The sequence below is a fragment of the Micromonospora sp. NPDC005205 genome (assembly GCF_040608275.1).
In the GTDB taxonomy this organism is placed as follows: Bacteria; Actinomycetota; Actinomycetes; order Mycobacteriales; family Micromonosporaceae; genus Micromonospora.
In genome coordinates, this window is sequence record NZ_JBEXHV010000023.1 from 56454 (window position 1) to 108402 (window position 51949).

49 protein-coding genes are annotated in these 51949 nt (G+C 72.1%); 28 read left to right on the forward strand and 21 right to left on the reverse strand.

Annotated features, from left to right (window positions below):
• Nucleotides 1-51: 51 nt before the first annotated feature.
• The 4 genes from ABZU43_RS29255 to ABZU43_RS29270 all read left to right on the forward strand — a co-directional run bounded on the left by ABZU43_RS29255 (nucleotide 52) and on the right by ABZU43_RS29270 (nucleotide 4631).
• Nucleotides 52-3168: a sensor histidine kinase gene (locus tag ABZU43_RS29255; RefSeq protein WP_355009631.1), complete on the forward strand. Its 3117-nt coding sequence runs from the start codon at nucleotides 52-54 to the stop codon at nucleotides 3166-3168.
• The gene (locus ABZU43_RS29260) at nucleotides 3165-3572 is read left to right on the forward strand and encodes a roadblock/LC7 domain-containing protein (protein WP_007465177.1); all 408 of its coding nucleotides are present in this window, start codon (nucleotides 3165-3167) and stop codon (nucleotides 3570-3572) included. Before ABZU43_RS29255 ends, ABZU43_RS29260 begins: the two co-directional genes overlap by 4 nt.
• Nucleotides 3573-3661: 89 nt before the next feature.
• Nucleotides 3662-4027, forward strand: a complete 366-nt coding sequence (locus tag ABZU43_RS29265; protein WP_007465174.1) for a DUF742 domain-containing protein — start codon at nucleotides 3662-3664, stop codon at nucleotides 4025-4027.
• Nucleotides 4008-4631 (forward strand): ATP/GTP-binding protein, encoded by a 624-nt coding sequence (locus tag ABZU43_RS29270; protein ID WP_030329978.1) that lies wholly within the window; start codon nucleotides 4008-4010, stop codon nucleotides 4629-4631. Before ABZU43_RS29265 ends, ABZU43_RS29270 begins: the two co-directional genes overlap by 20 nt.
• Nucleotides 4632-4723: 92 nt before the next feature.
• Here the strand turns inward: ABZU43_RS29270 and ABZU43_RS29275 are convergent, their stop codons facing one another.
• From ABZU43_RS29275 to ABZU43_RS29305, 7 genes are all read right to left on the reverse strand, one after another.
• Complete coding sequence (locus tag ABZU43_RS29275; protein ID WP_355009632.1) at nucleotides 4724-5812, reverse strand: uroporphyrinogen-III synthase; 1089 nt, start codon at nucleotides 5810-5812, stop codon at nucleotides 4724-4726.
• Nucleotides 5812-6159, reverse strand: coding sequence for a nitrite reductase small subunit NirD (nirD, locus tag ABZU43_RS29280; protein ID WP_355009633.1), 348 nt, complete (start codon nucleotides 6157-6159; stop codon nucleotides 5812-5814). Before nirD ends, ABZU43_RS29275 begins: the two co-directional genes overlap by 1 nt.
• Nucleotides 6156-8693: a nitrite reductase large subunit NirB gene (gene nirB / locus ABZU43_RS29285; RefSeq protein WP_355009634.1), complete on the reverse strand. Its 2538-nt coding sequence runs from the start codon at nucleotides 8691-8693 to the stop codon at nucleotides 6156-6158. Before nirB ends, nirD begins: the two co-directional genes overlap by 4 nt.
• Nucleotides 8690-10129 carry an FAD-dependent oxidoreductase gene (locus ABZU43_RS29290; RefSeq protein WP_355009635.1) on the reverse strand — a complete coding sequence of 480 codons (1440 nt, stop codon included), beginning with the start codon at nucleotides 10127-10129 and terminating at the stop codon, nucleotides 8690-8692. The genes nirB and ABZU43_RS29290 overlap by 4 nt, the downstream gene beginning before the upstream one ends.
• Nucleotides 10126-12330, reverse strand: a complete 2205-nt coding sequence (locus tag ABZU43_RS29295; RefSeq protein ID WP_355009636.1) for a molybdopterin oxidoreductase family protein — start codon at nucleotides 12328-12330, stop codon at nucleotides 10126-10128. Before ABZU43_RS29295 ends, ABZU43_RS29290 begins: the two co-directional genes overlap by 4 nt.
• A gap of 207 nt (nucleotides 12331-12537) precedes the next feature.
• On the reverse strand, nucleotides 12538-12813 hold the full coding sequence (locus ABZU43_RS29300; protein WP_355009637.1) for a hypothetical protein: 276 nt from the start codon (nucleotides 12811-12813) through the stop codon (nucleotides 12538-12540).
• Complete coding sequence (locus ABZU43_RS29305; protein ID WP_355009669.1) at nucleotides 12810-13139, reverse strand: hypothetical protein; 330 nt, start codon at nucleotides 13137-13139, stop codon at nucleotides 12810-12812. The genes ABZU43_RS29300 and ABZU43_RS29305 overlap by 4 nt, the downstream gene beginning before the upstream one ends.
• A 274-nt stretch (nucleotides 13140-13413) precedes the next feature.
• Between ABZU43_RS29305 and ABZU43_RS29310 the strand changes: the two genes are divergently transcribed.
• The 9 genes from ABZU43_RS29310 (at nucleotide 13414) to glmM (ending at nucleotide 20012) form a co-directional block, all read left to right on the forward strand.
• Nucleotides 13414-14181: a helix-turn-helix transcriptional regulator gene (locus tag ABZU43_RS29310; protein ID WP_355009638.1), complete on the forward strand. Its 768-nt coding sequence runs from the start codon at nucleotides 13414-13416 to the stop codon at nucleotides 14179-14181.
• Nucleotides 14172-14372, forward strand: a complete 201-nt coding sequence (locus ABZU43_RS29315; protein ID WP_355009639.1) for a DUF397 domain-containing protein — start codon at nucleotides 14172-14174, stop codon at nucleotides 14370-14372. The genes ABZU43_RS29310 and ABZU43_RS29315 overlap by 10 nt, the downstream gene beginning before the upstream one ends.
• Nucleotides 14373-14507: 135 nt before the next feature.
• Nucleotides 14508-15203: a methyltransferase domain-containing protein gene (locus ABZU43_RS29320; protein ID WP_355009640.1), complete on the forward strand. Its 696-nt coding sequence runs from the start codon at nucleotides 14508-14510 to the stop codon at nucleotides 15201-15203.
• 89 nt (nucleotides 15204-15292) lie between these two features.
• Nucleotides 15293-15550 (forward strand): DUF6364 family protein, encoded by a 258-nt coding sequence (locus ABZU43_RS29325; RefSeq protein WP_091403518.1) that lies wholly within the window; start codon nucleotides 15293-15295, stop codon nucleotides 15548-15550.
• Nucleotides 15540-15833, forward strand: a complete 294-nt coding sequence (locus ABZU43_RS29330; protein ID WP_091402325.1) for a hypothetical protein — start codon at nucleotides 15540-15542, stop codon at nucleotides 15831-15833. Before ABZU43_RS29325 ends, ABZU43_RS29330 begins: the two co-directional genes overlap by 11 nt.
• Nucleotides 15834-15997: 164 nt before the next feature.
• Nucleotides 15998-17380, forward strand: coding sequence for a nitrate/nitrite transporter (locus tag ABZU43_RS29335; protein ID WP_355009641.1), 1383 nt, complete (start codon nucleotides 15998-16000; stop codon nucleotides 17378-17380).
• Between the two features lie 209 nt (nucleotides 17381-17589).
• Nucleotides 17590-18033 carry a 50S ribosomal protein L13 gene (gene rplM, locus ABZU43_RS29340; RefSeq protein ID WP_053653864.1) on the forward strand — a complete coding sequence of 148 codons (444 nt, stop codon included), beginning with the start codon at nucleotides 17590-17592 and terminating at the stop codon, nucleotides 18031-18033.
• Nucleotides 18034-18053: 20 nt separating this feature from the next.
• Nucleotides 18054-18536, forward strand: coding sequence for a 30S ribosomal protein S9 (rpsI, locus tag ABZU43_RS29345; protein WP_355009642.1), 483 nt, complete (start codon nucleotides 18054-18056; stop codon nucleotides 18534-18536).
• Between the two features lie 120 nt (nucleotides 18537-18656).
• Nucleotides 18657-20012, forward strand: a complete 1356-nt coding sequence (gene glmM / locus ABZU43_RS29350) for a phosphoglucosamine mutase (RefSeq protein WP_355009643.1) — start codon at nucleotides 18657-18659, stop codon at nucleotides 20010-20012.
• A 17-nt stretch (nucleotides 20013-20029) separates the two neighbouring features.
• Here glmM and ABZU43_RS29355 read toward each other — a convergent pair whose 3' ends face one another.
• Together ABZU43_RS29355 and ABZU43_RS29360 are read right to left on the reverse strand one after the other, a co-directional pair.
• Complete coding sequence (locus ABZU43_RS29355; RefSeq protein ID WP_355009644.1) at nucleotides 20030-20776, reverse strand: ABC transporter ATP-binding protein; 747 nt, start codon at nucleotides 20774-20776, stop codon at nucleotides 20030-20032.
• A 5-nt stretch (nucleotides 20777-20781) separates the two neighbouring features.
• Nucleotides 20782-23607, reverse strand: coding sequence for an ABC transporter permease (locus ABZU43_RS29360; RefSeq protein WP_355009645.1), 2826 nt, complete (start codon nucleotides 23605-23607; stop codon nucleotides 20782-20784).
• A gap of 73 nt (nucleotides 23608-23680) precedes the next feature.
• Between ABZU43_RS29360 and ABZU43_RS29365 the strand changes: the two genes are divergently transcribed.
• Nucleotides 23681-24331 carry a PadR family transcriptional regulator gene (locus ABZU43_RS29365; RefSeq protein ID WP_355009646.1) on the forward strand — a complete coding sequence of 217 codons (651 nt, stop codon included), beginning with the start codon at nucleotides 23681-23683 and terminating at the stop codon, nucleotides 24329-24331.
• Here ABZU43_RS29365 and ABZU43_RS29370 read toward each other — a convergent pair.
• Together ABZU43_RS29370 and ABZU43_RS29375 are read right to left on the reverse strand one after the other, a co-directional pair.
• Complete coding sequence (locus tag ABZU43_RS29370; RefSeq protein ID WP_355009670.1) at nucleotides 24297-25454, reverse strand: pyridoxal phosphate-dependent aminotransferase; 1158 nt, start codon at nucleotides 25452-25454, stop codon at nucleotides 24297-24299. The two genes, ABZU43_RS29365 and ABZU43_RS29370, sit on opposite strands and share 35 nt — an antisense overlap.
• Nucleotides 25455-25533: 79 nt before the next feature.
• Complete coding sequence (locus ABZU43_RS29375; protein WP_355009647.1) at nucleotides 25534-26559, reverse strand: MmpS family transport accessory protein; 1026 nt, start codon at nucleotides 26557-26559, stop codon at nucleotides 25534-25536.
• Between the two features lie 237 nt (nucleotides 26560-26796).
• Between ABZU43_RS29375 and glmS the strand changes: the two genes are divergently transcribed.
• Nucleotides 26797-28710 (forward strand): glutamine--fructose-6-phosphate transaminase (isomerizing), encoded by a 1914-nt coding sequence (gene glmS, locus ABZU43_RS29380; RefSeq protein WP_355009648.1) that lies wholly within the window; start codon nucleotides 26797-26799, stop codon nucleotides 28708-28710.
• A 58-nt stretch (nucleotides 28711-28768) separates the two neighbouring features.
• Here glmS and ABZU43_RS29385 read toward each other — a convergent pair whose 3' ends face one another.
• Complete coding sequence (locus ABZU43_RS29385) at nucleotides 28769-30361, reverse strand: alpha/beta hydrolase (RefSeq protein ID WP_355009649.1); 1593 nt, start codon at nucleotides 30359-30361, stop codon at nucleotides 28769-28771.
• Nucleotides 30358-30654, reverse strand: coding sequence for a hypothetical protein (locus ABZU43_RS29390; RefSeq protein WP_355009650.1), 297 nt, complete (start codon nucleotides 30652-30654; stop codon nucleotides 30358-30360). Before ABZU43_RS29390 ends, ABZU43_RS29385 begins: the two co-directional genes overlap by 4 nt.
• 173 nt (nucleotides 30655-30827) lie before the next feature.
• Here ABZU43_RS29390 and ABZU43_RS29395 point away from each other — a divergent pair, with 173 nt between their 5' ends.
• The 6 genes from ABZU43_RS29395 (at nucleotide 30828) to ung (ending at nucleotide 36276) form a co-directional block, all read left to right on the forward strand.
• Complete coding sequence (locus ABZU43_RS29395) at nucleotides 30828-31196, forward strand: holo-ACP synthase (RefSeq protein ID WP_355009651.1); 369 nt, start codon at nucleotides 30828-30830, stop codon at nucleotides 31194-31196.
• Nucleotides 31197-31251: 55 nt separating this feature from the next.
• Nucleotides 31252-32721, forward strand: coding sequence for an NAD(P)H-hydrate dehydratase (locus tag ABZU43_RS29400; RefSeq protein ID WP_355009652.1), 1470 nt, complete (start codon nucleotides 31252-31254; stop codon nucleotides 32719-32721).
• 90 nt (nucleotides 32722-32811) lie between these two features.
• Entirely contained in the window at nucleotides 32812-33930 is a 1119-nt protein-coding gene (gene alr / locus ABZU43_RS29405) for an alanine racemase (RefSeq protein ID WP_355009653.1), read from the forward strand.
• Nucleotides 33927-35030: an alpha/beta hydrolase gene (locus ABZU43_RS29410; RefSeq protein WP_355009654.1), complete on the forward strand. Its 1104-nt coding sequence runs from the start codon at nucleotides 33927-33929 to the stop codon at nucleotides 35028-35030. Before alr ends, ABZU43_RS29410 begins: the two co-directional genes overlap by 4 nt.
• On the forward strand, nucleotides 35027-35509 hold the full coding sequence (gene tsaE, locus ABZU43_RS29415; protein ID WP_238687793.1) for a tRNA (adenosine(37)-N6)-threonylcarbamoyltransferase complex ATPase subunit type 1 TsaE: 483 nt from the start codon (nucleotides 35027-35029) through the stop codon (nucleotides 35507-35509). The genes ABZU43_RS29410 and tsaE overlap by 4 nt, the downstream gene beginning before the upstream one ends.
• Nucleotides 35510-35574: 65 nt before the next feature.
• Nucleotides 35575-36276: a uracil-DNA glycosylase gene (gene ung, locus ABZU43_RS29420; protein WP_355009655.1), complete on the forward strand. Its 702-nt coding sequence runs from the start codon at nucleotides 35575-35577 to the stop codon at nucleotides 36274-36276.
• A gap of 39 nt (nucleotides 36277-36315) precedes the next feature.
• Here the strand turns inward: ung and ABZU43_RS29425 are convergent, their stop codons facing one another.
• A complete protein-coding gene (locus tag ABZU43_RS29425; protein ID WP_355009656.1) occupies nucleotides 36316-37020 on the reverse strand; it encodes a helix-turn-helix transcriptional regulator in 705 nt (234 codons plus the stop codon).
• A gap of 689 nt (nucleotides 37021-37709) precedes the next feature.
• On the opposite strand from ABZU43_RS29425, the gene tsaB reads away from it, so the two are divergent.
• From tsaB to ABZU43_RS29445, 4 genes are read left to right on the forward strand one after another with little or no spacing between them, the layout of a single operon-like run.
• Complete coding sequence (gene tsaB / locus ABZU43_RS29430) at nucleotides 37710-38387, forward strand: tRNA (adenosine(37)-N6)-threonylcarbamoyltransferase complex dimerization subunit type 1 TsaB (RefSeq protein ID WP_355009657.1); 678 nt, start codon at nucleotides 37710-37712, stop codon at nucleotides 38385-38387.
• The gene (gene rimI, locus ABZU43_RS29435) at nucleotides 38384-38866 is read left to right on the forward strand and encodes a ribosomal protein S18-alanine N-acetyltransferase (RefSeq protein WP_355009658.1); all 483 of its coding nucleotides are present in this window, start codon (nucleotides 38384-38386) and stop codon (nucleotides 38864-38866) included. Before tsaB ends, rimI begins: the two co-directional genes overlap by 4 nt.
• Complete coding sequence (gene tsaD / locus ABZU43_RS29440) at nucleotides 38859-39905, forward strand: tRNA (adenosine(37)-N6)-threonylcarbamoyltransferase complex transferase subunit TsaD (RefSeq protein ID WP_355009659.1); 1047 nt, start codon at nucleotides 38859-38861, stop codon at nucleotides 39903-39905. The genes rimI and tsaD overlap by 8 nt, the downstream gene beginning before the upstream one ends.
• A 14-nt stretch (nucleotides 39906-39919) precedes the next feature.
• On the forward strand, nucleotides 39920-40174 hold the full coding sequence (locus ABZU43_RS29445) for a hypothetical protein (RefSeq protein WP_039906914.1): 255 nt from the start codon (nucleotides 39920-39922) through the stop codon (nucleotides 40172-40174).
• Nucleotides 40175-40207: 33 nt separating this feature from the next.
• Here the strand turns inward: ABZU43_RS29445 and ABZU43_RS29450 are convergent, their stop codons facing one another.
• The 7 genes from ABZU43_RS29450 to ABZU43_RS29480 form a co-directional block, all read right to left on the reverse strand.
• Nucleotides 40208-40948 carry a DUF4142 domain-containing protein gene (locus ABZU43_RS29450; protein WP_355009660.1) on the reverse strand — a complete coding sequence of 247 codons (741 nt, stop codon included), beginning with the start codon at nucleotides 40946-40948 and terminating at the stop codon, nucleotides 40208-40210.
• 175 nt (nucleotides 40949-41123) lie between these two features.
• Nucleotides 41124-42305 carry an ROK family protein gene (locus tag ABZU43_RS29455; protein ID WP_088950177.1) on the reverse strand — a complete coding sequence of 394 codons (1182 nt, stop codon included), beginning with the start codon at nucleotides 42303-42305 and terminating at the stop codon, nucleotides 41124-41126.
• Between the two features lie 22 nt (nucleotides 42306-42327).
• The gene (locus ABZU43_RS29460; RefSeq protein WP_355009661.1) at nucleotides 42328-43590 is read right to left on the reverse strand and encodes an ABC transporter permease; all 1263 of its coding nucleotides are present in this window, start codon (nucleotides 43588-43590) and stop codon (nucleotides 42328-42330) included.
• Nucleotides 43587-44405, reverse strand: coding sequence for an ATP-binding cassette domain-containing protein (locus ABZU43_RS29465; RefSeq protein ID WP_354980022.1), 819 nt, complete (start codon nucleotides 44403-44405; stop codon nucleotides 43587-43589). Before ABZU43_RS29465 ends, ABZU43_RS29460 begins: the two co-directional genes overlap by 4 nt.
• A gap of 114 nt (nucleotides 44406-44519) precedes the next feature.
• The gene (locus tag ABZU43_RS29470; protein WP_355009662.1) at nucleotides 44520-45608 is read right to left on the reverse strand and encodes a substrate-binding domain-containing protein; all 1089 of its coding nucleotides are present in this window, start codon (nucleotides 45606-45608) and stop codon (nucleotides 44520-44522) included.
• Nucleotides 45609-45787: 179 nt separating this feature from the next.
• Nucleotides 45788-46267 (reverse strand): Cys-tRNA(Pro) deacylase, encoded by a 480-nt coding sequence (ybaK, locus tag ABZU43_RS29475; RefSeq protein ID WP_355009663.1) that lies wholly within the window; start codon nucleotides 46265-46267, stop codon nucleotides 45788-45790.
• A gap of 10 nt (nucleotides 46268-46277) precedes the next feature.
• Nucleotides 46278-47474 carry a methyltransferase domain-containing protein gene (locus ABZU43_RS29480; RefSeq protein ID WP_355009664.1) on the reverse strand — a complete coding sequence of 399 codons (1197 nt, stop codon included), beginning with the start codon at nucleotides 47472-47474 and terminating at the stop codon, nucleotides 46278-46280.
• Between the two features lie 259 nt (nucleotides 47475-47733).
• Between ABZU43_RS29480 and groES the strand changes: the two genes are divergently transcribed.
• From groES to ABZU43_RS29495, 3 genes are all read left to right on the forward strand, one after another.
• Nucleotides 47734-48048: a co-chaperone GroES gene (gene groES / locus ABZU43_RS29485; protein ID WP_030330046.1), complete on the forward strand. Its 315-nt coding sequence runs from the start codon at nucleotides 47734-47736 to the stop codon at nucleotides 48046-48048.
• 70 nt (nucleotides 48049-48118) lie between these two features.
• Nucleotides 48119-49759, forward strand: coding sequence for a chaperonin GroEL (gene groL / locus ABZU43_RS29490; protein WP_355009665.1), 1641 nt, complete (start codon nucleotides 48119-48121; stop codon nucleotides 49757-49759).
• 135 nt (nucleotides 49760-49894) lie between these two features.
• Nucleotides 49895-51658, forward strand: a complete 1764-nt coding sequence (locus ABZU43_RS29495) for a molybdopterin-dependent oxidoreductase (RefSeq protein WP_355009666.1) — start codon at nucleotides 49895-49897, stop codon at nucleotides 51656-51658.
• The last annotated feature ends 291 nt before the right edge of the window (nucleotides 51659-51949 follow it).

Consider the following 51949-nt stretch of genomic DNA (forward strand, 5'->3'; position numbering starts at 1 on the left):
TACGGCATGGCTCGGCGGCTCAGGCGGGGAAGAAACGACGGAGGCGATGTCGTGAGCACCGGACCGACGACCCTGCCCGCGCTCGGCGATAGCGGTCGGCCTGCGCGCCGACGGATGCCGAGACTGCGTGACGCCCGGATCCGGTCCAAGTTGGCGTTGATTCTGGTCGTCCCGGTGGCGGCGGTGATCGCGCTGGCCACGGTCCGCCTGATCTCCGTCGGCGAGGGCGCGTTCGACGCCACCCAGGCCCGGTCACTGACGGCCCTCTCCGTCGACGTCAGCGCCCTCACCCAGGACCTCCAGTCCGAACGGATGGCCGCGGCCGCCTACCTCGCCGCTCCGCAGCAGCCGGCCGACGCGTACAACCTGCGGGTCCGCCAGACGCAGCAGCGGGTGGACGAGTACCGCGCCGAGCGGGGCCGGGTCGGCGACGTGCCGGCCGCCCTGCGGGACCGGCTGGCCGCCATCGACGACCACCTGGCCACCCTGGACGGCACCCGTCAGGAGGTGTTGGACCGCCGGCAGATGGCGGTAGCCGAGGCGGTGCTCCGTTACGGAGTCATCCTCACCGACCTGGTCTCGTACGGTGACGGTCTGGCCCAGCTGCCCGGCTCGGAGAGCCTGGCGGACAGCCGCCGCGCGGTCGCCGCCTTCGCCCGAGCCAAGGCCTCCGTCGCCGAGGAAGAGGCCGTCGCCTTCACCGCGCTGACGGCCGGCCAGCTCGACTCGGAGCAGTTCTCCTCCTTCGTGGCAACGTTGACCGGTCAGCAGGAGGCCCTGGTCGCCTTCTCGCTGGCCGCCGACCCGGTGCAGCGCGCCCTGGTCGACAGCACCGTGTCCGGCGACGCCGTCGGCCTGGCCGACCGGGTGGCCACCGACATCACCCGCTCGGTCGGGCAGCGCTCACTGGTCACCGCCCAGGACGCCACCGCGGCGATCGGCGCCGTGAACGACCTGATGCGCTGGGCTGAGATCCAACTACAGGACCGACTGCTCCAGCAGGCCGACCAGGCCCGCTCGGACGTCATCCGGCAGGCAGTGGTCGAGTCGATCCTGGTGCTGTTGACCCTGATCATCGCCGTGTCGCTGGCCGTGGTGCTGGCCCGCTCGCTCAACCACTCGCTGCGCCGACTGCGCGAGGGCGCGCTCTCGGTGGCCAACCACGACCTGCCCGACGCCGTGCAGCGGCTGCAGAACATGGGCAGCGTGGGTGACGGCGGGGTGGACGAGATCGTCCGCCAGGTCCGGGACCCGATCCAGTTGAACAGCCGCGACGAGGTCGGTCAGGTGGCGCTGGCCTTCAACGTCGTACACCGGGAGGCGGTGCGGGTCGCCGCCGAGCAGGCGGCACTGCGTACCAGCGTCTCGGCGATGTTCCTCAACCTGGCCCGCCGCAGTCAGACCCTGGTCGACCGGATGATCGGCGAGCTGGACGCGATCGAGCGCGGCGAGGAGGACCCGAAGCGGCTCGCGCAGCTCTTCGAACTGGACCACCTGGCCACTCGAATGCGCCGCAACGACGAGAACCTGCTCGTCCTGGCCGGCGCCGACTCCGCCGCACCGCGTCACGACGACGCGCTGGTGGTGGACGTGCTACGCGCCGCCCAGTCCGAGGTCGAGCTCTACAACCGCATCGAGTTCGGCACCGTGGACACCGACATCTCGGTGGCCGCGCACGCGGTGAACGACGTGGTACGCCTCGTCGCCGAGCTGCTCGACAACGCCACCCGGTTCTCACCGCCGAACACCACGGTGGTCGCCGACGGTCGCCGGATCCGTGACTACGTGCTGATCCAGATCGAGGACCGCGGGCTCGGCCTCACCGACGACCAGCTCGACTCGCTCAACCGGCGGCTCGCCGCCCCGCCGAGCGTGGACGTCGCTGCGTTCCGACTGATGGGTCTGGCCGTGGTGAGCCGGCTCGCCTCCCGGTACGGCATCCGGGTGGAGCTGCGCCGCAACGTCGAGGGCGGCACCGTCGCCCAGGTGACGTTGCCCGCCGCCACCGTGGTGCTGCCCAGCAACCGGGGCCGCGAGCAGGTGCTCACCCGGCCGCGTCAGCCGATGGCAGTGGAGCAGGCCCCGCTCTCCTCAGCCGGCCACGCCGAGCAGTTCGCCGGTGCTGCCACGACGGCGGCGACGCTGCCCGACCAGTGGCGGACCAGTTCGCCGGCACCCGCCCAGTGGCAGTCGCCGCTGGACTCGCGGGACACCACCCCGGCCGTGCAGGCCGGTGGCTACACCGGTCCGCGCTCGACGATGCCGCCGGCACCCGCCGCCCCGGCACCCGCCGCCCCGCTGCCGCCGGCCAGGCCGGCCTACAGCAGCGGTGCGGGCGCCTCACTGGGCAGCCCGACAGTGGCGTACCCGACGGTCGACCCACTGCCTCGGCGTGGCTCCAAGCCGGACACCGCGGATGGGCGTGGCACCCAGGGCCTCCCGGTCGGGCCGGTCGCCGGACCGGGCGCGGTGGCGCCGCCAGCCGCTCCGTCGGTGCCCGCCGCGCCGGTCAGCACCCGGCCCGACTTCCCGGCCGAGGCTCCGATCTTCCGGGAGATGGAGGCGGTCTGGTTCCGGTCGCACGGCGACGACGCCACAGCGATCTTCACCCGGCCCAACTTCGACGAGCCGCCCGCGCCCGCCACCACCGCAACGGCCGACACCGGCCTGCGCACCGGCAACGGCGGCCAGCCGAGCGCCGGGACGGTGCCGGCCGCCTCGCCGGCCCGACCGAAACTGCCGACCCGCACCCCGGGCGGCACCGACGGCACAGCCACCCTGGGCGACGGCCCCGGCGCCACAATGGACGGCTTCGCTGCGCGACCGTCGGTGCCGCCGACGTACGCCCCGCCCCCGGCCGCCCCGACGGCTCCGCCCGCGCCCGCCCCCGACCCGGCAGCATGGCGTACGGCGGCCGACGAGGGCTGGTCCCGGGCCAGCCGGGCTGCCGAGCCGGCTCCCGCCGGCACCACCCGATCCGGGTTGCCCAAGCGGGTGCCGCAGCAACAGCTCGTGCCGGGTGGCATCGAACCGAAGAGCGGCCGGGACCGCAGCCGGCGGACCCCGGACGAAGTACGTGGTCTGCTGTCGGCCTACCACCGCGGTGTGCAGCGCGGTCGGACGGCCGGAACGGACCTGAACAGCACCTCGACCAAGGAGAGCCGATGAACAGGCCAGCTGCCATGCAGGACATGGGTTGGCTGCTCACCAACTTCGCCGACAGCGTGGCGGGCATCGCCCACGTGGTGGCGGTGTCCGCAGACGGGCTGTTGCTCGCGTCCTCCCGGGATCTGCCGGGGGACCGGGCCGACCAGCTCGCCGCGATCACCTCCGGGGTGGTGAGCCTGACCGAGGGCGCGGCCCGGATGTTCAGCGCGGGCGGGGTGTTGCAGACAGTCATCGAGATGGACAGCGGGTATCTCTTCCTGATGTCGATCAGCGACGGCTCCTCGATGGCCGTGCTGGCCGCGCGGAGCTGCGACGTGGGCCAGGTGGGCTACGAGATGGCGCTGCTGGTCGAGCGGGTGGGTGCCGCGTTGGTGCCGCTTCCGCGCGACGCGGTGCGTTCTTAGCACCGGAGGCCGGCGCTCGTTCCGAGCGCCGGACCAGGGACGAGAGACGGCACAGTCCGGCTCAGCAGGGGACGAGGAGGTGATCGGGAATGGACCAACGACGCGCTGACCCGCGTGGCGCGCTGGTGCGTCCGTACGCGGTCACCCGTGGTCGTACCGAGCCCCGGCAGGACATCGCCCTCGAGGCCGTCCTGACCGCCTCTCCGACCCAGGTCGCCGAGTCCCGCTTCGCCGGGCACGACAAACACCGCATCGCCACGGTCTGTGAGGGCCGAGCACAGTCGCTGGCGGAGATCGCCGCGTATACCCGGATGCCGCTGGGCGTCGCCCGGGTGTTGGTCGCCGACATGGTGGCCGAGAGCCTGCTGACGTTACACACTGCTGCTCCCGCCGAGGGGTTCGAGGAGCGGATGGAACTGCTTGGAAGGGTGCTAAGTGGACTTCGCAGGCTATGACCCCGCAGGGGGGCGGCCGGGCCGGGGAATCGTCTCCGCGAAGATCGTCGTCGCGGGCGGATTCGGCGTCGGTAAGACGACACTGGTCGGGGCGATCTCCGAGATCACACCGCTGACCACCGAGGCGTTGATGACCGCGGCGGGTGTCGGTATCGACGACCCGTCCAAGGTGCCGGGCAAGGAGACCACCACGGTCGCCATGGACTTCGGCCGGATCACAATGGCCCAGGACCTGATCCTGTACCTCTTCGGTACACCGGGTCAGACTCGGTTCTGGTTCATGTGGGACGAGATCATCCGGGGGGCGGTGGGTGCGGCCGTGCTGGTGGACACCCGCCGGATCACCGACGCCTTCGCCCCGCTGGACTACTTCGAGAACCGTAACCTGCCGTACGTGGTGGCGCTGAACAAGTTCGACGGCGCACCGCAGTACGAGGCCGAGGAGGTCCGCGAAGCGCTGGCCATCTCGCCGCAGGTGCCGCTGGTGATGACCGACGCCCGGCAGCGGGACTCGGTCAAGCAGGTGCTGGTGACGGTGGTCGAGCACGCCATGCTCCGGCTTCAGTCCGAGCACGGGCGGGGCTTTCCGACGCCGGTCGGCTGACACGTCGCGTCACGGCCGGCACGCTACGGCCGGCCGTGACGTGTTCAGGGCGTGTGGCAGTGCCCTCGGCCCGACCGGGGACTCCGCACGCCCTAGTCGACCCGCAGCCGGTAGCCGCGCTTCACCACGGTCTGCACCACGCGGGGCGCGCGCAGCCCGGCCCGGAGCCGGGCGACGGCCATCTCGACGGCGTGCTCGTCCGCGCCCCGGGGCAGGGTCCTCAGCAACGCCGTGCGGGACAACACCCGACCCGGGGTCTGGGCCAGCGCCCGCAGCACCGCCATCGGCGCGGGCGCGAGCGGCCGCAGCTCGCCGTCGATCACCGCGGCGTGCCCGCGCAACGTGAGCAGGTGCCCGCCGGCCTTGAACGTCACGGTCCGGCGGGGCAGCTCGTCGACGATGGTCCGCACCAGTGCGCCCAACCGGGCCCGGCCGGGCGCGCTCACCGGCACCCCGTGCCGCAGCAGCGGCTCGGCGGTCACCGCCCCGACGCAGCTGGCCAGCACGTCGCCGCGCAACGCCGACAGCACCGCGTCGGTACGGTCGCCGGCGGCCCGCAGCAACGCCTCGGCCGCCGGTGCCGAGGTGAACGTCACCGCGTCCACCAGCCGACCGGCGATCAGGTCGATCAGCCGGTGCAGCGGCGCCGGATCGGTCGGCGGCGCCCAGCGGTAGACCGGCACCTCGATGACCGTGGCGCCCGCCGCCTCCAACGCGAGCGTGCACTCGGGCTGCCGCTCGCCGTGCAGCTGCATGGCGATGACCTGCCCGGCGACGCCACGCCGACGCAGGTGCTCGACCACCTCGTCGCAGCTCTCCGAGGCGGGTGACCACTGGTCGTGCAGCCCGGCCGCCCGGATCGCACCGCGTGCCTTCGGGCCGCGCGCCACCACGTACGAGCTGGCCAGCACGGAGCGCAGTGGCTCGGCCAGCCCCCAGCCCTCGGCCGCCTCCAACCAGCCGCGCATGCCGATGCCGGTGTTGGCCATCAGGATGTCCGGCGGCTGGTCGAGGCAGGCGCGGGTCGCCTCGCGCAGCTCGGTGTCGTCGGACAGCGGCACGATCCGCAGCGCCGGGGCGAGCACCACCCGGGCACCCCGCCGTTCGAGCAGCGCGGCCAACTCGTCGCGCCGCCGGTCGGCGGTCACCCCGATGGTGAAGCCCGCCAGTTCTTCGCGCATCAACCCTCCTGTCGCAGCCGCACCTCGACCAGCCCGTCGCGGCACCGTGCGTCGTGCCGAGCCACCGCCACCCCCGGCAGGTCGAGGCAGTGCCCGCTGCGCAGGTCGTACACCTGCTTGTGCAGCGGTGACGCGACGGTCGGCACTCCGCCGCGACTGCCGACGATGCCCCGGGACAGCACGTACGCCCCGGAGACCGGATCGCGGTTGTCGATCGCGAACAGCTCGTCGGCGGTCCGGAAGAGAGCGATCTGCACCCCGTCGACCAGGGCGGCGACGCCCCGGTCCGGTTCCAACCGGTCGAGCAGGCAGACGGTGGTCCAGGTCAGCGTGAGGGTCTGGGTCATCGCCGTACCTCCGGTAGGCCGAGGGTGACCGGTTGCCGACGGTGACCGTTGGTCGCCTCGGATCCGGTCGGGGACTGGTCGCGTACGGGAACCGGCTGGCCGCGTTCCCGGATGAAGGTGATCGACGGGTCGGGTACGTCGGGGGCGTTGACGAAGGAGGTGTAGCGGCGCAGCCGATCCGGGTCGTCCAGGACGTCGCGCCACTCGTCGGAGTACGACGAGACGTGTCGGGCCATCGCCGCGTCGAGGTCCTCGCAGAGCCCGAGCGAGTCGTCCACGATCACCGAGCGCAGATGGTCCAGGCCACCGTCCATCGCCTCGATCCAGCCGGCGGTGCGTTGCAGCCGGTCGGCGGTGCGGATGTAGTAGATGAGGAACCTGTCGATCAGCCTGATCAGGGCGTCAGTGGTCAGGTCGGTGGCGAACAGGTCGGCGTGCCGGGGTCGGAAACCGCCGTTGCCGCCGACGTAGAGATTCCAGCCGGTCTCGGTGGCGATGATGCCGAAGTCCTTGCTGCGTGCCTCGGCGCACTCCCGGGCGCAACCGGAGACAGCCGACTTCAGCTTGTGCGGAGCACGCAGCCCGCGATAGCGCAGCTCCAGCGCGACGGCCAGCCCCACCGAGTCCTGCACCCCGTACCGGCACCAGGTCTCGCCCACGCACGACTTCACAGTGCGCAGCGCCTTGCCGTACGCGTGCCCGGACTCGAAGCCGGCGTCGACCAGCCGCCGCCAGATCTGCGGCAGCTGCTCCACCCGCGCCCCGAACAGGTCGATCCGCTGCCCGCCGGTGATCTTCGTGTAGAGCTGGAAGTCCCGGGCGACCTCGCCGATCACGATCAGCTTCTCCGGGGTGATCTCGCCGCCCGGTATCCGGGGCACCACCGAGTAGCTGCCGTCGCGTTGCAGGTTGGCCAGGAAGTGGTCGTTGGTGTCCTGCAACGACGCCTGTTCGCCGTCGAGCACGTGCCCGCTGCCCAGCGAGGCGAGGATGGACGCCACCACCGGTTTGCAGATGTCGCAGCCGCGGCCCCGCCCGTGCTCGGCGACCAGCCGGGAGAAGGTGCGGATGCCGCGGACGCGGACGATCTCGAACAGCTCCCGCCGGCTGACGTCGAAGTGCTCGCAGAGCGCGCTGGACTGCGCCACCCCGGCCGCGTCCAGGAGCTGCTTCAGCATCGGCACGCAGGAGCCGCAACTGGTGCCGGCCCGGGTGCACGCCTTCAACGCCGGTACGTCCGCGCAACCGTCGGCGATGGCGGCGTCCACGTCGCCCCGGGTCACGGCGTTGCAGGAGCAGACCTGCGCGGCGGCGGGCAGCGCCCCGGCGTCCGCGCCGCCGCCGTCCGGGGCGAGCAGCGCCAACGGCGCGGCCGGCAGCGGGCCGCCCACACTGGCCCGCAGCGTCGGGTACGCGCTGGCGTCACCCACCAGCACCCCGCCGAGGAGTGTATGCGCGTCGTCGGAGAGGACCAGCTTCGCGTAGACCCGGGTGGCCGGGTCGGTGAACGTGACGTCCAGGCAACCCTCGGTCGCGCCGTGGGCGTCGCCGAACGAGGCCACGTCGACCCCGAGCAGCTTGAGTTTGGTCGCGGTGTCCGCGCCGGGGAAGGTGGCCGCGCCGCCGACCAGCCGATCGGCCACCACCTCGGCCGTCGCATACCCCGGCGCGACCAGACCGTGGCAGGTGCCGTCGACCGCCGCGCACTCTCCGACGGCCCAGATCCGCTCGTCGGCGGTACGACAGGTCGCGTCGACCAGCACCCCGCCGCGCGGGCCCAGCGGCAGACCGGCGTCCCGGGCCAACTGGTCCCGGGGCCGGATGCCGGCGGCCACCACCACCAGCTCGGCGTCGAGGGCGGTGCCGTCGGACAGTTCCAGGGCCGCGACGCCGCCGTCCGGGCCGGGCCGGATCGCTGTGGTCGCCACCCCGAGATGGGTCCGTACGCCCAGTTCGTCGACGTAGCGGCGGAGCATCGCGCCGCCGGCCTGGTCCACCTGCACCGGCATCAGCCGGGGCGCGAACTCGACCACGTCGGTGCTCAGGCCGAGCAGTCGCAGGGCATTTGCGGCCTCCAGGCCCAGCAGTCCACCACCGATGACGGCGCCGACCCGTCGACCCCGCGCGTACGCCCGGATCGCCGCCAGGTCGTCCAGGGTCCGGTAGACGAAGACCCCGGGCAGCTCCGTGCCGGCCACCGGCGGCACGAACGCGTACGACCCGGTGGCGAGCACCAGCGCGTCGTAGCGGTACTCGCCGACGGCGGTGGTCACCACCTGGCGGTCCCGGTCGACGGCGGTGGCCGGCTCGCCGAGGCGCAGCCGCACCCCGTCGTGCGGGGTGTGCAGGTTGAGTTCGCTCTCACTGACCCCGTCGAAGTACGCCGAGAGCCGCACCCGGTCGTACGCCGGGCGCCCCTCCTCGGCCAGCACCGTCACCCGCCAGTCGCCCTGTGGGTCACGGGCGCGCAGCGCGTCCACGAAACGCTGCCCGACCATGCCGTTGCCGATGACGATCAGTTCGCCGCCGCTCATCGCGTCACCTCCACCGATTCCGCCTGGCTCAGCCAGTCGACGATGCCGCTCACCGCGTCCCGGCATCCGCCGCATCCGGTGCCGGCCCGGGTCGCGGCCACCACCGCATCGACGGTCCGGGCGCCGGAGCGCCAGCTTCTGACCAGTGCGCCCTTGCTCACCGTGTTGCACTGACAGACCGTGGCCGCGTCCGGCATCAGCGCCGGTGAGGCGGCCGGCGTCGCGCCGACCGTGCCGAGTGCCCGGCCGAGCAGCAGCGCCCGGCGGTCACTCGGCACCGGCTGGGCACGGTCGAAGAGTTGGATCACCGTGCCGACCGCCGGGTTGTCGCCGAGCAGGATCGCGCCGATCAGCCGCTCGTCCCGGATCCGCAACCGGGCGTAGGTGCCCCGGGTCGGGTCGGCGAACGTCAACTCCTCGCCCGGTCCGCCACTGGCCGCGTCACCCATCGAGGCCAGGTCGATCCCGGCGGCCTTCAGCCGGGTCACCACCGGCCGGGGCCGGTACCGGGCCAGTGGGTCCGTGCCGCTCAGCACGTCCGCGAGCACCTGGGCCTGGGCCCAGGCGGGCGCGACCAGCCCGGTGAGCACGCCGTCGTGCTCGGCGCAGTCGCCGATCGCCGAGATGGACCGGTCGCTGGTGCGCAGCCGGTCGTCCACCACCACGCCGCGCCGCACGGTCAGGCCGGCGGCCTGCGCGAGTGTGGTGTCCGGGCGTACGCCACAGGAGAGCACCAGCAGGTCGGCGCGGAGCGTCCGGCCGTCGGCGAGGTCGAGGCGGACGCCGCTGGCGTCCGCGACCACGCCGGTCGCCGAAACCCCCAGTTGGACGGTGACGCCGAAACCGGCGAGCGTGCCCGCGAGCACCGCCCCGGCGGTCGGGTCCAATTGCCTTTCCATCAGGTGTTCTCGCGGGTGCACGACCGTGGTGGCCAGCCCTCGGGTGGCCAGCCCTCGGGCCGCCTCCAGGCCGAGTAAGCCGCCGCCGAGAACCAGCGCGCTGCGGGCGCCGTCCGCCGCGGCGAGGATCCGCCGGCAGTCGTCCAGGGTCCGGAAGAGCACCACCCGCTCCGGAAGGTTCGCCGGGTCGAGGCCGGGCAGTGGCGGCACCACCGCACGGGCGCCGGTGGCGAGCACCAGGTGGTCGTAACCGATTCGTTCGCCGTCGTCGGTGCGGACCTCCCGGGCGGACCTGTCGACGGCGGTCACCGGTACTCCGCTGCGCAGGTCGACGCCGTGCCCGGCGGCTTCGGTCAGCTCCACGTCCGGCTCGTCGATCCGGCCGGCCAGCAGGGTGGAGAGCAGGATCCGGTTGTACGCGCGGTGCGGCTCGGCCCCGAGCACTGTGACCTTCCGGTCTCCCTCCCGGGCGTGCAGCTCACCGGCGAGGCGTGCGCCCGCCATCCCGTTGCCGACGATGACCACCCGCGCGGTCATGCCTTCTCCACCCGGACCGCGCAGATCTTGAACTCGGGCATCCCGGAGATCGGGTCCACCGCGTCGTTCGTCACCGAGTTGGCGCGTCCCGCCCCCGCGTAGTGGAACGGGGCGAACACGGTGTCGGGTCGGATCCCGGCGCTGAGCCGGGCCGGCGCGCGGAACTCACCTCGTCGTGAGGTGACCCGCACCGGGTCGCCGTCGTCGATGCCCAGCCGGGTGGCCAGGTCGGGGTGCAGTTCGACGAACGCCTCCGGGGCGGCACGGCGGAGCGCCGCAACCCGTCGGGTCTGGGTGCCCGACTGGTACTGCGCCAGCACCCGACCGGTGGTGAAGTGCAGCGGGTACGTGGCGCAGACCTCCTCGGCGGCCGGCCGATGGTCGACGGGGTGGAAGCGGGCCCGGCCGTCCGGGGTGGCGAACCTGTTGGCGAAGAGTCGGGGCGTGTCCGGCCCTTCCTCGGTCGCACACGGCCAGTAGACCCCGTCGTCGGCGTCGATCCGGTCCCAGCTGATGCCGGCGTAGTCGGCGGCCCCGCCGGCGGATGCGCGGCGCAGCTCGGCGAAGACGACAGCCGGGTCGGCCGGGAACCGAGCCGCCGCCACGGCTTCCGGTCGCGTGTCGGCCGACGCCACGCCAGCCGGTACGGCGTCACCTGGTGCGGCGCGGGCCGGTTGGGCGGTGGGCGCCTCGGCGGCTGCCAGCCGCACCGCCAGGTCGGAGATGATGGCGAGGTCAGTGCGGACGCCCGGCGGGGGAGGCCGTAGCGCGCGCCGACGCAGCACCCGACCTTCCAGGTTGGTCATGGTGCCGTCCTCCTCGGCCCACTGCGCGGTGGGCAGCACCACGTCCGCCAGCGCGGCCGTCTCGGAGAGCAGGAGGTCCGCGACGACAAGCAGGTCGAGGTCGCGCAGCCGGCCCTCGATGCGAGCCGCCCGGGGTGCCGAGACCACCGGGTTCGACCCGAACACCAGCAATGCGCGCGGGCCACCAGGGGTACCGAGCGAGTCGAGCAGCTTGTAGGCGGGCACTCCCGGGCCGGGCAGTTCGTCGGCCGGCACGCCCCAGACCCCGGCCACGTGCTCGCGGGCCGCCGGGTCGTCGATCCGCCGGTAGCCGGGGAGCTGGTCGGCCTTCTGCCCGTGCTCCCGCCCGCCCTGGCCGTTGCCCTGGCCGGTGAGGCAGCCGTACCCCGAACCGTCGCGGCCGGGCAGCCCGAGAGCGAGAGCGAGATTGACGTACGCGGTGACGGTGTCCACCCCCTTGGCGTGTTGCTCGGCGCCGCGCGCAGTCAGGATGATCACGCGACCGCCGGTGCCCAGCGCTCGGGCGGTCGCCTCCAGGTCGGCCACCGGCACCCCGGAGAGCTGTTCCGCGCGGGCCGGCCACCAGGCGGCGACGCCCCGGCGGACCGCGTCGAATCCGGTGGTGCGGTCGGCCACGTAGGCCCGGTCGACCCAACCTTCGGTGAGAGCGATGTGCAGCAGCGCGTTGGCCACCGCGAGGTCGGTGCCGGGCAGCGGTTGCAGGTGCAGGTCAGCCTGGCGGGCGGTGGCGGTGACCCGGGGGTCGACGACGATCAGTTTCCCGCCGTTGCGGCGTTGCTCGGTGAGCCAGCGCACCAGCGGCGGCATGGTCTCCGCCGGGTTCGCTCCGACCAGCAGCAGGGTGTCGGCCCGGCCCAGGTCGGCGAGGGGGAACGGCAGCCCGCGGTCGATGCCGAAGGCCCGCATCCCGGCGGCTGCCGCCGAGGACATGCAGAACCGTCCGTTGTAGTCGATGTGCCTGGTGCGCAGCCCGATCCGCGCGAACTTCCCCAACGCGTACGCCTTCTCGTTGGTCAGCCCACCACCGCCGAAGACGGCGACCGCGTCCCGGCCGGCGTCGTCCTGAACGGCGCGGATGCCGGCGACCACCCGGTCGAGTGCGGTGTCCCAGCTCGCCGGGTGCAGTTCGCCGGTGGCCGCGTCGCGCACCAGCGGAGTGGTCAGCCGATCCGGGTGGTCGAGTAGTTCGGCGGCGGTCCACCCCTTCTGGCAGAGCCCGCCCCGGTTGGTGGGGAACTGGCGCGGGTGGACCGTCACACCGGTGTCGTCAGCGCGCAGTGTCATCCCGCACTGCAGTGCGCAGTACGGGCAGTGCGTCGCCACTTCCCGGGGCGTCAGCCCCAGTGCAGTTGCCGACCGTGCACCGTCTGTCATGTCGGGAAAGCGTGCCGCCGGGCGGTTTCCGGTCCGGGTCTCTTCTGTTTCGGTCCTGTCAAGTGGGGCTCACACCGCACAGGGGCAGCGAGCGCGTTGGAGGGCGCGGGTCGGAGCCTGTGGAGCTGAATCGCTGACGACATCGGTGGTCGATTCGTTCGCGACATCAGCTCCACAGCGACAGCGCACTCCACCCCGTGGAGGCGGTCAGCGCAGGTCGGCCCGGCGTGGCCGGCGGGTCAGAGACAGCCAGCCCAGGAACCGGGCGTGCAGTGCTCGCGGGTCAGGACGAAGGTTCAGGGAGTACAGGTCGTCGAACGCGTCCTGCATGTTCGCCGCCAGGTAGAACGCCAGGGCGATCGAGTGGCCGTAAAACTCGGTCGTGAGGTGAAGCTGAGCCGGCGCACACGGCCAGGGCGCCGCGCAGGTACGGCAGAGCCACGCCGGGCGCATCGGCTGGTGCGGGCGAGGTCGGCGGCTCATCCGACCCGCACCGGACCGCGCCTGACGGGCGTGCGGGTGGTCGGGCGACGGGCCGGCGGGGCGGGCGGGTCCGACCAGATCAGGCCCGCCGGCATCACGAACAGGGACCGGCGCGCGACCGCATCACCATTCGCGCCGAGCTGGTAACCGTCGATCCACACCCACCCGTCGTACGTCGGCCAGTCGAGAACGCGAATCACGCGGACGAAGATCGGACGCAGGAACTGCACACTCGCGGCGCGGGTCAGGTGCAGGACCTCACCCGTGTTCGGCTTCCGCGGCGTGGGCTTCGGCGCGGGTCTCCGATCGGGCGGCTCATCCGGCACGGCGCTCTCCCTGGTCGTCACTGTGGGAAAGGACCGCCCTGTGATGCTCACCCGTCGAGATCTTGGACAGTTTCCGTTACCAGGGCCCGCCCAGGTAACGGAAACTGTCCAAGATCTGCGGCAGGCCGAGGGCGGCCCCGACACGAACGCGCCCGCCGGGTCTCAGGTCCCTACCGGCCGCGCTGTCTGATCCCCACCTTTCGACTAGTGATGGAACAAAAACAGCCCGTAGCGATATGGTCGCGAGACATTCCGCGTATCCGATGGGGCAGTTGTGAACGATGCGCTACGCGCCGCGCTCGACGAGACGGGCCACTCGATTGAGTCCCTGGCAGGGTTGGTCGGGGTCGATCGAAAGACGGTCGCGCGCTGGCTGAACCACGACCACATTCCCCATCCTCGACACCGGCAGGCGGCGGCGAGTGCGCTCCGACGGCCCATAGGGGACATCTGGCCGGACACTTCAAGACGCCGTGAGCCAATTTGGTTCCGACCATGGCAAGAGATCGAGCGCGAGGCGATCTCGCTGCGGTCGTTTCAGTCGACCGTCCTCCCCGGCCTGCTCCAGACCGAGGCATATGCCCGCGCCGTGCTCGCCGGAGCCGACGTCATCGCCCACAGCGACGTCGAGCGACACCTGGCCGCACGGCTCGCCCGGCAAAGCATCCTCACCCGTGAAGACCCGCCACACTTCACCGCCGTTGTTGACGAAGCCGTATTGCGGCGGCCAGTCGGTGGACGAGCCACCATGCGCGAGCAGGTGCAGACCCTCGTCACCGCATGCGGGGCCCCGCACGTTCGCGTGCACATCGTCCCCTCTACCGTCGGCGCGTACGCTGGCCTGAACGGTCCGTTCGTGATCGCGGTAGGGCCCGAGCATCGGATTGCCGGCTACCTCGACAATCAGCTTCAGGGGCAGGTCGTCACCGGTGCCGAGGACATAGCGGCGATGCTGGCCGCATGGGAGAACGTGCGTGGCGAGGCGCTGTCCCACTGGCAATCCGTCGATCTACTTACGGAGATGGCGAAGACATGGAACTGACCGGCGCGCAGTGGCGTAAGAGCACCCGCAGCAGCGGCAATGGCGGCGACTGCGTCGAAGTCGCTGACAACCTTCCCGGCGTTGTCCTCGTCCGCGATACCAAAGACCGCGACGGAGGGACGCTGACTTTCGGGCCGGCGGCATGGGCCGGCTTCGTCGATCTGGCGAAGGCGATCGGCCCCGTCGGCTGACCAACGCAGCACCAACTGCCCCCGGCGTCCTGGACATCACGGAACCGGGGGCCATTCGTGTGTCCAGGATGAGGTCCGCTCACCCCTGCGGTGCTTATAATGTGGGAAAATCGTCTCACTTGTTGGGAGACAGCGATGAGCGTGACGGACGTCTTCGACGCCGTGGCCGGCACGTACGACGAGGCGCGCAGGCGGCTGGTGCCGTGCTTCGACAGCTTCTACGGCACTGCCGTCCAGGTGGCCGCGCCGCCGTTGCGGGCCGCGCTCGCCGCCGGGCGTACCCCGCAGGTTCTGGACCTGGGCGCGGGCACCGGCCTGCTCTCGTTGCTGCTCGCCGCGGCGGTGCCCGGAGTCCGGCTGACCCTGGTGGACGGAGCGCCGGCGATGCTCGCCCGCGCCACCGACCAGTTGGACGCGCGGTCCGTGCCACACCGAACGGTCCACGCCGACCTGGCCGACGAACTGCCGCCGGGCCGGTACGACGCGGTGGTCAGCGCGCTGGCGATCCACCACCTGGACGACGCCGGCAAGCGCGTGCTGTACCGGCGCGCCGCCGCCGCGTTGGCACCGGGTGGGGTGTTCGTCAACGCCGAGCAGGTGGCCGGCCCGACGCCGGAACTGGACCGGCGCTACGACGAGGTGTGGATGCAACGGATCACCGAGCTGGGTTCGTCCCCCGACGAGATCGCTGCTTCCCGGGAGCGGATGCGCCACGACCGCCCGGCGACAGTGGCCGACCAGTGTCGGTGGCTCGCCGAGGCGGGCCTGGTCGACGTCGACTGCTACTTCAAGGAGTGGCGCTTCGCGGTGTTCGGCGGCCGGGCCGGGTGAGCCCGGCGGAATGTGCGTTTCGCCGCCCGGGGACGAGCCGGTGAGCGCGGGGATGACTGTCGGTCATACCTCTGGGTAATCTGCTCGGCATGACTGCCAAGGTGACTCTCTCGTTCACGGACGAGACCATCGAGGAGGCGCGGCGGTTCGCCAAGCGCGAAGGGCTGTCGCTCTCCGCATGGATGGACCAGGCCGCCCGGGAGAAGGCGCTGCGCGAGGTCTTCACCGCGCACGCCGCCGCCGTGGGCCGCGCCAGCCTGGATCTGGAGTCTGCCGCGCTCGCCGACGCCCGCGAGGTGGGCATGGTCAACGACCTGTTCTCCGGCGGACGGCCGCGTGCTGCGTAGGGGTGAGATCTGGCGCATCGAAGGCGCCCGGGAACGCCTCGGCCTCGTGATCAGCTCGGACGTCTACAACTCCACCGACGTGCCCATCGTGATCGTGGTCGAGGTGGTCGAGGAATCGCTCCTGCGGGACTCGCCGCTCGCCGTGTCGATGGGCCGGTACGTGGTGATGCCCGACCGGATCTCCTCGCCCATGAAGAAGTGGTTCACCGCGTGCGTGGACGTTGCCGACACCGACACCATGCTCCGGGTCGGTCGGGCGCTGCGCATCCTCCAGCAGCTCTGACCGCAAGGGTGGCAGCTCTGCGCACGCCGCCCCCGGTGGCGTGCTCACCATCGCCGCCGGCCCGTGGTGCGATCGACGTTTCCGGCCCGACCCGCGACGGGCACTGCCAGGTAACCGGCCGTTCCTAGCGTTTCTGCTCGTCACATCGACGAGGAGGAGCCGCCGTGAGCACGCTCACCAGCACCGTAGTCAGCGCCGAGCCGCCCGCCGTCACCGGTCGTCGGCAGCCGCTGCACGACTGGCGCCCCGAGGACCCGGACTTCTGGCAGGCCACCGGCGCGCCGATCGCCCGGCGCAACCTCTGGGTCTCCATCTTCGCGGAGCACGTCGGCTTCTCGGTGTGGAGTCTCTGGTCGGTCACCGTGCTCTTCCTCGGCCCCGCGTACGGCATCGATCCGGCCGGGAAATTCCTGCTCACCGCCGTGCCGGCCGCCCTGGGCGCGGTGCTGCGACTGCCGTACACGCTGGCGGTGGCCCGCTTCGGCGGACGACGCTGGACGATCATCAGCGCACTGCTGTTGCTGGTGCCCGCCGTCCCGATGACGGTGCTGCTGGAACCCGGCGTGTCCTACACCACCCTGATGGTGCTCGCCTGCCTCACCGGGGTCGGCGGTGGCAACTTCGCCTCCTCGATGGCGAACATCAACCTGTTCTACCCACAGCGGCTCAAGGGACGGGCGCTCGGGCTCAACGCCGGTGGCGGCAACCTGGGCGTACCCGCCGTGCAGCTCGTCGGCCTGGCCGTCCTCGCCACCGCTGGTGCCGCGTACCCCCGGTTGGTGCCGGCGGTCTACCTGCCGCTGATCGTGCTGGCCGCGCTGGCGGCGGCCCGCTGGTTGGACACCGTGCCCGGCGCGCGCAACGAGCCGGGCGCGTTGCGGGAGGCGGCCCGCGACCCGCACACCTGGGTGATGTCGCTGCTCTACATCGGCACCTTCGGCTCGTTCATCGGCTTCGGGTTCGCCTTCGGGCAGGTGCTCCAGCTCCAGTTCGCCGAGCGGTTCCCGACCCCGGTCGACGCCGCCTGGCTGACGTTCCTGGGCCCGCTGGTCGGCTCGCTGATCCGGCCGCTGGGTGGGCACCTCGCCGACCGCTTGGGCGGGGCACGGGTGACCTTCTGGAACTTCGTGGCGATGGCGGCCGGCGCGAGCACAGTGCTGTACGCGGCCCGGGAGCGTTCGTTCGGGCTCTACCTCGCGGGGTTCCTCGCCCTCTTCGTCTTCTCCGGCGTCGGCAACGGCTCCACGTACAAGATGATCCCGGCGATCTTCCGGGCCCGGTCGGCGGACGCGGTGGCCACGGGTCAGCGTGATCCGGAGGCCGCCGCGCGGTGGGCGCGGCGGATGACCGGCGCGTTGATCGGCATCGCGGGTGCGATCGGCGCCTTCGGCGGGGTGCTGGTCAACATCGCGTTCCGCCAGTCGTTCCTCAGCTCGGGCAACGCCGACGCCGCCTACCTTGCCTTCATTGGCTGGTACGCGTTGTGCTTCGCGGTCACCTGGGTGGTCTACCGCCGTCCGAGGGCCGGTCGACTCACCAACGTGTGAGCTGAGACACCCTCGGCGCGTCGCCGCGCGGGACCGCACCCCCGTTTTGACCTGCGGACCGGGCGCCGGGTATCGTTGCCTGCTGTTGTACGACATCCAGAGGCGTGCCCCTTCAGGTACGCTTGGTCGTTCGTGCGCGCTGGTCCGGCCTGCTAGATCTGGTCACCTCGGCGCGCGACCCCAGACCGACGACGAGACAAGGTAGACCTGTGCGTACGTACAGCCCGAAGCCGGGTGAGATCGAGCGTCAGTGGCACGTCATCGACGCCTCTGATGTCGTGCTGGGCCGCCTGGCCACCCACGCCGCCACGTTGCTGCGTGGTAAGCACAAGCCGACTTTCGCGCCGCACGTCGACACGGGCGACTTTGTCGTCATCGTGAACGCGGGCAAGGTTGCGTTGACCGGCAACAAGCGCCAGACCAAGGTCGCTTACCGCCACTCGGGTTACCCGGGTGGTCTGAAGCAGATCGGCTACGACGAGCTGCTGACCAAGCGTCCCGAGCGGGCCATCGAGCTGGCTGTGAAGGGGATGCTCCCGCACAACAAGCTCGGCCGTCAGCTGATCAAGAAGCTGAAGGTCTACGCCGGTGCCGAGCACCCGCACCTCGCGCAGCAGCCGGTGCCGTTCGAGATCAAGCAGATCGCGCAGTGAGCGCGGGCGAAGGAAGCAGCATGACCGACATCATCGAGACCGAGGTCGCCCCGGAAGCTCCGGAAGCCCCCGAGGCCACCGAGGCGCCGGCGCCCGTTGCCCGCGCGCCTCGTGGTGACCGGCCGATCCAGACCGTGGGCCGCCGCAAGGAGGCCATCGTCCGGGTCCGCATCATCCCGGGCACCGGCAAGATCACCTGCAACGGCCAGGACCTCGAGTCCTACTTCCCGAGCAAGGTGCACCAGCAGCTCATCAAGGACCCGCTGGTCACCGCCGAGAAGCTCGAGCAGTTCGACGTGATCGCCAACCTGCGTGGCGGCGGCACCACCGGCCAGGCCGGTGCGCTCCGGCTGGGCATCGCCCGCGCGTTGATCATCAACGAGCCGGACGACCGCCCGGCCCTCAAGAAGGCCGGCTTCCTCACCCGTGACGCCCGGGTCAAGGAGAGCAAGAAGTACGGCCTCAAGAAGGCCCGTAAGGCTCCCCAGTACTCGAAGCGCTGATCTTTCCCAGCGCGTTGTACTTCTGACGGACGGCCGGTCCGCCTCCCCCTCGTTGGGGGGAGGCGGGTCGGCCGTTCCGCTTTCTCCTCACTGGCAGTGCACTTTCGGAGGTTGGCGGGTATGGGTCGGTTGTTCGGCACGGACGGCGTACGCGGGCGGGCGAACGCGGATCTCACCCCGGAATTGGCGCTGGCGCTCGCGGTGGCCGCCGCGCACACACTCGCCGAGACGGACCGCAGCCATCCGCCGCTCGCCGTCGTCGGTCGCGACACCCGCGCCAGCGGCGAGATGCTGGAGGCCGCCGTGGTCGCCGGGCTGACCAGCGCCGGTGCCAACGTGGTGCGGGTCGGCGTGCTGCCCACCCCGGCGGTGGCGTTCCTCACCGCCGAGGCCAAGGCCGACCTGGGTGTGATGCTCTCCGCGTCGCACAACCCGATGCCGGACAACGGCATCAAGCTCTTCGCCGCCGGCGGACACAAGTTGCCCGACGAGATCGAGATGCAGATCGAGGCGGCTGTCGAGACGAACGCCACCACCGCCTGGGACCGGCCGACCGGTGCCGGCGTCGGCCGGGTGCACGACCTGCTCGACGGTGCCGACCACTACGTCCAGCACCTGGTGGGCACCGTTCCGCACCGGCTCGAGGGGATCAAGGTCGTGGTCGACTGCGCCAACGGCGCAGCCGCCGAGGTCGCCCCCGTCGCCTACCGGGAGGCCGGCGCGGAGGTCATCGCCATCCACGCGGAGCCCGACGGGCTGAACATCAACGACGACTGTGGCTCCAACCACATCGACGCGCTGCGCGCCGCCGTGGTCGAGCACGGCGCTCACCTGGGCATCGCCCACGACGGCGACGCCGACCGCTGCCTGGCGGTCACCGCCGACGGCGACGAGGTGGACGGCGACCAGGTCATGGCGATCCTCGCGCTGGCCATGCGGGACGCCGGCACGCTCACCCAGGACACCCTGGTGGCCACCGTGATGAGCAACCTCGGGCTGCGGCTCGCGATGTCCGCGCAGGGCATCCGCCTGATCGAGACCAAGGTCGGTGACCGGTACGTGCTGGAGGAGCTGCGCGCCTCCGGGCTGGCGCTCGGCGGTGAGCAGAGCGGCCACATCGTGATGCCCGCGCACGCCACCACCGGCGACGGGGTGCTGACCGGCCTGCACCTGATGGCTCGGATGGCGGCCACCGGCCAGTCCCTCGCCGAGTTGGCCTCGGTGGTCACCAAGCTGCCCCAGGTGCTGATCAACGTGCCGGTCGGCGACCGGACCGTCGGCGCCGCCGCACCCGCGGTACGCGCCGAGGTCGAGCGGGCCGAGGCGGAGCTGGGGGAGACCGGCCGGGTGCTGCTGCGCCCGTCGGGCACCGAACTGCTGGTCCGGGTGATGGTCGAAGCGGCCACCGAGGCGACCGCCCGTGAGGTCGCCGAGCGGATCGCCGAGCTGGTCCGCACCGCGAGCCCGGTCGCCTGAGGCCACCTCGGGCGGCGTCACAACCGCAGTCGGGCCGCCCGCTCGTACGTGTCGGCGGGGTCCTCGCCGTCGGTGAGGTCGAGGTCCTCGGTGACGCGTCCGTCGGTCAGTCGGACCAGTCGGTCACAGCGGGCAGCGATGGCCTGTTCGTGGGTGGCCAGCAGGATGGTCATGCCGTGCCGGTCACGGAGGTCGAGCAGCAGGTCGAGGATCTGCCCGCCGGTGGTGGAGTCGAGGTTGCCGGTGGGCTCGTCGGCCAGCAGCAGGCCCGGCGCCCCCATCAGGGCGCGGGCGATGGCGACCCGTTGCTGCTGGCCACCGGAGAGCTGCGCGGGCAGGGCGCGCTCCCGCCCGGCCAGGCCGACCGCGTCGAGCAACTCGCGGGCTCGGGTCGCGTGGTCGGCCCGGCCCCGCCGGGGGAGGACCGGCGCGATCACGTTGTCCAGCACGCTGAGTGCGGGCAGCAGGTGGTAGCGCTGGAACACGAACCCGACCCGTTGCCGGTAGCGGGCCAGTGCGGCCCGGCGCAGGTCGCTGACCACCACGTCGTCGACGGTCACGGTGCCCTCGTCGGGCTGCTCGATCGCGCCGATGAGATGCAGCAGCGTCGACTTGCCCGACCCGCTCGGCCCGGTCAACGCCACCACCGAGCCGGCCGCGACGGACACTGACACGTCGTCGACAGCGGTCAGCTGGTCCGCCCCGGTGCCGAATCGCCGGGTCAGGTGGTCGACCGAGATCGCGCTACCGATCTGCTCGCTCATGACTGCTACTCCTCTGCCAGAAGTCGGGCGGGTCGTAGGCGCGGCAACAGGGCGGCGGGCACCAGCGCGGCGACGGCGCTCACCAGCGTGCCCGCCAGCGCGACCAGTGCGGCCACCAGGACCAGCGCGCCGGGAAGGGCGCCGATCAGCCAACCCGCGCTGACCAGGCCGATCACCGCGCCGGTCGTCGAACCGACGAGCCCCAGCGCCAGCCCCTCGTAGCCGACCAGCCGGCCGAGGGCGGCGTCGGTCCAGCCGATCGCCCGCAGGGTGGCCAACTCGGCGGCCCGGTCGCGGATGTTCAGGTAGAGCACGTCCGCCACCGCGGCGGCACCGAGCAGCACTGTGGCCGCTGCGGCCACGGTGTCCGCGCCGCGCACGCTCAGCGAGACCACGTCGCCGAGCACGCTGCCGACGATCGCGCCCCGGAACGCCCACGCGGCGGCGGTGACCAGCGTCAGCGCGGCCACCCCGATGGCCAGCGCGCCGGCGCCGAGGAACGTGCGCCCGGGGGTGCGGGCCAGATTCACCAGCGCCAACCCGAAGAGGGTGCGTGGCCGGCGTACCCAGCGGGCCGGAGCGACGATGGGGCGGAGGGCGGCGGCCGGGTGGGTGCGCGCGGCCCGCAGCGCCGGCACCAGGCCCGCGGCCACCGCGAGCAGCAGTGCCACGGGTACGGCCAGGGCGGACCGCCGCCAGTCGACGTCGATGCCGAGCGCGATTCCGAGCGGGATCGTGAGAATCAGCGAGAGCAGACCCGCGATGAGCCCGAGCAGGGCGACCTCGCCCAGGATCAGCGCCGCGATGCGGCGGACCGGCCAGCCGAGACAGGACAGCACCGCCAGCTCGGAGCGCCGGTCCCGGACGGCGGCGCTGACCGCGTTGCCGAGGAAGAGCACGCAGACCACCAGCACCAGCACGAAGAGCACCAGGCTCTTACGGTCCACCGCCTGGGTGATGATCGAGGCCACACCGAGCGCCGACCAGTTCTCGGTCAACCGCAGCATCGGCCGGCCGAACGAGCCGGCGGGCAGCTCCACTGTCTGCGGCGCCCCCGACGAGCCGAGGGTGATGTCGACGTCCAGCCCGGTACGTGCCGCGATCTGCTCGGCGACCAGTCGGACCCGCTCGGCCGACCGCGCGCTGTAGCCGTCCACGTCGGCCACCCGTACCCGGACAGCGCTGATCGGGGCCTTGGCCTGTGGCCCGCCGCCACCCTCCAGGATCTTCGGCACGCTGCCGAGGTTGGTGAGCAGCAGCGGCGGCGCGGAGAGATAGCCTGCGGGATTGCCGCTGGGTGCCAGCGGCTGGCCGCCCAGCGCTGCCCGGCTGCGGTCGTCGGCACCCTCTGCCGTCGGCGCCTGGTAGGTCTCCAGCGGCAGTTGGCCGAGGTCACTGAACCCGGCCAGCCGGCCCGGGTCGAAGACACCGACAGCCCGCCAGAAACGATTGGCGGTGTTCGCGCTCACAGCTAGCGGCAGCGCCCGTATCGACCGGGAACCGGTGTCGTCGGCGAGCCAGGGTCGGGGCAGCGGGTTGTACGTCTCCAACTTGCCGTACACCTCAGGGTCGCCGGGCGGTTGCTGGCGGGCCCGCAGGCTGCCGTCGGGTAGCGGGTCGTACTGCACCTCGGTCGACTGCACGACCGTCTGAAGTTGGCCGTGGCAGCACCCGGCCATGGAGAGCTCCTCGGTGAGCATCGCCTTGTGCCCGGCGGTGAGGTCGTACCGAGCGGACCCGGCGGGAGTCCCCCCGGGGCGGTTCAAGGTCTTCTCCAGGTCGATCGCCTCCACCCCGGCGGGGCTGATCGCGAGCCGGGTGAACCTGGCCGCCAGCGACTCGTCGATGAAGGGTCGGTTGGTGACGAGGACCGGGACCTCGTGATTGTCCGCCGAGCCCCGGCGGTTGACGGCGACCCTGTCGTCCGTGCGGACGGCTCGACCGGTGACCACGGCATCGTCGAGCCCGACGAGTTGTTCCTCGGCCGCCGGGTCCACAGCGGCCAGGAGGAACGGCACTGTCAGGTCGTACGCCATCACCAGCCGGTCGGTGGGTGTGGCGGAGCCGTCCCGGTCGGTGGCGAGCACGTAGGCGTCGGCTTGGAACCGGCCGTCGGGCAGCAGTTGGACGGCGTGCAGGGACCAGTCCTCGCGCTCGGAGTAGGTGCCCGGGTTGCCCAGCAGCGCGTATCCCGGATCGCAGATGGGAAGGCTGCGCCCGTCCGGCTGCACCTCGCGGGGGACCGGCCCGCAGGTGTCCGACCAGGGGTAGGACCGCCCATCGGAGTACGGCACGGCGTCACCGAGGGTCTCCCAGTCGATCCGGGGGTAGATCAACGGCTTCGTGGTCACGTACACGTACCGGGGTTTGCCTGGCGCGCTGGAGAGACCCCGTTCGGCGTGGAAGGTCGGGTCGACCCGGATGAGCTGCTGGTCCAACGAGCGGTCGACGGCGCCGGTGAGGTCGATCGGCGTCGGTAGCAGGGTGGTGGAATAGCCGAGCATCGCGATCGGGGCCGCCACCTCGATGCCGGGGACCGTCGTCACCTGCTCGTACTGCTCGGTGGTGATGCCACCGAAGAGTCCGGAGAGATAGTTGGGGCGGACCAGCCCGCGCTCGGCTTCGAGCGGCGTGCGGGTCCCCTTGGGACGGACGAGGATTTCGTAGGCGACCTGGGTGTTGCGCTCGACCGTGCCGGTGACGTCCAGACGAGAGGTGGTGGTGGCGCCGGTCAGGACCACGAAGCCGGTGGTGGCCACCAGCACGCCGACCAGCAGCGCCACCGACCGCCCCGCACGGCCGCGCAGCTGTCTCCAGATGAAGCCGAGCATCGCGCCTCCCCGTGTGCTGACTCCCACTCTGCGCGATACATTGTGACAATGCAAGACCCGTACCGGAGGTGACATGGCGATCCAGCACGCTGTCCTCGCCCTGCTCGCTGGTGGCCCGAGCCACGGCTACCAGCTCAAGGGCGCGTTCGAAGCCGCCGTCGGCCCGCAGTGGGGGCCGCTGAACATCGGCCACCTCTACCAGATCCTCGACCGGCTCTCCCGGGACGAACTGGTCGTCGCCGAACGGCAACCGCAGCCGATCAAGCCGGATCGGGTGGTCTACGAGATCACCCCTGCCGGCCGCGCGGAGCTGGCGCGGTGGCTGACGGAGCCGAGCCCGCGCAGCGGCGGATTCCGGGACGACTTCTTCCTCAAGGTCACCGCCGCCGCCCGGTCCGGCTCCGCAGCCACGGTCCGCGCGGTGCTGAGCAACCAGCGTGGCCACCTGCTGCGCGAGCTGCGCAATCTGGACGGCCTGCGGCGGGCCGCCGAGGACCCGGTGGTCGGGTTGCTGCTCACCGCGGCCAGCCGGCACGTGAGCGCGGACCTGTCGTTCGTGGACGACGCCGAGGCGGTGCTGCTCGGTGACGACGGTCAACTGCTCAGCCGACTCGCGACGTCGACAGCCGATCAGTCGGCGACCGACCCGGGACCGACCGGCTCCGGGCGGGTCAGCGGCTCGGGGCGGGTCAGCGGCTCCGGCCCAGAGCGTGCAGCCGGCTGACCGCCTCGGTCAGCACCTCCGGGCGCTTGCAGAAGGCGAACCTGACCAGCCGCCGGCCCGCGTCGACGTCGTCGTAGAAGACCTGGGTGGGCACCGCCACCACACCGCAGCGCTCCGGCAACGAGCGGCAGAACTCCACCCCGTCCCGGCCGCCGAGGGCGGTGATGTCGGCGGTGACGAAGTACGTCCCCTCCGAGTCGAGCACCTCGAAACCGGCGTCGGTCAGACCACCGACGAGCTGGTCCCGCCGCTGCTGGAGACCGTCCCGGAAGCCGGTGTAGTAGGCGTCCGGCAGGGCCAGCGCCACGGCCACCGCCGGTTGCAGCGGCGCGGCGTTGACATAGGTGAGGAACTGCTTCACCCGGAGCAGCGCCGAGACCAGCGCCGCCGGGCCGCTCGCCCAGCCGACCTTCCACCCCGTGCAGGAGAACGTCTTGCCGGCCGACGAGATGCGCAGCGTCCGCTCCCGCATCCCGGGCAGGCTGGCCAGCGGCACGTGCGGGCTCGACGCGTCGGTGAAGACCAGGTGCTCGTACACCTCGTCGGTGACCGCGTACGCGCCGAACTCCTGACACAACTCGGCGACCTGCGCCAACTCGGCCGGGGTGAAGACCTTGCCGGTCGGGTTGTGCGGCGAGTTCAGCAGCACCAGCCGGGTACGCGGGCCGAACGCCGCACGCAGCGCCGCCGGGTCGAAGGCGTACCGGCCATCGGCCGAGGGGCGCAACGTCACCGGCCGGCGGACCGCGCCGGCCAACGCGATCGAGGCGGCGTACGAGTCGTAGTACGGCTCGAAGCACACCACCTCGTCGCCGGGTTCGCAGAGCGCGAGGATGCTCGCCGCGACCGCCTCGGTCGCGCCCGCCGTGATCACGATCTCGCTGTCCGGGTCGTACGCCAGGTCGTAGAACCGCCGCTGATGCGCCGCGACGGCCGCGCGCAGGGCGGGGATCCCCGGGCCGGGCGGGTACTGGTTCTGCCCGTTGCGCAGCGCCTCGGCGGCGGCGGCCAGCATCTCCGGTGGGCCGTCGGTGTCGGGAAACCCCTGGCCGAGGTTGACCGCGCCGGTGCGTACGGCGAGGGCGGACATCTCGGCGAAGATCGTCGTTCCGAACGGCCGCATCCGGGCCACCAGCGGGTCGACATCGGTGCTCGTCGTCACCTGTGCCAGCCTACGGCCATACCCGGCTCGGACCCCAGCCTCAGTCGCGCCCGCAACTGGTCGCCCAGTAGCCCCGGGTCTTGTCGACGACCGGCTTGCCGGCACCGGTGACCGTGACTGTGCAGTCGAGTGGTCTCTCACCCTCGTCGTCGGCCCATCTGGCCTCCACCATCACCCTGGTCTTGCCGTTGGTGCGGATGGTGGTGCGCCAGGGCAGTTTCTGGCCGTCGACGTGGATGAGATCGCTCTCGGCGTCGAAGTACGCCAGGTCGACGACACCCGACCCGCTGAGCTGGTAGACCACCGTCACGGGTGCCGGTCCTGAGGTCGGTCGGGTGATCGGCTTCTTGCTGGGGGTGGGGGACGTGGTGGGCGGCTGCGGGGCGGTGGGTCGCTCCGGGATGATCGGCCCGGTGGTGGGCTCCGTCCAGCCGTCGTCGTCGGGGACGACCCACGGCTCCTCGGCGACCGGGTCCGGGTTTGCCTGGTCGAGCCACAGGCCGGCCACGCAGAGGCAACCACACACCAGTAGGACGAGTGCCACGACGGCCGCGACGACGATCCCGACGATCCGCCCGCTGCTCGTGGTCGTCTTGCCAGGGACCTGCGGATACCCGGGGTAGGCGTAGGGCGGCGGATAACCGGGCGGCGGCCAGCCGGTGCCGGGGGGCGGATAGCCGGGCGGCGGATAGCCGGTGCCGGGCGGCGGCCAGCCAGCGGTCTGCGGCTGCCCGTCGGGCGTGGGCCACCCGATCGGCGGTGGCGATCCGGCCGACGGCGGGCCTGAGGAGTCGGGCGACCACGGGGGTGTCTGCGGGTCGGGCGACCACGGCGTCGCGGACGGTTGCGGCGTCCACTGGGTGGCGGGCGGCGACGGCGTCCACGGCGCGGCCGGCGGGGGTGGCTCCCAGGGGGCCTGCGGGGCCCACGGCTGGCCCGGCGCCAGCGGGTCGGGGGCCGGAGACGAAGCCGTGGACGGCGGCGCCGTCGGGTCCGGCGGAAGTGCCTGGGAAGCCGGGTCCGGAGCGGACGAGGGGGTCGGGTCGGGCGGCGTCGCGTCGGACATGGCTGCTCCGGGCGGGAGTGGGTATGGGACGAACGGGCCGTGGACGGGAGCGCCAAACCCGCCGAGAGACTTCCGCACCCGAAGGCGTGTCGCAACCCCGCCCTGAGGAGCGGGGCGCGAGGGGCCTGTGACGCTCGTCCCGTTGCGGCCGCGTAGGCACTGATCGCTCAGATTCCGTGATTGATAACCCGACTTTCGAGCAACCAACGTGAGTGAAACTGGGTTAGGCTGCGGGCCATGTGTGGAATCGTGGGATACGCGGGCGCGCGCCCCGCACTCGGCATCGTCCTCGACGGGCTGCGGCGGCTGGAATACCGTGGCTACGACTCGGCAGGCGTCGCGATCGTCTGTGACGATCAGCTGCTGACCGAGAAGAAGGCCGGCAAGCTGGCCAACCTGGAGAAGGTGCTGTCCGAGCGGGCCGCCGACGACCCGACCTCCTGCGCGGCCAGCCCGATCGGCATCGGTGACGGCACCACCGGCATCGGGCACACCCGGTGGGCCACCCACGGCGGCCCGACCGACCGCAACGCCCACCCGCACGTCGCCCCCGACGGGCGGGTCGCGGTGATCCACAACGGCATCATCGAAAACTTCGCCAAGCTCCGCGCCGAGCTGGAGGCCGACGGCGTCCAGTTCACCAGCGACACCGACACCGAGTGCGCCGCGCACCTGCTCGCCGCCGCGCTGGCCGACCTGCGCGCCGCCGGCCAGCCGGACAGCCCGCAACTGCTCGCCGCCGGCATGCGCGTGGTCTGCCAGCGCCTGGAGGGCGCGTTCACGCTGCTCGCCGTGGACGCCTCCGTGCCCGGTGCGGTCGTCGGCGCCCGGCGCAACTCGCCGCTGGTGGTCGGCCGGGGCGACGGGGAAAACTACCTGGCCAGCGATGTGGCCGCGTTCATCGAGCACACCCGGGAAGCGGTCGAGCTGGGCCAGGACCAGATCGTGCTGATCACCGGTGACAGCATCGAGATCACCGACTTCGAGGGCCAGCCCGCCGCCGGCCAGGACTTCCACATCGACTGGGACTCCTCGGCCGCGGAGAAGGGCGGCTACGACTGGTTCATGCTCAAGGAGATCGAGGAGCAGCCGCAGGCCATCGCCGACACGCTGCTGGGCCGGCTCACCGAGAGCGGTGAGATCGCCCTCGACGAGGTCCGCCTCAGCGACCAGGATCTGCGCGACGTCGACAAGATCTTCATCGTGGCCTGCGGCACCGCGTACCACGCCGGCATGGTCGCCAAGTACGCCATCGAGCACTGGACCCGGATCCCGTGCGAGGTGGAGCTGGCCAGCGAGTTCCGCTATCGCGACCCGGTCCTCGACCGGTCCACGCTGATCGTGGTGATCTCGCAGTCCGGCGAGACGATGGACACCCTGATGGCGCTGCGCCACGCCAAGGAGCAGAAGGCCCGGGTGCTGGCGATCTGCAACACCAACGGCTCGACCATCCCCCGCGAGTCCGACGCTGTCCTCTACACCCACGGTGGGCCGGAGATCGCCGTCGCCTCCACCAAGGCGTTCCTGACCCAGGTCGTCGCCTGCTATCTCATCGGCCTGCACCTGGCCCAGGTGCGCGGCATCAAGTTCGCCGACGAGGTGGGCGCGGTGGTCGCGCAGCTGCAGGAGATCCCCGGCAAGCTGCGTGAGCTGCTCGACCGGATTGAGCCCGTCCGCGAGCTGGCCCGGGAGCTGAAGTCCGAGCCGACGGTGCTGTTCATCGGCCGGCACGTCGGCTACCCGGTGGCCCTGGAAGGCGCGCTCAAGCTCAAAGAGTTGGCGTACATGCACGCCGAGGGCTTCGCCGCCGGTGAGCTGAAGCACGGCCCGATCGCCCTGATCGACAAGGGCACCCCGGTCATCTGCGTGGTGCCCTCGCCGGTGGGCCGGGGCATGCTGCACGACAAGGTCGTCTCCAACATCCAGGAGGTACGGGCGCGGGGCGCGCGGACCATCGTGATCGCGGAGGAGGGCGACGAGGCGGTCGTCCGGTACGCCGACCACCTGATCTACGTGCCGCGTACGCCCACCCTGCTGGCCCCGCTCGTCACCACTGTCCCGTTGCAGGTGCTCGCCGCCGAGATCGCCGCCGCCCGGGGACACGACGTGGACCAGCCCCGCAACCTGGCCAAGTCGGTCACCGTCGAGTAGGCACCCCGCACCTCCGGAACCCCGGTCGCCGCGCTCCGCCGCGGCCGGGGTTCCGTCGTCACCGGCCCAGCACGACACGGGCCATCCCGTCCAGCGCAGGGTTTCCCGCCTCCCAGTAGCCGGTGTGCCCGCCGCGGCCGCTGGGGAGCACCCGCCCGCCGAAGCCGGGATCGGCCGGGTCGTGACCGAACCACAGCTCGTGCCCCGTCCGGCCGGGCCAACTAAGCACGGCGGCGAGTGGTGCCGCGCCGAACAGGGCCCGCCGGCCCAGCTCGTCCGGTGACCGGGCCGCCCGGATCACGTCGTCCGGGGCGCTGCTCGCCCAGACCTCGCCGGGCGGCACGCCCAGCTCGGTGGCGTGCGACGCGCCGACACCGGGGGAGCCGACGAAGACCAGCGCGTCGGCGGCCAGGCCGTGCTCCCGGGCGGCAACACCCACCACCAGCGACCCGTAGCTGTGCCCGAGCACCGTCTGCCGGGCCGGCGGACCGTCGTGGCTGACGCGCAGCCCTTCCTGGAAGCGGTGCAACGCCGGGCCGGCGTCCCGGGCCTGACCCGCCGAGGCGGCCTCGGTCAGCAGATCCGGAGCGTCGTAGTCCAACCAGAGCACCGCCGCGCTGCGCTCATCCGGGGCGAGCGCGGCGCACCGCTCCAGCACCCGGGCCGCCCTGCCCAACTCGCCGGAGGCGTCGTCCAGGCCGGCGGTCATCCCCGGCACGTAGGTCAGCACCCGGTCGGCGTGGTCCGGGTCGCCGAGCGCCACCACCGCCCGGCCCTCACCCGCCGGGTCCACCCCGAGCAGGTACGCCCGCGGCGCCTCGCCGGCCGTCAGTCGGCCGACCAGCGCGTCCAGACCGGCCAGCCGCCCGGCCACCCCGCGCAACCGGATCAACGCGAGGGGCCCCGGCGGCACCTGGGACAGCAGCCGTCGCCGCTCGGCCAGCAACTCCGTACGCCAGGCGTCGAGCCGTAACCGGTTGGCCTGGTCCCGGGCAGCCACCGGCAGCCCGTCCAACCTGCCCATTAGGGCCGGCTCGCGAACGATCAGCCACCGTCGCTGCGCCGGCGTCAACCCGGCCCACCAGGCGCTGACCAGCGTGGGCGTGGCACCGAGAGCCGGTCGGCCCGGCGGGGGCGGGGACGCCCAACCGGTGCCGGCGGCCCTGGCCAGCTCATCCAACCGGTCCGCGGCGACCCGGTCCGCAGCGGCTGCCCCGTCGAGCGCGGCCCGCAGGGCCGCGGCCACTCCAGCCGCGGCGACCCCGGCCCGCTCGGTAGGTCGGTACCGGGCCGGATCGACCCGCACCGCACCCGAGCGGTCCACCAGCAGGCCGGCCGCATCGGCCTGGGCGACCGCCTGGGAGAGCCGCGCCTTCGCCACCGCCAGCCCAGCGGCCAACTCCGCCAGCACCTGGTCGACCTCGATCAGCGCTGGTGCGATCGAGGCCAGCTCGTCACGCAGGCCGTTGAGGCGAGTGTCCGCCGCCGTGGCTGCCGTACCCGACCAACCGTCCCGCAACCGCCCGGTGGCCGCCCGCAGCTCGCCGAGGCGCCGATCGAGTGGCCTCGCCAACCCCGCCCACGCCGCCCCGGCGGCCCTCCACGCACCAGGATCGACAGCCCACAGCTGTCGGTAACCGACGCTGCTCACCGAGGTAGGGAGGCGAACCGGCCGGCGGCCCGGTCGTCCACCGTCTCGTACGCGTCGGCCGCCGCCCGGACGCCGCCGGAGGTCGCCGCGACCCGGTCACCCAGCCGGCAGAACCAGGCGTGCACGGCCGCCTCCAACCCGGCCAGCGCCGCGCCGGCTCGCCATTCGGGCGCAGCCACCACCAGCCCAGGCAACCCCGCGAGGCCCAACGCCAACCGGCGTGCCTCGTCGTCGAGCAGGCCGGCGACCGCCCGCAACTCCTCCGGCTGAACGGCGAACGGCTCGTCGGTCATGACCACACCCCCGTGGACGATCGGCATCGACGCGCTCACGCTAGGCACGTGCCGGAGCCCGCGCGGTGCCCTGTGGACAGCCGACGTCGAGGCGTACCCCGGGTGTCCACAGGCGTTGCCCAGCGCGAGCCCGACGGCTAATCTGCGGCCTCGACCGCCGGTAGGGTGGTGTGGTGATCGTCGCTGTCGGCATCGACGTGGTCCTGGTCGACCGGTTCGCCCGGGCCCTGGCACGGACGCCGCTGCTCGCCGACCGGCTCTTCACCGAGGCCGAGCGGCACACCCGCTCCGGCAGCCCGCGCTCGCCCGAGTCGCTCGCCGCCCGGTTCGCCGCCAAGGAGGCGGTGGCCAAGGCCCTCGGCGCCCCGGCCGGGCTCAACTGGCACGACTGCGAGATCGTGCCCGACCCGGCTGGCCGCCCCTGGCTGGCCGTCTCGGGCACTGTCGCGGCGGTGGCCGACGCGCGCGGGGTCAACCACTGGCATCTCTCGTTGTCGCACGACGGCGGGATCGCGTCGGCGATGGTGGTCGCGGAACGATGACGTCGGCCGGGAGGGCCGGTCAGGTCCGCCCGCTAACTGAATGGGACACGGTGGCATGAGAGCGGTGTGGCGGGTGGCCGACGTACGGGTGGCCGAGGCGGGGTTGATGGGCACGCTGCCGGAGGGGACGCTGATGCAGCGGGCCGCCGCCGGCCTGGCCCGCCGGGCCGCGCTCCTGCTCGCCGAGCGGGGCGGAGTCTACGGGGGCCGGGTGCTGCTGCTGGTCGGCTCCGGTGACAACGGCGGCGACGCGCTGTACGCGGGGGAGCGGTTGGCCCGGCGAGGTGTCCACGTGTCCGCCCTGCTGCTCACCCCCGGGCGGGCGCACGCCGCCGGCCTGGCCGCGTTGCGAGCCGCTGGCGGCCGGCTGGTCCAGGACCCGGCCGGCCCTGTCGACCTGGTCCTCGACGGCATCGTCGGCATCGGTGGCACCGGTGGGCTACGGGCGAACGCGGACGAGGTGGTCCAGCGCCTCGGCGAGCTGCGCGGACGCGACGGGGGACGGGCCACGGTGCTGGCGGTCGACGTGCCCAGCGGGGTCGCGGTCGACACCGGCCACGTGCCGCTGTCCGCGTCCGGCCGGCCCACAGCGGTCCGCGCCGACGTGACGGTGGCCTTCGGCGCGCTGAAGCCCGCCCTGGTGGTCGGCCCGGCCGCCGCGCTGGCCGGGCAGGTCGAGCTTGTCGACATCGGGCTGCGGCCGTGGCTGCGCGGCACCCCGGCGCTGCGGGTCACCGAATGGTCCGACCTGCTCGACTGGTGGCCCCAGCTGGGCGCGGCGTCGGAGAAGTACACCCGGGGCGTGGTGGGGGTGGCGACCGGCTCGGCGACCTACCCCGGTGCGGCGGTGCTCTCCGTGGGCGGCGCCCTGGCCGGGCCCACCGGCCTGGTCCGCTACGCCGGCAGCGCCCGAGCCGAGGTGCTGCACCAGCACCCGTCGGTGATCGCCAGCGGGCGGGTCGCCGACGCGGGCCGGGTGCAGGCCTGGGTCTGCGGCTCCGGGCTGGGCACCGGCGCCGACGCGGCGGCTGAGCTGCGCGCCGTACTGGCCGCCCCGGTGCCGGTGGTGCTCGACGCCGACGCCCTGACCCTGCTGGTGGACGGCTCGCTCGCCGACCGGCTGCGGGGTCGGGACGCGCCCATCGTGGTCACCCCGCACGACCGCGAGTTCACCCGTCTCTGCGGGGAGGAGCCGGGCGCCGACCGGGTCGGCGCCGCGCTGCGGCTGGCCGCCTGGATGAACGCGGTGGTGCTGCTCAAGGGCGATCGCACGGTGATCGGCACGCCGGACGGTCGGGCGTACGTCAACCCGACCGGCACCCCGGCGCTGGCCACCGGCGGCACCGGCGACGTGTTGGCCGGGCTGCTCGGCTCGCTGCTGGCGGCCGGGGTACCCGCCGATCGGGCCGCCGCCTCGGCCGCGTACCTGCATGGTCTCGCCGGGCGTGAGGCGGCCCGGGGTGGCCCGGTGACCGCGCCCGACGTGGCGACCGCGCTGCGTCCGGTGCTGGCCCGGCTGGGCTGAACGGGACGGTTCGGGGCGCGCTGACCGGATCGCCGCGTCGGGACGTGCGTCGCCGCCCGCGGTGATCACGGCGGAAAGTAGGCTGGGTGCATGTGGCAGGCCGAGGTACGCGTCGATCTTGACGCCATCCGCGAGAACGTGAGCAGGCTCCGCTCCGGCACCACCGCCGAGTTGATGGCAGTGGTGAAGGCCGACGGGTACGGCCACGGCATGCTTCCGGCCGCCCGTGCGGCGCTCGACGCCGGCGCTGACTGGCTCGGTGTCTGCACCCTCGACGAGGCCCTCACCCTGCGGCGGGCCGGGGTGACGGTGCCGGTGCTGGCCTGGCTGCTCGCCCCCGGGTTGCCGCTGCACGAGGGGGTCAGCGCCGGGGTGGACCTGGGCGCGGCCAGCCTGACGCAACTGGACGAGATGATCGAGGCGAGTCGCCTCGCCGGGCGTCCCGCCCGCCTGCACCTCAAGATCGATACGGGGCTGTCCCGGGGCGGTGCGACAGTCGCCGACTGGCCCGCGCTGCTGGATGCCGCCGCGAAGGCGCAGGCCGACGGCCTGGTCGAGGTGGTCGGCGTGTGGAGCCACTTCGTGTACGCGGACTCGCCCGGCCACCCCACCACCGACCGCCAACTGGCCGTCTTCCATGAAGCGCTGGCCATGGTCGAGCGGGCCGGGCTGCGACCGCGCTGGCGGCACCTCGCCAACTCGGCCGCCACCCTCACCCGCCCGGACACCCACTTCGACCTGGTCCGCCCCGGCCTGGCCATCTACGGGCTGTCACCGGTGGCCGGCGAGACGTACGGGTTGCGGCCGGCGATGACCGCTCGCGCCCGGGTGATGCTCACCAAGCGGGTGCCCGCCGGCACCGGTATCTCCTACGGGCACGCCTACACCACGCAGGCCGACGCGAACCTGGCCGTGGTGCCGCTCGGGTACGCCGACGGGGTTCCCCGGCACGCGTCCAACACCGGCCCGGTCCAGCTCGGCGGCGTACGCCGGACGATATCGGGCCGGGTCTGCATGGACCAGTTCGTGCTCGACTGCGGGGACGACCCGGTGGCCGACGGCGACGTGGCGACGCTCTTCGGCAGCGGCGTCGACGGCGAACCGACGGCGGACGACTGGGCCGAGGCGGTCGGCACGATCAACTACGAGATCGTGACGCGGTTCGGCGGCACGCGGGTGCCCCGGGTCTACGACGGCGAGAAACCATGAGTTATCGCATTCCGCGTCCGCGGACGGCTGCGGGCCGGGTAGCGGGAATCGTCGGCGCGGCGGTCGGGGTGGCCGCGGCAGGTCTGGCGGCCGGCGTCGCGACCGAGCGGACCCTGGTCCGTCGGCTCAAGGCCGATCCGGCCGACCGCTACGCGCACGAGACGTTCGACAAGCAGCGGTACGACGAGGCGTTCCGCCTGGAGTTGCCGGACGGCACCGACATCCACGTCGAGGTGGTCGAGCCCACCCGGCCGGTGCCGGGGCACCCGACTGTGGTGCTGGTGCACGGCTTCTGCCTGGACATGGGGACGTTCCACTTCCAGCGCCAGATGCTCGCCGCCCGCGGTGACTACCGGATCGTGGCGTACGACCAGCCCGGTCACGGCCGGTCCGGCCGGCTGGAGACCGGGGAGTACGACCTCGCCGTGCTCGGCCGAACGCTGCGTCAGGTGATCGACCGAACCGCACCGGACGGGCCGCTGGTGCTGGTCGGCCACTCGATGGGCGGCATGACGATCATGGCGTTCGCCGAGTTGTTCGGAGAGCTGTTCGGTGACCGGGTGGTGGGCACCGTTCTGATGGCCACGTCGGGCGGGCTCATCGCGGAGACCAAGCTGGTCGCGCCCGCGCTGCTCGGCCGGGTCGGCGGCCCAGTGCTCTACATGGTCAGCAACGCCACCCGGTACGGCGGGCCGGTGATCGACAAGGCCCGCAAGTCTACGTCGAACGTGGCCTGGTTACTGACCCGCAAGTACGGCTTCGGCACCCGCAAGCCCAGCCCGTCGCTGGTGTCCTACGTGGAGACGATGAACTCCCGGACGTCGGCCGACACGGTGACCCGCTACCTGCGGACCCTGGCCACCCACTCGCGCTTCCCGGCGCTGGCGGCGCTGGCGGCGACTCCGGTGCTCGTGGTGGTCGGCGACAAGGACATGATCACGCCGGTGACCCACTCCGAGGAGATCGTCCGACGGTTGCCGCACGCCGAGTTCGTGAAGATCAAGGACAGCGGTCACGTGGTGATGTTGGAGCACGCGGACGAGGTCAACGCCGCCCTGGCGCGGTTCCTGGAGTCATTGCAGAGCGTGGAGGAACGGTGAGTCACGTCGTCAAGCTGCCGACCGTCGAAGACACTCGGGACTTCGGCCGGCGGCTGGCCGGGCTGCTGCGCGCCGGCGACCTGGTGCTGTTGACCGGCCCGTTGGGTGCCGGCAAGACCGCGCTCACCCAGGGCGTCGGGGCCGGGCTCGGTGTCCTCGGGGACATCACCTCGCCGACCTTCGTGATCGCCCGGGTGCACCGCCCCGATCCGGCCCGGGGCGGCCGGGTGGCACTCGTGCACGCCGACGCGTACCGGTTGGGTGACGCCACCGACCCGCGCGCCGAGATCGACGACCTGGACCTCGACGCCTCGGTGGACGACTCGGTGACAGTGGTGGAGTGGGGCGAGGGCCTGGTGGAGCAGTTGGTGGACGCGCACCTACGGGTTCGCATCGACCGCCGCGACGACGACACCCGCATCGTCGAGCTGGACCCGATCGGCGGTGACTGGGCCCGGCGGCTCGCCGACCTGGGCTAGGTCGGTGGCTGTCGTACCCGATGCCTAGAGTGCGGGGGACCGACCCGCGCTGTGAGAGGTTCCCGATGCCCGACGACGCCCCCGCCCTGGATCTGCTGGCCCTGCTGCCGGAGCAGTGGCGCGCAGTGCTCACCCCGCACCTCGACCCGGCACGCACCGCCGCGCTTGGCGAGTTCGTCGCCCGGGAATACGCGACGCAGACGGTCTTTCCGCCGCAGGAGGATCTGTTCTCGGCATACCGGCTGTGCCCGCCGCAGGGCACCCGGGTGCTCATCCTCGGGCAGGATCCCTACCACCGGGCCGGGCAGGCTCACGGGTTGAGCTTCAGCGTCCGCGACGGTGTGACGGTGCCGCCGTCGTTGCGCAACGTCTTCAAGGAGCTGGGCGAGGACGTGGGCGTCCCCAAGCCGCGCAGCGGCAACCTCGACGGGTGGGCCGCCCAGGGGGTGCTGCTGCTCAACGCGGTGCTGACCGTCCGGCAGGCCACCCCGGGCTCGCACGCCAACGCCGGCTGGGAAGAGTTCACCGACGCGACGATCCGGGCACTGGACGCGGCACCGGACCGGGTGGTCTTCCTGCTCTGGGGCGGCTACGCCCGCAAGAAGGCCGCGCTGGTCACCAACCCGCAGCACGTGGTGCTGGAGGCGGGTCACCCCAGCCCGATGAACCCGCGCGGCTTCCTCGGCAGCCGCCCGTTCAGCGCCGCCAACAAGGCACTCGCCGACGCCGGCCTGCCCACCATCGATTGGGAGCGCACCGCCGGCTGAGCCGCTCGTCGACGTTGCACCGCCGGGCCGGCAGTTGACTCAGCTGTCGCTGGCCAACTGCCGGTTGCGGTAGCGGCGTAACAGTCCGGCGGCGCGCGGCTCGCTGAGTTCCAGCTCGACGAGCGGCACCACCTGGTAGATCCTTTCGCCGTGGCGCACCTCGATCGTCTCGGGCAGCTCGTCGCACATCGTGGCCCTGATCTCCCCGTACCGGGTCGACCACCGGTGTTCGCCCGGCTCCTCGGGCTCCAACCACACCCCGCCGAACTCACCCCAGCGGTCGTTCCACCGCTGCCCGTAGTTCGTCTCCAGCCAGCGGGTGAACGGTGTGGAGTCTTGCCAACGCAGGGCGATCTCCAGCGCGTCGACCGGCACCGGCGCGCCCTGTAGCAACGCCGCTGTGCAACCGGTGATCACCTGTGGGAAGTCGGTGAGCCGGTCCAGCAGCCGATCCAGCCCCAACCCGTCGATCCGCTCGGCGATCGGCCGGGCGGCCAAGCCGTCGATCTGGGCGTCGAGGTGCGCGTCCAACGGCTCGACTCCGACGACCAACTGCACGTCCATCGCGGCAAACAGCCGTTCCAGCACCGGGATCGTCGGCGCTCGCTCACCACGTTCGAACCGGGCCACCGCGGCCTGGTCGACCTCGGCCAACGCGGCCAACTGACGTTGGCTCAGGTCGCGCAGCTGTCGCTGATGCCGCGCGGCAGCACCGAGCAGGGTGACAAGGCGAGTCGATGACATCCCGGCATCGTGGACCACGGGCGAGATGCCCGCGATCCCGCTGCGGCAGGTCGGCGACTTGCGGCGCGATCCGCGCGCCCCAAGAAGCTGACCGCGCCGCCCCCACATTGCCCACCCCGCCGCAGACTGCCTGCCGCTGTTGGCCGCCAAGCCCAACGGCTAGCCAGGGACGAGCGCTGGAACCACTTCCCCCGATGAGCCTGATGTCTGTGAGTCATCACGATGACTCACAGACATCACGCTCATCGGAGTGAAGCCCGCCAGGCCATGCGCTCGGCGGGTCAGGGGTCCGTTGCGGCGGCCGGTGAGGGTGGGATAGACGCGTTCGCCGTCGGGCGCGGGGTGGGCCGGCAGGGGGCGAGCCGAGGCGGGGTGGGACGCGAGGCGGCGTGGGGCGGCGCGAGACGAAGGGCGAACGCGGGCGGCGGGGCGGGGCAAGGTCCGGGCGAGAGCGAGCGGGCGGGCGAGGTCGGGGCGAGAGGCGCAGGCCGGTGGCTGGCGGGGCAAGGTCGGTACAAGGTCCGGGCGGCGGGCGGTGGGGGGCGAAGGCGGGTGGCGGGGCGGGGCAAGGTCGGTGCATGGTCCGGGCGAGAGAGGGCGGGGCGGGCGAGGTCGGGGCGAGGGGCGAAGGGGGGTGGCGGGGCGGGGCGTGACCGGGGTGCTGGGCGGGGCGGCTAGGCTGGCTTACCGTGCTCGTACTCGTGGTGGACAGCTCGACCCCCGCGGTCACCGCGGCGCTGGTGGAGATCTCGGCAGACGGCGTGGCGTCGCGGGCGCACCGGTGCACGGTCGATGCCCGCGCGCACGGTGAGCTGCTCGCGCCCCAGGTGGATGCGGTCCTCGCCGACGCCGACGTGCGCCCGCGTGACCTGGCGGCCATCGTCGCTGGGCTCGGCCCGGGTCCGTTCACCGGGCTACGGGTCGGCCTGGTCACCGCCGCGACGATGGGTCAGGTGCTGGGGATCCCCACGTACGGTGTCTGTTCGCTGGACGCCATCGGTTACCCGGCGGCGTCCGGCACGCCGGTCCTGGCCGCCAGCGACGCCCGGCGCAAGGAGCTCTACTGGGCCGTCTACGACGGCGCCGGCCAGCGGATCGTCGGGCCCGAGGTGTCCGCGCCGGCGGTCGCCGCCGCGCGGGCCCGCGAACTGGGCGCGACGATCGCGGTCGGTGACGGAGCGCACCGGTACGCAGACGTCCTGGACCTGCCCGTTCGGGTCGAGCCGCGCTATCCGGACGCGACAGTGCTGGCGTTGCTCGCCGCCGAGCGGATCCGGGCGGGGGCGTCCAGTGAGCGGCTCACTCCGCTCTACCTGCGTCGCCCCGACGCGGTGGCGGCGACCGGCCGCAAACCGGTCCTGCCATGACCGTGGTACGGCTCGAACCGTTCCGCTGGTGGCACATCGACGACGTGCTGCCGATCGAGGCGGACCTCTTCGGCGCTGAGAAGTGGTCGCCAGCCATGTTCTGGAGCGAGCTTGCCAACGGGCACCACTACCGGGTCGCCGTCGACGCGGACGGGTCGGTGCTCGGCTACGCCGGGCTCGCCGGCGTTCCGCCGGACGAGGTGTGGGTACAGAACATCGCCGTCCGCCGGGACGCCCAGCGGCGCGGCGTAGGCCGTGCCCTGCTGGAGGAGTTGCTCGCCGAGGCGGTCCGGCGCGACGCCAGCAGCACCCTGCTGGAGGTCGCCGTGGACAACGCCGCAGCTCAGCGGCTCTACGCGACGTACGGTTTCGAGCCGATCGGGGTGCGGCGCGGCTACTACCAACCGAGCAACACAGACGCGCTGGTCATGCGGCGCGACGCCGAGCCGACCGGGAATGGACCACACGACAATGGCTGACGAACCACTGATCCTGGGTATCGAGACCTCCTGCGACGAGACCGGTGTCGGCATCGTGCGGGGGCACACCCTGCTGGCCGACGCGCTCGCCTCCAGCGTCGAGGAACACGCCCGGTTCGGGGGTGTGGTACCGGAGGTGGCCAGTCGGGCTCACCTGGAGGCCATCGTGCCGACCATGGACCGGGCCCTGACCGAGGCCGGCGTCACGCTGGCCGACATCGACGCGATCGCTGTCACCTCGGGGCCGGGGCTGGCCGGTGCGTTGCTGGTCGGCGTCGCTGCCGCCAAGGGGTACGCGGTCGCCGCCGAGAAGCCCGTCTACGGCGTCAACCACCTCGCCGCCCACGTCGCGGTGGACACCCTTGAGCACGGCCCACTGCCCGAACCCGCCATCGCGCTCCTGGTGTCCGGCGGGCACTCGTCCCTACTGCTCGTGGACGACCTGGCCCGGGGTGTCACCCCGCTCGGCGCCACCATCGACGACGCGGCCGGGGAAGCGTTCGACAAGGTCGCCCGGCTGCTCGGGTTGCCGTTCCCGGGAGGTCCGCCCATCGACCGGGAGGCCCGGGCCGGCGATGCCGCCTCGATCGCCTTCCCCCGCGGTCTGACCGCTGCGAAGGATCTAGCCGCCCACCGGTACGACTTTTCGTTCTCGGGCCTGAAGACGGCGGTGGCCCGGTGGGTCGAGGCCCGTCAACGTGCCGGTGAGGCGGTTCCGGTGGCCGACGTGGCCGCGTCCTTCCAGGAGGCGGTCTGTGACGTCCTGACCAACAAGGCGCTCGCCGCCTGCCGGGCGCAGGGCATCGAGACCCTGGTCATCGGCGGGGGAGTGGCGGCGAACTCCCGGCTGCGGGCGATGGCCGAGCAGCGAGCCGAGAAGTACGGCATCCGGGTCCGGGTACCCCGGCCGAAGCTGTGCACCGACAACGGCGCGATGGTGGCCGCGCTCGGTTCGCATCTGGTCGCCGCCGGGGTCGCTCCGAGCCGACTGGACCTGCCAGCCGATTCGGCGCTGCCGTTGACCACGGTCAGCGTGTGACGGGGGCGGCGGACATGATCGTGCGGATGTGGGAGGCGCGCGCCGAGGCGTACGGAGTCGCCGACCTGATCACCTGGGTGTGCGACACCGCCCTGCCCGAGTTGGAGCACGACCCGCTCCACGTCTCCAGCGAGGTCTTCTCCTCTACCGACCACCGGGTGGTGGTGATCTCCAAGTGGCGCAGCAGCCCTCGCCCGCTGCCGGACCCGCCAGCCCTGCTGGTGGCCCGCGCCCCGCACTCCTGGGACTTCACCCAGGTGGACCGGTAACGCGAGCCACCATCCAGGCCGCTGGCTGATCGCTCAGCTGCGGCGCAACATCCGGTAGGTGGCGATTCCGCCGGTGCCCAGCGCGGCGAGGAAGACCAGCCACACGACGGTGCTGCTGACTCCGGGCTGCGGGCCGGCGTTCGCCCCGGCGGCGGCCAGCAGGCCGTCCTGGCCGGGGGCGGGCAGCGCGGCCGGCGGCAGTTCGGGCCACCGAACCAGGCCGGTGGACTCCAGCATCTGCATGTGATGCGTGACGAAGCCGGTGGCGTCCTCGCAGAGCTTGCGGACGGTGGCGTCCCGGGTGCTGGCCCGTACTGCGCTGATCACCGGGAGAATGCCGCCATGAGCGACCCGGAGGCGGGTCACGAAGATCTGATCGAACCGGGCGCCGGAGGCGTCCTTCATCTCCGTCAGCCAGCCCTTTTGTTGGGCCGTCGGCTCGCTCGGGATGCTCGCGCCCAGCTTGTTGGCCGCCTCCACGACGAGTTCGTCGAGCCGCTGGTGCTCGCTGGCGATGCCGGCGCCGATCTCCCGTACCTTGGCCGACTGCCCCTTTTCGGCGGCCATCTGGCCGGCCGGCATCTCCCACAGCCCGGCCAACCGCACCCCGTTGAGCAGTGTCATGTCGGCGGCGTTGAGCTGTCGCCCGCCGGCGGGTGCGGCGACGGCCACGCCGGGCAGGACACCGACCCCCGCGATGACCGCGATGAGCAGCATCGCCGCTCGGTGGGTCCGGGTGCCCAGTCGGCGATGGGCGGATCTGAGCGGTGCCATGTCTGTGGTGCCTCCTCGGTCCGGACCGGAACGCGTTCGGACCGGGCAGCCGTACCATGCCGGTTGCCCGTCCGCCCACTGGTACGGACTGATCGCGCGATAAGTTCATCGCGAAGGGAGCCGGATCAGCGGGTGACAGCGAGCAGGTCGACATCCACGCCGGACAGCGGACGGATCAGCCCACGTCGAGGGGGTCCGCGAGGAGTCGTTCGAAGGCCAACTCGGCGGCCCCGATCAGGGGGGCGTCCGCGCCCAGCTTGGGCGTGCGCAGCCGGACGTGCTCCAGGCAGGCTCCGAGCGCGTTGGAGTTGAGCCGGCTGCGGATCTGGGCCGCCGCCGCGAGGTAGAGGTCGCGCATGGTGCCGCCGAAGATGACCATTTCGGGGTTGAAGATGTTCACCAGGTTGGCGACGCCGAAGCCGAGCCAGTCGCCGGCCTGGCGGACCGCCGTCTGGGCCCGGGCGTCGCCCCGGTCGGCGGCGTCGAAGACGGCCAGCAGGGCGTCGCGACCCCGGGCGTCGGAACGTCCGGCAGCGCGCAGCAGACCGTGCTCGCCGATCTCGGTCTCCCAGCAACCCCGGGAGCCGCACTCACAGGGCCGGCCGTCGCGGACCACCTTCATGTGGCCGACCTCGCCGCCGTACCCACCGTGCCCGGTCAGCCGACGTCCACCGGCGATGATGCCGGCACCCACGCCGACGTCGCCGTACAGGTAGAGAACGTTGTCGCAACCGGCCGCAACACCCCGTGCGTGCTCGGCGAACGCGGCGACGTCCGCCACGTTGCCCACCGTGACCGGTACGTCGATGCCCAGCTCGTCGGCGAGGGCCGAGCCGATCGGCTCGTCCACCCAGCCGGTGGTGGGGCCGAGCCGGACCAGGCCGTCGTCCCGGCGGACCATGCCGCAGACCGCGACGCCGGCGCCGACGCAGATCGCGTCGGCCGGCACCAACTGCTGCATCTCCTTGACCGCGCCGGCCAGCAGCGGCGCGGCCTCCGCGGCCAGCAGACCGCGCGGCCGGTCCAGGTCCCGGCGGTCCAGGACCGCGCCACCCAGCCCGATCCGGGCGGCGCGCAGCCGGTCCACCTCCACCGAGTACGCGTACGCGTAGACCCGCGCCGACTCGGGCCGGACGACCAGTGACGGTCGTCCGGCCCGGCCGGTCTCCTTCGGTGCCCCTTCGCTGACCAGCCCTACTGCGGACAGGTCGGCGGTGAGCGCGCCGATGGTGCTGCGGTTGAGGCCCAGCGTGGTGGTCAGTTCGGCACGGGTGGTCGCCCCGTGGACGTGCACGTGTCGCAGCAGGGCACCGAGGTTCTGCCGTCGTACGTCATCCTGGCTCGGTCCTGGGCGCATGCTGGTGCCACCTCCCGCGCGGTCAGCGGGTGCCGGTGGCTGCCGCGCGGCGGCGGGAGAGCGCGTCGACGCTGGCCGCGAGCAGCAGTACGACACCGGTGACCACGTACTTGACTCCCGCGGTGTATCCCATCAGGCCCATTCCGTTCTCGATGACAGCGACCACCGCGCCGCCGAGCACGGCGTCGAAGACGCGGCCCTTGCCACCGAACAGGCTGGTGCCGCCGATCACCGCTGCGCCCACCGCGTAGAGCAGTACGTTACTGCCCCCGGTGTTCGGGTCGACCGAGTTGGCCCGGCTGGCCGCCACGATGCCACCAATGGCGGCCATGGACGAGCAGATCACGAAGACCGAGATCCGGATCCGGTCGACGCCGATGCCGGCTCGGCGGGCGGCTTCCCGGTTGCCGCCCACGGCGTAGATGTGCCGGCCGTAGCTGGTGCGCTGCAGCACGAAGGTCCAGATGACCAGCAGCACCGCGATGATCGGCACCACGATCGGCACACCCTTGAGCGAGACGATGAGGACGTTGCGGCTGCGCTCCAGGTTGAGCACGTACACAGCGGTGCCGAGGATGACGGCGAGCCCGCCGATCCGCAGCGCCACCACCGCGAGCGGGTCGGTGATCAGACCACGTGCCGCCCGGTTGCGGTGGCGTAGCAGTTGCACCGCCGCGTAGCCCACGACGGCGACGGCGGTCAGCGCCCAGCCCAGCGCGGGGGCGAGGTTGCGGTTGGCGATGGCGACCAGCACCTCGTCGCGGACGGAGATGTTGGTGCCCTCCTGCACGAGCATCAACACGACGCCCTGGAAGGCGAGGAAGCCGGCGAGGGTGACCACGAAGGACGGAATGCCGATCTTCGCGACGAGCATGCCGAGCGTGGTGCCGATGACCACGCCGGTGGCGACCGCGGCGAGCACCGCGACCCACCAGGGGTAGCCGAGCACTGTGACCACGTTGGCCAGCACCGCAGCACAGACGCCGCTGGCGAAGCCGGCGGAGAGGTCGATCTCGCCGAGCAGCAGCACGAAGACCAGGCCCATCGCGATCAGCGTGACCGCCGCGCCCTGGGTGAAGAGGTTGGCGAAGTTGCCGGCCGACAGGAACGACGACGGCCGCATGATCCCGAAGACGGTGCAGAGCACGATCAGGCCGAGCACGGCTGGCAGCGCGCCGACGTCGCCACCGCGCACGCGACTCAGGTAGTTGCGGACGTGGCCCCCGACGGTCGGCGGGGGTGTGACGGCCGCGGGGCCGTCCTTCCGCACGGCGGTGGTGGTCATCGGACGCCTCCTGAGATCGAGTCGGCCGCCTGCGGGCCGTCGCCGTTGCTGCCCGGGTCGGTGGCGAGGCCGAGCCCGCCCGAGCGCCCGGCGGTGATCAGCTCGACCACCTGGGCGTGGGTGATGTCGGTGGTCTTCACCTGGGCGACCATCTGGCCGAGGTACAGCGCGGCGATCCGGTCGGAGACGGCGAAGACGTCGTTCATGTTGTGCGAGATGAGCACCACGGCCAGGCCGTTGTCGGCGAGGCGGCGGACCAGTTCGAGCACCTGGGCGGTCTGTGCCACGCCGAGCGCCGCGGTCGGCTCGTCCAGGATGACGAGCTTGCTGTTCCAGAGCACCGCCTTGGCGATGGCCACGGTCTGGCGCTGCCCGCCGGAGAGGCTGGACACGTGCTGGCGAAGTGAGGTGACGGTGCGGATGGAGAGCCCTGCCAGGGTTTCGGCGGCGAGCTGTTCCATTGTCGGCTCGTCGAGGACGATGCCGCTGCGCCTCTCCCGGCCGAGGAACATGTTCTGCACGATGTCCAGGTTGTCGCAGAGCGCGAGGTCCTGGTAGACGACCTCGATGCCGAGGGCGGCGGCGTCGCGGGGGCTGCCGATGTGCACCGGTTCACCGTTGAACAGGAACTCTCCGGCGTCGGTGGGGTGGATGCCGCTGATGCACTTCACCAGGGTCGACTTGCCGGCGCCGTTGTCGCCGACCAGTGCGGTCACCTCGCCTGGGTGGACGGTCAGTGCGACGTCGCGGAGCACCTGGACGGGACCGAAGCTCTTGTCGATCCCGCGGAGTTCCAGCAGGGGGGTCGCGGACACGGGGGTCTCCTTCTTAAGGGAGGGTCGGGGCCCGTCCGGCGGGCGCCGCCCGGCACGGGAGGGTGCTCCCGTGCCGGGCGGCGGTGGTCGTTCCGGCGGGTACTGCGGCGTCGGTCAGCTGATGCCGGCTTCGGCGCAGAACTTGGCGTACGCCGCGGTGCAGACCTGCTCCTTGGTCGCGTAGCCGTCGGCGATGACGTCCTTGACGTTGTCCTTGTAGATGGCCTTCGGGGTGAGCAGCACCGAGGGGACGTCGCGGTCACCGTCCTTCACCGACTGGCCGGTGTCCTTCTTCTCGCCCTTGGCCAGCGCGATGGCCAGGTCCGCGGCGGCCTTGGCCTCTTCCCGGACTGCCTTGTAGACGGTCATGCACTGGTCACCGGCGAGGATGTTCTGCAGGCCCTCCACGCTGGCGTCCTGCCCGGTCACCGGCACCTTGCCGTTGATCTTGTTCTTCTTCAGGATCGAGATGGCGGCGTTGCCGAGAGTGTCGTTGGCGGCCAGCACGCCGTCGATCTTGCCCTTGGTCGCGGTGAGCTGCTGCTCGAAGATGGTCGCGGCGGTGGGGCCGTCCCAGCCCGGCACGGCGTCGTCCGGGCCCTTGGTGTATTCCTTGGAGTCGAACTTCGGCTTGAGCACCGAGTCGTATCCGGCCTTGAACAGGGTGGCGTTGTTGTCGGTGGGGGAGCCGTTCAGGTATGCCACGACCGGGTTCTTGGCGTTCTTCTCGGTCAGGCACTTCGCCAGACCCTCGCCCTGGAGCTTGCCGACGGTCTCGTTGTCGAAGCTGACGTAGTACTGGGCGGAGCCGCCGAGGGTGAGCCGGTCGTAGTCGATGGTGGCGATGCCCTGCGACTTGGCCTTGTCGAGCACGGCCTTGCCGGTGCCGGAGTCCAGGTTGACGATCATCAGGGCGGTGACGCCGCCGGTGATCATCTGGTCGGCGATGGTCTGGAAGGCGGCCTTGTCGTTCTGGGCGTTCTGAATGTCGGACTGGACGCCGGCGGCCTTGAACGCCTCCTCCAGGAAGCGGCGGTCCGCCGTCTCCCAGCGGGGGGAGGACTTGCTGTCCGGAAGGATCACGCCGATCTTGGGGGTCTTTTTGGAGTCGGTCGAGCCGGTGCCGGAGTCGTCGCCACAGGCGGTCAAGCCGCCGGTCGCGAGCAGGCCCACGGCGGCGATGGTGAGGATCCCCTTACGCATGTGCAGGGTCCTTTCGGAGGTGGGGGAGGTGTTGTTTTGTTGTGTCCGGCAACGTATTTCGCGTCACACCGGCTCCACAAGACCGCGCAGGTGCATAGTTTGTTGGGAGCGATAACAATTCAGCAACGCGACTGTTACTCCGCGGGTATCCCACGGGGGAGTCGACGTAACGACTGTCGTCAGTGGGTCTGCAACGGCGCGGTGCGGGCGTCGGTCAGCGCCACCAGATCCGCCGCGGCCAGTTCGAGTTGCAGACCGCGCCGACCAGCCGAGACGTAGATCGTCGGGAGATCCAGCGCGGATTCGTCCAGCACGATGGGCAACCGTCGACGCTGCCCGAGCGGGCTGATCCCACCGCGTACGTAACCGGTGGCCCGCTCGGCGACCGCCCGGTCGGCCAACGCCGCCCGCTTACCGCCGACCGCAGCCGCGAGAGCCTTCAGATCCAACTCGCCGGTGACCGGAACGACCGCCACGGTGAGCGCGCCGTCGACGTCGGTCACCAGAGACTTGAACACGCGCTCCGGTGCCACGCCGAGCGCCACCGCCACCAACGCGCCGTAGTTCGGGGCGTCCGGCGCCACCCGGTACGGATGGGTGCGATGCGCGATGCCGCGCTTGACCAACAGTGCCGTTGCCGGCGTGCCCTGTTCCGCCACGGCGACGACGCTAGTCGACCGGCCGGCCGATCAGCACCGTCGGTGCGCCGCCGACCCGGGTGAGCACCAGACTCGCCGCCGCGTCCCCAGCCAGCCGCAGGTCCCGCCGGAGTTGCTCCGGGGTGAGCGCCGAACCCCGCTTCAGGATCTCCACCCGGCCCACCCGGCGGTCGCGCAGCAGCGCCCGCAGGCGCTTGAGCGAGAACGGCAACACGTCGGTGATCTCCAGGCAGCGCGCGTACGGGGTGCGGACCGGCTGGTCGGCGTAGAGGTAGGCGATGCTCGGATCGCCCAGGTTGGCGTCCAGTTCGCTGGCCAGTTCGGCCACAAGGTGCGCGCGCACCACCGCCGGGTCCGGGTCGTACAGGTAGCGACGCGGCGGCCCGACCGGTGCCTCGGCGGCGCCCGAGCCGGTGAGCTGGTGGCTGTGGGCCTCGGCGCCCCGCTGGCGGTAGAGGGTGGCGCGACGGGGCACCTCCGCCAGCTCACCGCACCAGAGCGCGGCCTCGACCAGGTCGCCGTCCACGCCGACCCACTCGGCCTCCGCCCCGGCCGGGATGAGCGAGTGGTCCAGGCCCGGCGCGACCTTCACCACGGTGCGCGGCACCCGCTCGGCCAACCCGGTGACGAAGTCCCACGGTGGCGAGTAGGCGCGCGGGTCGAAGATCCGCCGCCCGGTGCCGGTGGCGCGGCGGGCCGGGTCGCAGAAGACCCCGTCGACCAGTGACACGTCGAACCCGGTCGCGTCGCCGCACTCGACGGTGAACAGCTCGGTCAGGCCGGCCGCCTCGGCGTTGGCGGCGGCCATCGCGGCGGTCACCGGGTCGGCCTCCACCCCGTACACCCGGATGCCGGCGCGGGCGGCGGCCAGCGCGTCGGCCCCGAGCCCGCACCCGAGATCGGCCAGGGTCCGCACGCCGGCCGCGTGCAACCGGGCGGCTCGACGGTCGGCGACCACCCGGCGGGTTGCCTGCTCCAGGCCGGGGCGGGTGAGGAACATCCCAGCGGCGGCCGAGCCGAACTTGCCGACCGCCCGGTGGCGCAACTCGGCCTGGGTCAACGCCGCCGCGGCCAACGTCGGCGGCACCCCGGTCGCGCGCAGGGCCGACGCCGCGACCAGTGGATCACCGCCGGCCAGGTCGGCCGCCGCGGTGAGCGCGGCCGACCCCTCAGGGGTACGCAGCGCCGCCAGCTGATCGAGATCCACCCGGCCATTGTCCCGTCCGACTCGGAAAACTTGGCTGGCGGGGCGCGACGCGCTGGCACTCTCCTTGACGGAGTGCTAGCCACGGAATAACCTGCGATTAGCACTCTCACCCTGAGGGTGCCAGCTTCCGGGTCTCACGACCCGGGTGCGCACGCCAGGCGGACCGGCACCCGCGACGACGGCCCCGCCCGGTGGCATGAGGCAGATTGACGATGGTCAGCCCCGCTGGCCAGCAACGAAACCAGTACCCCAGGAGGGTATGCCCGTGACTACCGCGACCAAGGTTGCTATCAAGCCGCTCGAGGACCGCATCGTGGTCCAGGCGAACGAGGCTGAGACCACCACGGCGTCGGGCATCGTGATCCCCGACACCGCCAAGGAGAAGCCGCAGGAGGGCACTGTCCTCGCTGTCGGCCCGGGCCGCGTCGACGACAACGGCAACCGGGTTCCGGTTGACGTGCAGGTCGGCGACACCGTCCTTTACTCGAAGTACGGCGGCACCGAGGTCAAGTACGCCGGCGAGGAGTACCTGGTGCTCTCCGCCCGCGACGTCCTCGCGGTCATCGAGAAGTAAGCAACCGATCAGTGCCACTGCCCCGGTCCGGCTCGCCGGGCCGGGGCAGTGGCACTTCGAAGGGACATTAATGGCGAAGATCCTGAGCTTTTCGGACGACGCCCGGCACCTGCTGGAGCACGGTGTCAACGCCCTCGCGGACGTGGTCAAGGTCACCCTCGGCCCGCGCGGGCGCAACGTCGTCCTGGACAAGAAGTTCGGTGCGCCGACGATCACCAACGATGGTGTGACCATCGCCAAGGAGATCGAGCTCACCAACCCGTACGAGAACCTTGGCGCGCAGCTTGTCAAGGAGGTGGCGACCAAGACCAACGACGTCGCCGGTGACGGCACCACCACCGCGACCGTGCTGGCCCAGGCGATGGTTCGCGAGGGTCTGCGCAACGTGACCGCCGGGACCAACCCGGCCGGCCTCAAGCGGGGCATCGACGCGGCGGCCGCCAAGGTCTCCGAGGCGCTGCTCGGCAAGGCCGCCGAGGTCACCAGCAAGGAGTCGATCGCGAACGTGGCGACGATCTCCGCGCAGGACGCCACGATCGGCGACCTGATCGCCGAGGCGATGGAGCGGGTCGGCCGCGACGGTGTCATCACCGTCGAGGAAGGCTCCATGCTCACCACCGAACTGGACGTGACCGAGGGTCTCCAGTTCGACAAGGGCTTCATCTCGCCGAACTTCGTCACCGACCTGGAGAGCCAGGAGTCCGTCCTTGAGGACGCGTACATCCTGGTCACCACCCAGAAGATCTCGGCGATCGAAGAGCTGCTGCCGCTGCTGGAGAAGATCCTGCAGAACAGCAAGCCCCTGCTGATCATCGCCGAGGACGTGGACGGTCAGGCGCTCTCCACCCTGGTGGTCAACTCGCTGCGCAAGACCCTCAAGGTCTGCGCGGTCAAGGCCCCGGGCTTCGGGGACCGGCGCAAGGCGATGCTCCAGGACATCGCGATCTCCACGGGCGCCGAACTGGTCGCCCCGGAGCTGGGCTACAAGCTCGACCAGGTCGGCCTGGAGGTGCTCGGCACCGCCCGGCGCGTCGTGGTCGACAAGGAGAACACCACGATCGTCGACGGCGGTGGCCAGAAGGCCGACGTCACCGACCGGGTCTCCCAGATCCGCAAGGAGATCGAGGCCTCCGACTCCGACTGGGACCGGGAGAAGCTGGCCGAGCGGCTGGCGAAGCTCTCCGGTGGCATCGCCGTCATCAAGGCCGGCGCGGCGACCGAGGTCGAGATGAAGGAGCGCAAGCACCGCATCGAGGACGCCATCGCGGCGACCAAGGCTGCGGTCGAGGAGGGCACTGTGCCCGGCGGCGGCGCCGCCCTGGTGCAGATCCGCTCGGTGCTCGACGACGACCTGGGCTTCACCGGTGACGAGAAGGTCGGTGTCTCGGTCGTGCGCAAGGCGCTCGTCGAGCCGCTGCGCTGGATCGCCCAGAACGCCGGTCACGACGGCTACGTCGTGACGCAGAAGGTCGCCGACCTCAAGTGGGGCAACGGCCTCGACGCCGCCAAGGGCGAGTACGTCGACCTGGTCAAGGCCGGCATCATCGACCCGGTGAAGGTGACCCGCAACGCGGTCACCAACGCCGCCTCGATCGCCGGTCTGCTGCTCACCACGGAGAGCCTCGTGGTGGAGAAGCCGGAGCAGGCCGAGCCGGCCGCCGGCGGCGGGCACGGCCACGGTCACGGCCACCAGCACGGTCCGGGCTTCTGATCCGGTAGCGACACCCGTTCCGGGGCGCACCGCCGTCAGGCGGTGCGCCCCGGGCTCGTTCCTGCGGGCTGCCAGGTCATTACCGAACGCTGACGTTGTTGGCGACCGGGCGAGATGATCGCGCACACTGGGCCGATGAGCACCACGTCACGGCGGTACGCCGCGTTGGCCGGAATCACCGCCGCCGCCGTCGCGATCGGGATCGCCGAACCGGTCGCGGTGTTGACCGGTCCCCGGTCGGCGCCCCTGGTCGCGGTCGGCGGGGTCGTCGTCGACGCCGTCCCCGAATCGCTGAAGCAACTCGCCATCGACCTCTTCGGCACCGCCGACAAGATCGCGCTGCTGGTCGGCACGGCCGTGTTGCTGGGAGGCTTCGCCGCCCTCTTCGGCGTACTGGCGGTCCGCCGACTGGCACTCGGCCTGGCCGGCATCGCCGCGTTCGGCGCCATCGGCGTGGCAGCCGCGTTGACCCGCTCCGGTGCTGACCTCGCCGACGCGCTGCCGTCCCTGGTCGGCGCCGGCCTCGGCGCCCTGGTGCTCTGGCTGTTCATCGGCGGACCGTTCGAGCTGGACCCCTGGTCCTGGTCATCACCCACGCCGCCCGCTGGTCCGGTGTCACAGGCCGGTCCGGGGTCGCAGGCTGGTCCGGGGTCGCAGGCTGGTCCGGGGTCGCAGGCTGGTCCGGGGTCGCATGCTGGTCCCGGGTCGCAGGCTGGTTCGGGGTCAGGGTCGCCCGGAGAGTCGGTGCCGGTGTCCCCGGCAGGGCCGGTGCCGGTGACTCCCGCCGGGCCGACGACGGCGGTCGAAGCGGTCGGGCCTGCCGAAGTGGACCCGGAGTCGCGGCGACGGTTCCTCACCGGCAGCGGAGTACTGCTCGGCACGGCCGTGGTGGCCGGCCTCGGTGGGCGGTGGCTGGCAGGGCGGCGCGGCGTGTCCGCAGCCCGCGACGCGATCCGCCTGCCCGCCCCGGTCGCCCCCGCACCGGCCGTACCGGCAGGCGCGGACCTCTCACTGACGCAGCTCGCGCCGTACGTCACCCCCAACTTCGGGTTCTACCGGATCGACACCGCGCTGGTGGTGCCCCAGGTCGACCCGGACACCTGGCGGCTGCGGATCCACGGACGGGTCGGCAGGGAACGCACCTACAGCTACGCGGATCTGCTCGCCCGACCACTGGTCGAGCGGTACGTCACGCTGGCCTGCGTCTCCAACGAGGTGGGCGGGGACCTGATCGGCAATGCCCTGTGGCTCGGCGTACCCCTGCGAGAACTGCTGGACGAGGTCGAGCCGGACGACGACGCCGACCAGGTCGTCGGCCGGTCTGTCGACGGCTGGACCTGCGGCACCCCCACCGCCGCGCTGCGCGACGGACGGGACGCGCTGCTGGCCGTCGGGATGAACGGCGAGCCACTGCCGGTCGAGCACGGCTTCCCGGTGCGAGTGGTGGTGCCGGGCCTCTACGGCTACGTGTCGGCCTGCAAATGGGTGACCGAGCTGGAGCTGACCCGGTTCGCCGACTTCGACGCGTACTGGGTGCCGCGCGGCTGGTCCCCCCAGGGGCCGATCAAGACCCAGTCCCGGATCGACACGCCCAGGGGACGTAACCGGCTGACCGCCGGCCCGGTGACCGTCGCCGGGGTGGCCTGGGCGCAGCACCGGGGCATCCGCCGAGTCGAGGTACGCGTCGACGACGGCCCGTGGCAGGAAGCCGCGCTGGCACCCACCGTGTCGGTGGACACCTGGGTCCAATGGTCCTGGCGCTGGGACGCCACACCGGGCGAGCACCGGCTCCAGGTCCGCGCGACGGACGCGACAGGTGAAACCCAAACCGAACGTACGCAGGACGTCGTCCCGGACGGCGCCACCGGCTGGCACACGGTCACGGTCACCGTCCGCTGATCCACGGCACGACGTCGCCCGCGCGGGTGCGCCCCCAAATCGGCGGGCCGTGTCGGCGGCGTGCTCTGTGCGGCCGGCGGGGCTGTGTCTGCGGCTGCCCTGCCGGCTCCCGAGACTGTCCATGGGCCGGCGGGCCCGCTGACTGACCGGTCATATCCGGGAGCGCATGCAGATCTTGGACAGTTTCCGTCAGTACGGCGGGCTCAACCGGTGGTTGCAACACCGAGGAGCTGGGTCATTTTCTCACCTGGGGTGGCCCAGCCCAGGGTCATTCGGGGGCGGTCGTTGAGT

What these genes read in the sequence shown, in the direction of transcription:
- ABZU43_RS29470 (WP_355009662.1), bottom strand. Translation starts at nt 45,608, where the DNA reads ATGCGTAAGGGGATCCTCACCATCGCCGCCGTGGGCCTGCTCGCGACC.
- ABZU43_RS29320 (WP_355009640.1), top strand. Translation starts at nt 14,508, where the DNA reads ATGAGCGTGACGGACGTCTTCGACGCCGTGGCCGGCACGTACGACGAG.
- ABZU43_RS29315 (WP_355009639.1), top strand. Translation starts at nt 14,172, where the DNA reads ATGGAACTGACCGGCGCGCAGTGGCGTAAGAGCACCCGCAGCAGCGGC.
- ABZU43_RS29300 (WP_355009637.1), bottom strand. Translation starts at nt 12,813, where the DNA reads ATGAGCCGCCGACCTCGCCCGCACCAGCCGATGCGCCCGGCGTGGCTC.
- ABZU43_RS29290 (WP_355009635.1), bottom strand. Translation starts at nt 10,129, where the DNA reads ATGACCGCGCGGGTGGTCATCGTCGGCAACGGGATGGCGGGCGCACGC.
- groES (WP_030330046.1), top strand. Translation starts at nt 47,734, where the DNA reads ATGCCCGTGACTACCGCGACCAAGGTTGCTATCAAGCCGCTCGAGGAC.
- ABZU43_RS29260 (WP_007465177.1), top strand. Translation starts at nt 3,165, where the DNA reads ATGAACAGGCCAGCTGCCATGCAGGACATGGGTTGGCTGCTCACCAAC.
- ABZU43_RS29400 (WP_355009652.1), top strand. Translation starts at nt 31,252, where the DNA reads ATGAGAGCGGTGTGGCGGGTGGCCGACGTACGGGTGGCCGAGGCGGGG.
- ABZU43_RS29275 (WP_355009632.1), bottom strand. Translation starts at nt 5,812, where the DNA reads ATGCGCGAAGAACTGGCGGGCTTCACCATCGGGGTGACCGCCGACCGG.
- tsaD (WP_355009659.1), top strand. Translation starts at nt 38,859, where the DNA reads ATGGCTGACGAACCACTGATCCTGGGTATCGAGACCTCCTGCGACGAG.
- ABZU43_RS29355 (WP_355009644.1), bottom strand. Translation starts at nt 20,776, where the DNA reads ATGAGCGAGCAGATCGGTAGCGCGATCTCGGTCGACCACCTGACCCGG.
- alr (WP_355009653.1), top strand. Translation starts at nt 32,812, where the DNA reads ATGTGGCAGGCCGAGGTACGCGTCGATCTTGACGCCATCCGCGAGAAC.
- ABZU43_RS29455 (WP_088950177.1), bottom strand. Translation starts at nt 42,305, where the DNA reads ATGCGCCCAGGACCGAGCCAGGATGACGTACGACGGCAGAACCTCGGT.
- rpsI (WP_355009642.1), top strand. Translation starts at nt 18,054, where the DNA reads ATGACCGACATCATCGAGACCGAGGTCGCCCCGGAAGCTCCGGAAGCC.
- ABZU43_RS29370 (WP_355009670.1), bottom strand. Translation starts at nt 25,454, where the DNA reads ATGCGGCCGTTCGGAACGACGATCTTCGCCGAGATGTCCGCCCTCGCC.
- ABZU43_RS29375 (WP_355009647.1), bottom strand. Translation starts at nt 26,559, where the DNA reads ATGTCCGACGCGACGCCGCCCGACCCGACCCCCTCGTCCGCTCCGGAC.
- glmS (WP_355009648.1), top strand. Translation starts at nt 26,797, where the DNA reads ATGTGTGGAATCGTGGGATACGCGGGCGCGCGCCCCGCACTCGGCATC.
- rimI (WP_355009658.1), top strand. Translation starts at nt 38,384, where the DNA reads ATGACCGTGGTACGGCTCGAACCGTTCCGCTGGTGGCACATCGACGAC.
- ung (WP_355009655.1), top strand. Translation starts at nt 35,575, where the DNA reads ATGCCCGACGACGCCCCCGCCCTGGATCTGCTGGCCCTGCTGCCGGAG.
- ABZU43_RS29445 (WP_039906914.1), top strand. Translation starts at nt 39,920, where the DNA reads ATGATCGTGCGGATGTGGGAGGCGCGCGCCGAGGCGTACGGAGTCGCC.
- groL (WP_355009665.1), top strand. Translation starts at nt 48,119, where the DNA reads ATGGCGAAGATCCTGAGCTTTTCGGACGACGCCCGGCACCTGCTGGAG.
- ABZU43_RS29295 (WP_355009636.1), bottom strand. Translation starts at nt 12,330, where the DNA reads ATGACAGACGGTGCACGGTCGGCAACTGCACTGGGGCTGACGCCCCGG.
- ABZU43_RS29325 (WP_091403518.1), top strand. Translation starts at nt 15,293, where the DNA reads ATGACTGCCAAGGTGACTCTCTCGTTCACGGACGAGACCATCGAGGAG.
- ABZU43_RS29360 (WP_355009645.1), bottom strand. Translation starts at nt 23,607, where the DNA reads ATGCTCGGCTTCATCTGGAGACAGCTGCGCGGCCGTGCGGGGCGGTCG.
- ABZU43_RS29425 (WP_355009656.1), bottom strand. Translation starts at nt 37,020, where the DNA reads ATGTCATCGACTCGCCTTGTCACCCTGCTCGGTGCTGCCGCGCGGCAT.
- ABZU43_RS29410 (WP_355009654.1), top strand. Translation starts at nt 33,927, where the DNA reads ATGAGTTATCGCATTCCGCGTCCGCGGACGGCTGCGGGCCGGGTAGCG.
- ABZU43_RS29365 (WP_355009646.1), top strand. Translation starts at nt 23,681, where the DNA reads ATGGCGATCCAGCACGCTGTCCTCGCCCTGCTCGCTGGTGGCCCGAGC.
- nirB (WP_355009634.1), bottom strand. Translation starts at nt 8,693, where the DNA reads ATGAGCGGCGGCGAACTGATCGTCATCGGCAACGGCATGGTCGGGCAG.
- glmM (WP_355009643.1), top strand. Translation starts at nt 18,657, where the DNA reads ATGGGTCGGTTGTTCGGCACGGACGGCGTACGCGGGCGGGCGAACGCG.
- nirD (WP_355009633.1), bottom strand. Translation starts at nt 6,159, where the DNA reads ATGACCCAGACCCTCACGCTGACCTGGACCACCGTCTGCCTGCTCGAC.
- ABZU43_RS29450 (WP_355009660.1), bottom strand. Translation starts at nt 40,948, where the DNA reads ATGGCACCGCTCAGATCCGCCCATCGCCGACTGGGCACCCGGACCCAC.
- ABZU43_RS29390 (WP_355009650.1), bottom strand. Translation starts at nt 30,654, where the DNA reads ATGACCGACGAGCCGTTCGCCGTTCAGCCGGAGGAGTTGCGGGCGGTC.
- ABZU43_RS29495 (WP_355009666.1), top strand. Translation starts at nt 49,895, where the DNA reads ATGAGCACCACGTCACGGCGGTACGCCGCGTTGGCCGGAATCACCGCC.
- ABZU43_RS29265 (WP_007465174.1), top strand. Translation starts at nt 3,662, where the DNA reads ATGGACCAACGACGCGCTGACCCGCGTGGCGCGCTGGTGCGTCCGTAC.
- ABZU43_RS29460 (WP_355009661.1), bottom strand. Translation starts at nt 43,590, where the DNA reads ATGACCACCACCGCCGTGCGGAAGGACGGCCCCGCGGCCGTCACACCC.